Annotated in this window: 54 protein-coding genes and 3 pseudogenes (1 of these 57 running past the window's edge); 26 read left to right on the forward strand and 31 right to left on the reverse strand. The window is 34.8% G+C overall.

Features of this window, described 5'->3' with window-relative positions; all coding sequences use genetic code 11:
- The 3 genes from IQ237_RS12020 to IQ237_RS12030 all read left to right on the forward strand — a co-directional run.
- Positions 1–320: the 3' portion of a hypothetical protein gene (locus IQ237_RS12020; RefSeq protein ID WP_194055403.1), read on the forward strand. The gene continues 88 nt to the left of window position 1, outside the view; the window shows 320 of its 408 coding nt (coding positions 89–408); its start codon lies beyond the left edge, outside the window; the stop codon is at positions 318–320.
- Between the two features lie 459 nt (positions 321–779).
- Positions 780–1016, forward strand: a complete 237-nt coding sequence (locus tag IQ237_RS12025; protein ID WP_194055405.1) for a hypothetical protein — start codon at positions 780–782, stop codon at positions 1014–1016.
- On the forward strand, positions 1016–1300 hold the full coding sequence (locus tag IQ237_RS12030; protein WP_194055407.1) for a type II toxin-antitoxin system mRNA interferase toxin, RelE/StbE family: 285 nt from the start codon (positions 1016–1018) through the stop codon (positions 1298–1300). Before IQ237_RS12025 ends, IQ237_RS12030 begins: the two co-directional genes overlap by 1 nt.
- A gap of 479 nt (positions 1301–1779) precedes the next feature.
- Here the strand turns inward: IQ237_RS12030 and IQ237_RS12035 are convergent, their stop codons facing one another.
- The 15 genes from IQ237_RS12035 to metH all read right to left on the reverse strand — a co-directional run bounded on the left by IQ237_RS12035 (position 1780) and on the right by metH (position 12441).
- The gene (locus tag IQ237_RS12035) at positions 1780–2202 is read right to left on the reverse strand and encodes a type II toxin-antitoxin system VapC family toxin (RefSeq protein ID WP_194055409.1); all 423 of its coding nucleotides are present in this window, start codon (positions 2200–2202) and stop codon (positions 1780–1782) included.
- The gene (locus IQ237_RS12040; protein WP_194055411.1) at positions 2199–2426 is read right to left on the reverse strand and encodes a hypothetical protein; all 228 of its coding nucleotides are present in this window, start codon (positions 2424–2426) and stop codon (positions 2199–2201) included. Before IQ237_RS12040 ends, IQ237_RS12035 begins: the two co-directional genes overlap by 4 nt.
- A gap of 38 nt (positions 2427–2464) precedes the next feature.
- Positions 2465–2746: a type II toxin-antitoxin system VapC family toxin gene (locus tag IQ237_RS12045; RefSeq protein WP_194055413.1), complete on the reverse strand. Its 282-nt coding sequence runs from the start codon at positions 2744–2746 to the stop codon at positions 2465–2467.
- Entirely contained in the window at positions 2730–2999 is a 270-nt protein-coding gene (locus IQ237_RS12050; protein WP_194055497.1) for a hypothetical protein, read from the reverse strand. Before IQ237_RS12050 ends, IQ237_RS12045 begins: the two co-directional genes overlap by 17 nt.
- Positions 3000–3029: 30 nt before the next feature.
- Complete coding sequence (locus tag IQ237_RS26690; protein ID WP_255512651.1) at positions 3030–3161, reverse strand: hypothetical protein; 132 nt, start codon at positions 3159–3161, stop codon at positions 3030–3032.
- A gap of 86 nt (positions 3162–3247) precedes the next feature.
- Positions 3248–3535 carry a hypothetical protein gene (locus tag IQ237_RS12055; RefSeq protein ID WP_194055498.1) on the reverse strand — a complete coding sequence of 96 codons (288 nt, stop codon included), beginning with the start codon at positions 3533–3535 and terminating at the stop codon, positions 3248–3250.
- A gap of 29 nt (positions 3536–3564) precedes the next feature.
- Positions 3565–3834, reverse strand: coding sequence for a colicin E5-related ribonuclease (locus IQ237_RS12060; protein WP_194055415.1), 270 nt, complete (start codon positions 3832–3834; stop codon positions 3565–3567).
- A 126-nt stretch (positions 3835–3960) separates the two neighbouring features.
- The gene (gene phnE, locus IQ237_RS12065; RefSeq protein ID WP_194055417.1) at positions 3961–4755 is read right to left on the reverse strand and encodes a phosphonate ABC transporter, permease protein PhnE; all 795 of its coding nucleotides are present in this window, start codon (positions 4753–4755) and stop codon (positions 3961–3963) included.
- A gap of 235 nt (positions 4756–4990) precedes the next feature.
- Positions 4991–5722, reverse strand: a complete 732-nt coding sequence (locus IQ237_RS12070) for a phosphonate ABC transporter ATP-binding protein (protein ID WP_194055419.1) — start codon at positions 5720–5722, stop codon at positions 4991–4993.
- A 168-nt stretch (positions 5723–5890) separates the two neighbouring features.
- Positions 5891–6865, reverse strand: coding sequence for a phosphate/phosphite/phosphonate ABC transporter substrate-binding protein (locus IQ237_RS12075; protein ID WP_194055493.1), 975 nt, complete (start codon positions 6863–6865; stop codon positions 5891–5893).
- Between the two features lie 361 nt (positions 6866–7226).
- Entirely contained in the window at positions 7227–7460 is a 234-nt protein-coding gene (locus tag IQ237_RS12080) for a DUF4351 domain-containing protein (RefSeq protein WP_228020088.1), read from the reverse strand.
- A gap of 109 nt (positions 7461–7569) precedes the next feature.
- Positions 7570–7803 carry a DUF4351 domain-containing protein gene (locus tag IQ237_RS12085; RefSeq protein WP_228020125.1) on the reverse strand — a complete coding sequence of 78 codons (234 nt, stop codon included), beginning with the start codon at positions 7801–7803 and terminating at the stop codon, positions 7570–7572.
- A 201-nt stretch (positions 7804–8004) separates the two neighbouring features.
- Entirely contained in the window at positions 8005–8340 is a 336-nt protein-coding gene (locus IQ237_RS12090) for a XisI protein (protein WP_194055424.1), read from the reverse strand.
- Positions 8328–8744, reverse strand: a complete 417-nt coding sequence (locus IQ237_RS12095; protein ID WP_194055427.1) for a XisH family protein — start codon at positions 8742–8744, stop codon at positions 8328–8330. Before IQ237_RS12095 ends, IQ237_RS12090 begins: the two co-directional genes overlap by 13 nt.
- Before the next feature lie 175 nt (positions 8745–8919).
- The gene (gene metH, locus IQ237_RS12100) at positions 8920–12441 is read right to left on the reverse strand and encodes a methionine synthase (RefSeq protein ID WP_194055429.1); all 3522 of its coding nucleotides are present in this window, start codon (positions 12439–12441) and stop codon (positions 8920–8922) included.
- Between the two features lie 98 nt (positions 12442–12539).
- Between metH and IQ237_RS12105 the strand changes: the two genes are divergently transcribed.
- Both IQ237_RS12105 and IQ237_RS12110 read left to right on the forward strand, forming a co-directional pair.
- Positions 12540–12977: a type II toxin-antitoxin system Phd/YefM family antitoxin gene (locus tag IQ237_RS12105; RefSeq protein WP_194055431.1), complete on the forward strand. Its 438-nt coding sequence runs from the start codon at positions 12540–12542 to the stop codon at positions 12975–12977.
- A gap of 47 nt (positions 12978–13024) precedes the next feature.
- Positions 13025–13924, forward strand: a complete 900-nt coding sequence (locus IQ237_RS12110) for an N-acetylmuramoyl-L-alanine amidase (protein ID WP_194055433.1) — start codon at positions 13025–13027, stop codon at positions 13922–13924.
- Between the two features lie 16 nt (positions 13925–13940).
- Here the strand turns inward: IQ237_RS12110 and IQ237_RS12115 are convergent, their stop codons facing one another.
- The 3 genes from IQ237_RS12115 to ribBA all read right to left on the reverse strand — a co-directional run bounded on the left by IQ237_RS12115 (position 13941) and on the right by ribBA (position 17826).
- Positions 13941–14609, reverse strand: a complete 669-nt coding sequence (locus tag IQ237_RS12115) for an RloB family protein (RefSeq protein WP_194055435.1) — start codon at positions 14607–14609, stop codon at positions 13941–13943.
- A gap of 4 nt (positions 14610–14613) precedes the next feature.
- Positions 14614–15936: an ATP/GTP-binding protein gene (locus IQ237_RS12120; protein ID WP_194055437.1), complete on the reverse strand. Its 1323-nt coding sequence runs from the start codon at positions 15934–15936 to the stop codon at positions 14614–14616.
- A 216-nt stretch (positions 15937–16152) separates the two neighbouring features.
- A complete protein-coding gene (gene ribBA, locus IQ237_RS12125) occupies positions 16153–17826 on the reverse strand; it encodes a bifunctional 3,4-dihydroxy-2-butanone-4-phosphate synthase/GTP cyclohydrolase II (RefSeq protein ID WP_194055439.1) in 1674 nt (557 codons plus the stop codon).
- A gap of 248 nt (positions 17827–18074) precedes the next feature.
- On the opposite strand from ribBA, the gene IQ237_RS12130 reads away from it, so the two are divergent.
- From IQ237_RS12130 to IQ237_RS12140, 3 genes are all read left to right on the forward strand, one after another.
- The gene (locus IQ237_RS12130) at positions 18075–18218 is read left to right on the forward strand and encodes a hypothetical protein (protein ID WP_194055440.1); all 144 of its coding nucleotides are present in this window, start codon (positions 18075–18077) and stop codon (positions 18216–18218) included.
- A 95-nt stretch (positions 18219–18313) separates the two neighbouring features.
- Positions 18314–18586: an AbrB/MazE/SpoVT family DNA-binding domain-containing protein gene (locus tag IQ237_RS12135; RefSeq protein WP_194055442.1), complete on the forward strand. Its 273-nt coding sequence runs from the start codon at positions 18314–18316 to the stop codon at positions 18584–18586.
- On the forward strand, positions 18579–18980 hold the full coding sequence (locus tag IQ237_RS12140) for a PIN domain-containing protein (RefSeq protein WP_194055444.1): 402 nt from the start codon (positions 18579–18581) through the stop codon (positions 18978–18980). Before IQ237_RS12135 ends, IQ237_RS12140 begins: the two co-directional genes overlap by 8 nt.
- Here IQ237_RS12140 and IQ237_RS12145 read toward each other — a convergent pair.
- Entirely contained in the window at positions 18977–19345 is a 369-nt protein-coding gene (locus IQ237_RS12145) for a hypothetical protein (RefSeq protein ID WP_194055446.1), read from the reverse strand. The genes IQ237_RS12140 and IQ237_RS12145 overlap by 4 nt on opposite strands.
- A 243-nt stretch (positions 19346–19588) precedes the next feature.
- On the opposite strand from IQ237_RS12145, the gene argC reads away from it, so the two are divergent.
- From argC to IQ237_RS12160, 3 genes are all read left to right on the forward strand, one after another.
- On the forward strand, positions 19589–20647 hold the full coding sequence (argC, locus tag IQ237_RS12150; RefSeq protein WP_194055448.1) for an N-acetyl-gamma-glutamyl-phosphate reductase: 1059 nt from the start codon (positions 19589–19591) through the stop codon (positions 20645–20647).
- Between the two features lie 136 nt (positions 20648–20783).
- Complete coding sequence (locus tag IQ237_RS12155) at positions 20784–21128, forward strand: type II toxin-antitoxin system RelE/ParE family toxin (protein WP_194055450.1); 345 nt, start codon at positions 20784–20786, stop codon at positions 21126–21128.
- The gene (locus tag IQ237_RS12160; RefSeq protein ID WP_194055452.1) at positions 21100–21432 is read left to right on the forward strand and encodes a transcriptional regulator; all 333 of its coding nucleotides are present in this window, start codon (positions 21100–21102) and stop codon (positions 21430–21432) included. The genes IQ237_RS12155 and IQ237_RS12160 overlap by 29 nt, the downstream gene beginning before the upstream one ends.
- Before the next feature lie 129 nt (positions 21433–21561).
- Here the strand turns inward: IQ237_RS12160 and eno (IQ237_RS12165) are convergent, their stop codons facing one another.
- A complete protein-coding gene (gene eno / locus IQ237_RS12165; protein ID WP_194055454.1) occupies positions 21562–22851 on the reverse strand; it encodes a phosphopyruvate hydratase in 1290 nt (429 codons plus the stop codon).
- 329 nt (positions 22852–23180) lie between these two features.
- Here eno (IQ237_RS12165) and IQ237_RS12170 point away from each other — a divergent pair, with 329 nt between their 5' ends.
- The 3 genes from IQ237_RS12170 (at position 23181) to IQ237_RS12180 (ending at position 26055) form a co-directional block, all read left to right on the forward strand.
- Complete coding sequence (locus tag IQ237_RS12170; RefSeq protein ID WP_194055456.1) at positions 23181–23468, forward strand: hypothetical protein; 288 nt, start codon at positions 23181–23183, stop codon at positions 23466–23468.
- A gap of 269 nt (positions 23469–23737) precedes the next feature.
- A complete protein-coding gene (locus IQ237_RS12175; RefSeq protein WP_194055458.1) occupies positions 23738–25201 on the forward strand; it encodes an AAA family ATPase in 1464 nt (487 codons plus the stop codon).
- 17 nt (positions 25202–25218) lie between these two features.
- Complete coding sequence (locus IQ237_RS12180; RefSeq protein WP_194055460.1) at positions 25219–26055, forward strand: hypothetical protein; 837 nt, start codon at positions 25219–25221, stop codon at positions 26053–26055.
- A gap of 389 nt (positions 26056–26444) precedes the next feature.
- Here the strand turns inward: IQ237_RS12180 and IQ237_RS12185 are convergent, their stop codons facing one another.
- The 3 genes and pseudogenes from IQ237_RS12185 to eno (IQ237_RS12195) form a co-directional block, all read right to left on the reverse strand.
- Positions 26445–26780: a XisI protein gene (locus tag IQ237_RS12185; RefSeq protein ID WP_194055462.1), complete on the reverse strand. Its 336-nt coding sequence runs from the start codon at positions 26778–26780 to the stop codon at positions 26445–26447.
- Positions 26768–27187, reverse strand: a complete 420-nt coding sequence (locus IQ237_RS12190; RefSeq protein WP_194055464.1) for a XisH family protein — start codon at positions 27185–27187, stop codon at positions 26768–26770. The genes IQ237_RS12185 and IQ237_RS12190 overlap by 13 nt, the downstream gene beginning before the upstream one ends.
- 29 nt (positions 27188–27216) lie before the next feature.
- Positions 27217–27594 (reverse strand): annotated as a pseudogene (eno, locus tag IQ237_RS12195) (phosphopyruvate hydratase); the annotation flags it as partial.
- A gap of 736 nt (positions 27595–28330) precedes the next feature.
- Between eno (IQ237_RS12195) and IQ237_RS12200 the strand changes: the two are divergent.
- Positions 28331–28474, forward strand: a pseudogene (locus tag IQ237_RS12200) (DUF433 domain-containing protein); the annotation flags it as partial.
- Positions 28475–28516: 42 nt separating this feature from the next.
- Here the strand turns inward: IQ237_RS12200 and IQ237_RS12205 are convergent.
- Positions 28517–28801, reverse strand: a complete 285-nt coding sequence (locus IQ237_RS12205; protein ID WP_194055465.1) for a hypothetical protein — start codon at positions 28799–28801, stop codon at positions 28517–28519.
- Positions 28802–29207: 406 nt separating this feature from the next.
- On the opposite strand from IQ237_RS12205, the gene IQ237_RS12210 reads away from it, so the two are divergent.
- The 3 genes from IQ237_RS12210 to IQ237_RS12215 all read left to right on the forward strand — a co-directional run bounded on the left by IQ237_RS12210 (position 29208) and on the right by IQ237_RS12215 (position 33344).
- A complete protein-coding gene (locus tag IQ237_RS12210; RefSeq protein WP_228020093.1) occupies positions 29208–32810 on the forward strand; it encodes an Eco57I restriction-modification methylase domain-containing protein in 3603 nt (1200 codons plus the stop codon).
- On the forward strand, positions 32811–33032 hold the full coding sequence (locus IQ237_RS26275) for a hypothetical protein (protein ID WP_228020096.1): 222 nt from the start codon (positions 32811–32813) through the stop codon (positions 33030–33032). It abuts the gene before it with no gap.
- Between the two features lie 126 nt (positions 33033–33158).
- Positions 33159–33344, forward strand: a complete 186-nt coding sequence (locus IQ237_RS12215) for a hypothetical protein (RefSeq protein ID WP_194055467.1) — start codon at positions 33159–33161, stop codon at positions 33342–33344.
- An 89-nt stretch (positions 33345–33433) separates the two neighbouring features.
- On the opposite strand, the gene IQ237_RS12220 is transcribed toward IQ237_RS12215, so the two are convergent.
- From IQ237_RS12220 to IQ237_RS12230, 3 genes are read right to left on the reverse strand one after another with little or no spacing between them, the layout of a single operon-like run.
- Entirely contained in the window at positions 33434–33892 is a 459-nt protein-coding gene (locus IQ237_RS12220) for a DUF29 domain-containing protein (protein WP_228020099.1), read from the reverse strand.
- A gap of 56 nt (positions 33893–33948) precedes the next feature.
- A complete protein-coding gene (locus IQ237_RS12225) occupies positions 33949–34533 on the reverse strand; it encodes a Uma2 family endonuclease (RefSeq protein ID WP_194055469.1) in 585 nt (194 codons plus the stop codon).
- Positions 34534–34592: 59 nt separating this feature from the next.
- A complete protein-coding gene (locus tag IQ237_RS12230; RefSeq protein ID WP_194055471.1) occupies positions 34593–34814 on the reverse strand; it encodes a hypothetical protein in 222 nt (73 codons plus the stop codon).
- 151 nt (positions 34815–34965) lie between these two features.
- On the opposite strand from IQ237_RS12230, the gene gloA reads away from it, so the two are divergent.
- The 3 genes from gloA (at position 34966) to IQ237_RS12245 (ending at position 38889) form a co-directional block, all read left to right on the forward strand.
- Positions 34966–35400 carry a lactoylglutathione lyase gene (gene gloA / locus IQ237_RS12235; RefSeq protein ID WP_096566329.1) on the forward strand — a complete coding sequence of 145 codons (435 nt, stop codon included), beginning with the start codon at positions 34966–34968 and terminating at the stop codon, positions 35398–35400.
- A 146-nt stretch (positions 35401–35546) separates the two neighbouring features.
- Entirely contained in the window at positions 35547–38231 is a 2685-nt protein-coding gene (clpB, locus tag IQ237_RS12240) for an ATP-dependent chaperone ClpB (RefSeq protein WP_194055472.1), read from the forward strand.
- A gap of 82 nt (positions 38232–38313) precedes the next feature.
- On the forward strand, positions 38314–38889 hold the full coding sequence (locus IQ237_RS12245; RefSeq protein WP_194055474.1) for a Uma2 family endonuclease: 576 nt from the start codon (positions 38314–38316) through the stop codon (positions 38887–38889).
- Positions 38890–39613: 724 nt separating this feature from the next.
- Here IQ237_RS12245 and IQ237_RS12250 read toward each other — a convergent pair.
- Positions 39614–40045: a DUF29 family protein gene (locus tag IQ237_RS12250; protein ID WP_194055476.1), complete on the reverse strand. Its 432-nt coding sequence runs from the start codon at positions 40043–40045 to the stop codon at positions 39614–39616.
- Between the two features lie 297 nt (positions 40046–40342).
- On the opposite strand from IQ237_RS12250, the gene htpG reads away from it, so the two are divergent.
- The 5 genes from htpG to IQ237_RS12270 all read left to right on the forward strand — a co-directional run bounded on the left by htpG (position 40343) and on the right by IQ237_RS12270 (position 43983).
- Positions 40343–42310 (forward strand): molecular chaperone HtpG, encoded by a 1968-nt coding sequence (htpG, locus tag IQ237_RS12255; RefSeq protein ID WP_194055478.1) that lies wholly within the window; start codon positions 40343–40345, stop codon positions 42308–42310.
- Between the two features lie 194 nt (positions 42311–42504).
- Positions 42505–42795: a hypothetical protein gene (locus IQ237_RS12260; protein WP_194055499.1), complete on the forward strand. Its 291-nt coding sequence runs from the start codon at positions 42505–42507 to the stop codon at positions 42793–42795.
- Positions 42785–42979 (forward strand): hypothetical protein, encoded by a 195-nt coding sequence (locus IQ237_RS26280; RefSeq protein ID WP_228020102.1) that lies wholly within the window; start codon positions 42785–42787, stop codon positions 42977–42979. The genes IQ237_RS12260 and IQ237_RS26280 overlap by 11 nt, the downstream gene beginning before the upstream one ends.
- 9 nt (positions 42980–42988) lie before the next feature.
- The gene (locus IQ237_RS26285) at positions 42989–43162 is read left to right on the forward strand and encodes a PIN domain-containing protein (RefSeq protein ID WP_228020105.1); all 174 of its coding nucleotides are present in this window, start codon (positions 42989–42991) and stop codon (positions 43160–43162) included.
- Between the two features lie 89 nt (positions 43163–43251).
- Positions 43252–43983 carry a Uma2 family endonuclease gene (locus IQ237_RS12270; RefSeq protein WP_194055480.1) on the forward strand — a complete coding sequence of 244 codons (732 nt, stop codon included), beginning with the start codon at positions 43252–43254 and terminating at the stop codon, positions 43981–43983.
- A 114-nt stretch (positions 43984–44097) separates the two neighbouring features.
- On the opposite strand, the pseudogene IQ237_RS12275 reads toward IQ237_RS12270, so the two are convergent.
- From IQ237_RS12275 to IQ237_RS12285, 3 genes and pseudogenes are all read right to left on the reverse strand, one after another.
- Positions 44098–44589, reverse strand: a pseudogene (locus IQ237_RS12275) (RidA family protein); the annotation flags it as partial.
- 88 nt (positions 44590–44677) lie between these two features.
- Entirely contained in the window at positions 44678–45547 is an 870-nt protein-coding gene (locus tag IQ237_RS12280; protein ID WP_194055482.1) for an SWIM zinc finger family protein, read from the reverse strand.
- Positions 45548–45701: 154 nt separating this feature from the next.
- A complete protein-coding gene (locus tag IQ237_RS12285; RefSeq protein ID WP_309225754.1) occupies positions 45702–45857 on the reverse strand; it encodes a DUF4351 domain-containing protein in 156 nt (51 codons plus the stop codon).
- Between the last annotated feature and the right edge of the window lie 14 nt (positions 45858–45871).

Here is a 45871-nt window from a genome sequence, read left to right on the forward strand (position 1 = left end):
CTTGCTGGCTTGATAAAAAAAATCTGAAAGAATCAAATGAGCGATTGTTTGGGATAAAAGTGTTGTCCATCGAGGATAATGTTAGCGTAGTGTTCTTGCTAATTACAGGCGAAAATATGGATACGCTAAGAGAAAAGATTGATGGTGGACAAGTACCACTACAGGTAAGACGCATTAAAGAAGAAATGCCATTGCCTGAATTTTTCAGCTTATTCAAGCGATTTAATCTCACGCTCTCGCCGAATCAGAACAAGCATACAACTAAGGGAATTGAATTTAAAGGAATATTAGATGGGGTTAAATATCAGTATGAAGATTGACCCATTGTTTTCATGTTAGCTTCTTACAAAATAATCAATAATTGCGTTGTGGGAAATTGGGGATTATTTTTGTCAGAATCAGGATAACCAGGATTAAAGGATTTACAGGATATAATTTAATGATTATTGGTGAAAAATTCAGGATGACTTTATTTACCATCATCCAGAAAAATACAACATTCACTATTAACAAATAACCAAGCAATTACATCCTGTACATCCTCAAATCCTGGACATCCTGATTCAGACAAAATAATCCGCGTTCATCTGCGTTCATCTGCGTTCTCCCCTAAATCAAGAAAAATAGGCGATAGTAAAAAGTAGGCGATCGCTCTTTTTATGTGCGAAATGAGTTAAGCGATCGCTGTTTGGGGATAAGTTGGGAGTGCGATATTTCATTATTAGCAAAGCTACAAGAGAAATACTAAAATAAATAAAGTAATTCAGTTGAGAGCATTTATGCAACAAACTAACACATTTGAAGAAGTTCTCAATCTAGTGACTGACCTACCACTTGATCAACAAGAACTACTAATTAGTATCCTACAACGTCGAATAGCTGATATGCGACGAAAAGAATTAGCAAGTTCATCACAGGAAGCACTAGCTGAATTTAGAACTGGTAATCTTAAACCTCAAACCGCAACTGAAGCGATCACTGAATTAAGAACTTACTTAAATACTAATGAAACATAATGAGAAAACTAGTTCTTACTTCTCGCTTCAAGCGATCCTTGCGAAAATTCATCAAACATGATCAGAATTTACAAGCACGTATTGAGGAAACATTACAGCAAATGGAAACAGATTTATTTGCTGCTAACCTTGCTACCCATCAGTTAAAAGGTGAATTTGATGGTTTACGTGCTTGTTCCTGTGGATATGACTGTCGGATTATTTTCTCCATCGAAAAAGATGATGAAACTGGTGAAGAAATAGTGGTTCTTTTAAACATAGGTTCTCATGATGATGTCTACTAAAGAAGAAGTCGGGAATCTTAAACCCAGTTTATAATCTTCTTTGCGTCCTCTGTGTCTGGAGTGGTTCATTATTTCTTCAACTAGGAAAATTACAGATTAATCAATAATCAAGAATTGGTTTGTAATCAGTTAGTAATGAATTTGTCAGAATCAGGATAACCAGGATTAAAGGATTGACAGGATGTGATTTAATAATTGTTAGTGAAAAATTGGGGATAATTTTATTTACCATCATTCATACAAATACAATATTAACCACCAACAAACAAATTAACAATTACATCCTGTACATCCTCAAATCCTGGACATCCTGATTCAGACTATTTACCATCATCCAGAAAAATACAACATTCACTATCAACAAATAACTAAAAAATTACATCCTGTACATCCTCAAATCCTGGACATCCTGATATGGTTACGCCACGCTTCGCTATCAGACAAAAATCTGTATTCATCCCTTAATTAATGCTGATATATTAATCCCAAGGACTAAAAACATTAACAGACGAAAAACCAAAATCACTAATATTACGAGTAACAATAATCAGATTATTTTCAGATGCAGTTGCAGCAATCAAACTATCCATAATTGGTAGTTTTTTACCTTCTGCTTCAGATTTACCACAAATTTTTGCCCAAGTATCAAGAATATTCTCGTTTAAAGGTAAAATTCGATTAGCAAATCTCTGTTCAAGTTTTTGTAGCCATTTCTCCAATTTTTGATAGCGACTAGGTTGAGATTTTTCTATTCTCACAACTCCCTTTTTAATTTCCGCAATAGTGATGATACTAATAAACAAACTACTTTCTTCTTGTACATCTATCCAGTTAATAACTCTTTCACAAGGTTGTTTTTTGACATATTCAGAAATAACACAAGTATCTAATAAATAAGTCATAATATAATATCTCTACCTGTATCTTCATTTCGTTCAAATAATGTTTCATTTTCTTCTAATTCAGGTAAAAGCAGTAATTCTGATAACTTAACCTGAGATTTATCTGATGGAGAAATCTTAATTTTCTCCAACTCATACAACCAACGTTTAAGAATAGTATTTTGTTCTTCTACTGGCAAAGTTTCCACTGTTGCTATCACTTTCTGAAGTAATTCTGTAGTCATAATTTCCTGTGGGAATAAAGGTATTTATCTATTATAGCTTAAACTAGGAATAATCTATGAATTATTTTTGTCTGAATTAGGATAACCAGGATTAAAGGATTTACAGGATATAATTTAATAATTATTGGTGAAAAATTCAGGATGATTTTATTTACCATCATCCAGACAAATACAACCTTATTTTTACATCCTTGCATCAATTCCATCGCTACATAACCAGGTAAAGCAATTTCTTCATCTCCTAAAGAACTTAACCAAATAATTGCAGGTGGATATTTACGCAGAAAATCAATAACAATATCACTATCTAGGAGAATCATAATCTCTCCTTTGGGACTGTTCACGTAACTGACGAGCGTAAACAAGACTATCTGTAATATCGTCCCTTTCTTCCCATAAACCTATCACACTCGAATCAAGTAACTCACGAGCAGTTAATACTTTTTTCTTTGAAAGTAGGGGAGATGATAGCACAATTACCTCTACAATAGTTCCCTCTGGTAATTCAGTTATAGGTAATTCAATTTTGCCATTTTTACCAACAGTTGCTTTTTGTTTAATTCCAGTAATCATGATTTATCTTGATTTACTTATTTATTGTTATTATAACATAGTCATACAACATTCAGCACCAACAAAAAACCAACCAATTACATCCTGTACATCCTCAAATCCTGAACATCCTGATATGGCTACGCCACGCTTCGCTATCAGACAAAAATTATCCGCGTTCATCTGCGTTTATCTGCGTTTTCTATCCTGTATATCCTAATTAAGACAAAATAATTCTGACTTTTGACTAAAGATACTTTTCAATCTTATTACTCATCTAAAACAAAAGAAACAAAAGCAGTTCCTTCAGGTAAACTTTGACTAATAAACTTTTTAGCTATAGACACACTTTCTTGATAATCATCAATTTCACTTAAATCTAATGAACCTGGATCTTCAGCAATTTGATTATCAACATAACACCATAAATTTACACCTAATATTAAAATCTCCCTTTCTGCAATTTCTTTAATAAACTCCAGCGCATCAGCAGGAGATAATAGTAATTCTCCGGCTTTAATAATTCCCGTTGCTTGATATTTGTCAATTAACTTCATATTTTTTACTCCTATTTCATTGATACTGTTTAGTATTGTTTTTCAATCCATTTAGGATCATTAATATCACTGACTTGAACTACATCACCTGTAATATCATTGCAGACGATATATGCACCATCACTACGGTAATATACAGTAGCAGGATCATCTTTCCTTGTACCATCTATATTATATCGTCTATCTCTTGTGTGTTCAGTTTTGGCAGGATTTAAGTAAACTAATTCAAGCATTTCTTCAGTCCACCCTCTTTTACTCATTTGTTTTTTGATTTTTGCCCCAATATTTAATTTTTGCATATAATTTACTGGGAATACCAACGGAGTAAACACCATCTCAATGCTACTAGACAATTAGTAGATTCTCATGGGTACTGGGTTTGTTTTTACAAAATTGGGATGCTCCCTTAATTTTCACCTTAATTTTTACATTGAATCCAAATAACGCCGTAATTTACTACTAATAACATCAATTACTGTTACTACTACCAATAGCACTAACATCATGGTTGTAGCTTTGTTGTATTCAAAACCATCTATATAACTTTTTAACTGAAAACCTATTCCACCAGCACCTACTACACCCAATACGGAAGCAGCACGGATATTGTACTCAAACATCCACAAAGTATAGCCTAATCCCAAGGGTAAAACTTGGGGTATTATTCCATATTGAACTACTTGAATTCTTGATGCACCAATTACCTGTAAAGATTCTAAAGAACGAGCATCTACAGCTTCAATAGCTTGTTGATAAAATTTAGCCAGATAACCAACTGTGTAAATGGATAAGGCTAAAGTTCCTGCGGGTGCGCCTAAACCGGTAGCTGCTACAAATATTAAACCGAGAATAATTGAGGGAACAGAACGAACGGCATTTTGCAGTAAATTTGCTAACCAACGTAACCATAATGGAGCGATATTATTAGCACTGGCGATCGCAATTGGTAAGGAAATAATAGCACCAATAGAAGTTCCCCATAAGGACATTTGCACGGTTTCAATTAATCCTTTAATTGCTATATCTACCACTTTCCAATCTGGTGGAAATAAGCGACTAATAAAATCTATAATATAAGGCCAGCTATCTTTTAATAGTGCAGAGTCTACTTTTAAACCTTGCAAAGCCCAAATATAAGCTACTACCATTACTAATACAAGCACTATATTAATTAGCCAAGAGTAATGGTGAATAAATTTAGAATTAAAGGATTTTTTCATTTTTTCGCAAGACTCGTAATTTTGATTGGAGAATATAAAAATAAAATCAATAATAATGTAAGTTGCTAATTGGGCAATTTGTCAGAATTAGGTGGTTATCGAGCGACTTGTACTGAGCGAAGTCGAAGTAAGTCGAGATGATGTCCAGGATTTAAGGATTTACAGGATTAAAACAAAAATGTTATCAGCAAAAATTAAACATTAATTATAAAGTTATTGGGGTGAATCTAGATTTTTACACACTTATAACATGAGAAAATTTTTCTTGCAAGTTATCACATTTTCCGTCATAAACTACACGACCAGCATCTAAAACTATAGCTCTGTGAGCGTATTCTGCGGCTATGCCTAAATCATGTAATACTGTGATAATAGTTAAGCCTTGATCTGTGTTGAGGTGAGATAAAGTTTGCATTACTTGTTGGGATGCAACTACATCTAAACCGGTGATAGGTTCATCAGCTAAAAGTATTTGTGGTGATTGAATTAAAGCACGAGCGATCGCTACTCTTTGTTGTTGTCCACCGCTTAGTTGACCTGTTTTTTGATACATTTGCTCCCTTAAACCTAATTGTCCTAATAATTCTTGGGCAAGAATGCGATCGCGTTTAGGAAAACCAAATAAAGTTTGTCTAGTTGTTCTCACACTCAAACGACCACACAAAACATTTTCAATAGCTGATAATTGCCGAATTAAACCTCCACCTTGAAACAACATTCCAATTTCCTGGCGAATTTTCGGCAATGTTTGAGGAGTAATTTGTAAACCACTAATGTGAATTTCTCCTTTTTCCAATGGTACTAAACCTACCAGCGATCGCAACAAAGTAGACTTACCTGCACCATTCAAACCCAACAAAACTACAAATTCACCTTGTGCAATCTCAAGATTAATATTGTTGAGGATGGGACGATTTAAAGATGCAGTATAAGCCGTTTCTAAATTATGACATTCGATCTGTTTCACGCTGGTAATTGATAATAGCTAATTGGATATAAGGAGAAATTTTTATAGGGGTTTAGCATTGTGCTTCACCCCTAATCACAGCATATTGCAAATCAATGAGCTACAGAATCTCAATTGAACCTTATGTACAAGGACAGTTTTACTCCTGACTCCTGACTTCTGCTGTAATTATGGTTCCATTCCCAAAGTTTTCAGAGCTTCGCGGACAGGTTTGAGATGACGATTATGATCGACTCTCACTAACTCTGTAGAATTATACAAGCTCTTGAGCATTTCGTTATTTTCTGGTCTATTTAACTTCAGTAGGGCGTTAATGATTTTTTCCCGAACATCTGCTCGAATATCATCATCAAAAACAACTCCGTGAGCAGGAACACCAGAAATTTTATGCAGCACACGTAACTTAGCCCGATCTTCATTGGAAATATAAGGGGGGTACATGGCATATTCTGATACTACTCCCACATCCGCTTGACCACGCACTACAGCTTCTAAAGCTTTACTGTAATTACCGCCGTAGGCAATTTGACCAAAGAACCCTTCCATACGGTCTTTATCAGGTACAAAACCGTTTTTCACCAACTCACTCACAGGGAACATAAAACCTGAACCAGAAGTAGGAGAAGTAAACGCCATTCTTTTACCCCGTAGTTGTTCCAGAGTTGCTTTAGCTGTATTTCTGGTTTGCAGAGGGCTATTTTTGGGAACAACAAATATGGAGTTGTAAGTAAATCTCCCGGAATAATTGTCACGAACTTCCGCTAAGTGCAAACGTGCATTTGCTAATTGTTCAGCCTTCAAAGCTGGACGACTACTCAAGAAAGCCACATCAGCACGGTTTGCTCGTAAAGCTTCCACGGCGGCTGTATCATCAGCTAACTGCGCTCTTACAGGCATTCCCAATTCTTTAGACAAGAATTTGGCTACCTTGTTAGCCTTTTCTTGCAAATCAGGTGCATCCTTTCGAGTAGGAAAAACTATTGTTAAAGTTTTGGAACTTCTTTGGGCAAGTAAGCGTGGTGCTTGTTGGTTGAGATTCGGGTTAGCTACAACTTCTTGCATTCCGCCCAAGGTGCTAACTAAACCAGCGAGGGCTGCAAATGCCCCACTAGCAGCTAATAAGCCCTTTTTAGTCACACTCACTTTATGGCTATTCATTAGTAACTTTTCTCAGTATTTTTGCAAATAACTTTCAACTAATCTGGTAAATCAATTTAAAACTTTTAGGAATAAAAGTCAATAAGCTAGATGAAAATTATTTCCAATATTTATTTGCAAAATTTACTAAATTACGTTTTATCGTAATTTTGTGTAAACTATTGTGTTTAATAGTGTTTAAATAAAAGTCATTAAATTACGACAAGTTATAAAATATGGAATATTGAACCACTCCAGGCACGGATAACAGAGAAAATTTATTGGTAAAACTGAATAAATCTGTGATGATGAAACAATTAAATTAAAAGTTGTCAGGTGGGTTAGGAGCGTAACCCACCATGAATATTTAACCCTCTGAAAAATTTTGATTATTTAACCAAATAACCAAATCATTAACACTGGTAAAATCCAACAAAGCTAAACCTAAATTTTCCAAATCTTCCATAGATAACTTATTGATTTTTACCTGTAATTCTTGATTAATTCCACCTAGACGACGTTCTAACTGACGCATTACCAGATTTAATTCTGATTCATAACGCACATCTTGATAATATCTGGTGTTTTTTAAATCACTCATAGTAAACATTCTTGCTATCTCCTGGGAATTAAGAAGGGGTAATTTATAGGAAGAAATAATATGATTTTGTTGTAGGGTGAGTTAGCTAAAACCTAACCCACCATTGATTTTAACCCTCTTGAGTATTTTGATTATTTAACCAAATAACCAAATCATTAACACTGGTAAAATCCAACAACGCTAAACCTAAATTTTCCACATCTTCCACAGATAACTTATTAATTTTTACCTGTAAATTTTGGTTAATTCCACCTATCCGACGTTCAAGTAGACGCATTACCAGATTTAACGCCTCTTCATAACGTACATCTTGATAATATCTGGTGTTCTTTAAATCACTCATAGTAAACATTCTTGCTAACTCCTGGGGACTAAGAAGGGGTAATTTATAGGAAACAATTGTCTGAATTAAATCTAGCAAATTTCTTTGCTGACGGGTATCAGGTAAATGAGTATATCAACCACAATGATATAATTTTGTTATGGGGTGGGGGAGCGATCGCCTACCCAATTATTACAGAATTTTTCATATATTTGAACCAAATTACGCCACACCATAACCAGTATAAGGGCGTTTATAGGGTGGTTGTAAACCCAGCACAATATCCTCTTTTGGTACTCCCATATTCTCCAATTCTTGAGCTAAATCTGCATCAGTCATATTTTGCTGAATCCAGATTTTACCATCTTTAATATCAAAATGAATGATACTGTGATAAACCCTTTTTAAACCATTCCACCCCACATACATTAACTGATAGTGATCATGGACAGTATCAAAAATCAATTCATTATCTATTTCTTCATAGTTAGGTTTAAATTGACCATGTTTATTAAGAATAGTTTGAACACATTGACGATACTTTTCTAAAGTTGCCATTTGACAATTACCTCCATAATCGGATCATATACTACTATTTTAACTTGATGACGTTGTACTGCAATACGCGCAAGGCGTGATTGAAAAAATGTTTCGTATACATCTACAGGAACAGCCAAGTATAGTAAACGTTCAGGTTCTTTTTCTTCAAGTGCAATTTGATAATTAAGAAACTGACCTAATGCTGTATGAAAATCACTCACTGGTGAGTTAGTAGCAAAACTTTTGATTTCTACAGCAATCTTTTCACCCGCTTTTTCTGCTGCTATTAACCTTTCTGCACCTAAATCAATTTTCAGTTTTACTTCCTCAAATTGAATTTCCAAAGGATCATTAGTAATAATCCAATCTTCCTTTTCTAGTGCATTTCTTACTGCTTCATGAAATAAATCTCTTGCTGACATTATTGGAAAATAGATTTTGACTTATATAAATAACTTACCACATTGTTATTCTTATCTTTCTTCCTTTGCGTCTTTGCGTGAGAATCAAAAACATAAACCACTACTTTTGACTTTTGACTTTTAACTTTTGACTTATAAACTCCCCCTCCATCCGAAAACGAAGGGGGACAAAAACCTAAGCAGTGAAATACTTAGCTACAGAATGATAAGCAATAATCGCCGTCGTAGACTGTTCAGGATATAACTGTTCACTTTCATCCATGTACATCTTAATCCTGTCAGTAACCAACAACTCCAACTGCTTAAACTGATCCTGAATATTCGGACAAGCAGGATAGCCAAAACTATACCGAGAACCTTGATAACGCTGCGCCAAAATATCCCGAATATTATCCGGTTCAGCATCACCAAAACCCAACTCCCGGCGGATTCTAGCGTGAGTCCATTCCGCCAAAGCTTCCGCAACCTGCACCGCCATACCATGAAAATACAGATAATCAGTGTATTGATTATCAGCAAATAACTTTTGTGCAAACTCCGTAGCCACTTCCCCCACAGTCACCGCTTGCATCGGGAAAACATCAATAATACCCGACTCCTTTGGTGCAAAGAAATCTGCAATGCAATATCTTCTTCCAGAACGCTGACGAGGAAACTCAAAACTAGCAATTTGTTGAGATTGATTTTCTACATTATATATATGTAGAGAATTTCCCTCAGACTGACAAGGAAAATACCCATAAATCACCTGTGGATGCAGCAACTTCTCCTCAATAATTCGCGCTTTCCAACTTTCTAACATCGGGTAAACCTTCTCACTTAAAAACTCTTGATATTCCTCCTTAGATTGTTCTTTCGGCTTGCGAAATTGCCATTGTCCAGCCACCAAAGCTTGCAAATCTAAATACCAGAATAATTCCTCCAAAGAAATATCATCAGGTTGTAATAACTGCGTTCCCCAAAAAGGAGGATTAGGGCGTTCAATATTCACATCAACAGCTTCAGAACGCCTTGTATCTATCTCCCTTGGTTCAGCAGCAACCTTCACAGATTTGGCAACTTTTTCTTTAACTTCATGGGTAGATTCTTCACTTCCTACCTCATCCAAAAACCCTTTTAAATCATCCCAATTACCCGCAGCTTTTGCTGGCATTAACTTATCCATAAAAGTCAAATCAGAAAAAGCATCCTTGCCATAAACAACCTTACCCTTATAGGTATTTTGGCAATCTTCATTTACAAACTTAGGAGTTAACGCCGCACCACCTAAAATTACCGGAACAGTAATTCCCTTTTCATTGAAAACCTGTAAATTCTCCTTCATGAAAGCGGTAGATTTTACTAACAAACCACTCATGGCAATACAATCAGGTTTATGATCTTCATAAGCCTGAATGATATTTTCAACTGGTTGTTTAATCCCCAAATTTATCACCTTATAACCATTGTTAGATAAGATGATATCAACCAAGTTTTTACCAATATCATGGACATCACCTTTAACAGTGGCAATCACAAAAGTTCCCTTAGCATTATTACCCGCTTCCGATTTTTCCATGAACGGTTCTAAATAAGCAACCGCCGCTTTCATGGTTTCTGCTGATTGTAATACAAAAGGTAGCTGCATTTGTCCAGAACCAAACAATTCACCCACAACTTTCATTCCATCTAAAAGAAAAGTATTGATGATTTCCAAAGGTGGATATTGTTCTAAAGCTGTAGCTAATTGTTTTTCTAAACCAATTCTTTCACCGTCAATAATATGACGTTTCAAACGTTCTTCAATTGGTAGACTTTCATCAACGCCTGTATTACGTTTGGTTTTGACTCCTGCAAAAATTGTTGTCAATTCTCCCAAAGGATCATAAACGCAAACATCACCATCAAATTTGCGTTCATCATAGATTAATTGCCGACAAACTTCTTGATGTTGGGGTTCAATTTTCGCCAAGGGTAAAATTTTACTCGCGCTAACAATTGCTGCATCCATACCAGCATTCATGGCTTCGTGTAAAAACATTGAGTTTAACACCATCCGCGCTGCTGGGTTTAAACCAAAGGATATATTAGATACACCCAAAATTACATGACAACCAGGTAATTCTTGACGAATGCGGCGAATTGACTCTATAGTTGCTTTTCCGTTTTCTCGGTCTTCTTCAATCCCTGTAGAAATTGGTAAAGCTAACGTATCAAAGAATATTTCTGTTGCAGGTATACCATATTCTACAGCTTGCCGGTAAGCACGCTGGGCAATTTGAAACTTCTTATCTGCTGTCCGTGCCATGCCATCTTCATCAATTGTACCAATGACGACACCAGCACCATACTGTTTCGCCAGTTCCAACACCTTTAAAAATCGCGGTTCGCCGTCTTCATAGTTGGTAGAATTGAGTAAACACTTACCTCCGGCAACTTTTAACCCCGCTTCCATTTTTTCCCATTCGGTGGAATCGAGCATTAAAGGTAAAGTAACATTATTAACAATGCGAGAAACTAACTCGTGCATATCACGCACGCCGTCACGTCCCACATAGTCAACGTTGACATCTAAAATGTGAGCGCCTTCTTTTACCTGACTTCTGGCCATGGACACCAAACCATCCCAGTCTTCAGCGTTCAGTAAGTCACGGCATTTTTTAGAACCACTAGCGTTAAGACGTTCACCGACGATCAAGAAAGAATTATCTTGATCATAATTTTGAGTGGTATAAATTGAAGCTGCCGCAGGTTCTAAACTTGGTTGTCTAAGTTTTGGTTTTAAGTCCTTGGCAATTTCCGCTAATTGTTGAATGTGTGCTGGTCGTGTCCCACAGCAACCCCCAATCACTTGGACACCCAAATCTTCAACAAAGTGCATCAACGCCATACGTAATTCTATTGGTGTGAGTTTGTAATGAGCTTGACCACCAACATTTTCCGGTAAACCGGCATTGGGAATACAGGAAACTACGAAGGGTGAATGTTCTGATAAATACTTGATGTGTGGTTTCATCAAGTCTGGACCAGTGGCGCAGTTTAAACCGAGAATATCAATAGGGTATGGTTCTAAAATGGTTAAAACGGCAGCAATTTCCGTACCTACCAACATTGTCCCCATGCTTTCCATTGTCACGGAAACCATTAACGGTTTTCTTTCGCCTTTTTTAGCAAAAGTTTCTTCAACTCCGTTTAATGCGGCTTTAATTTGCAGAACATCTTGGCAAGTTTCAACGATGAATAAATCCACACCACCATCAAGCAAAGCCTCTGCTTGTTCAGCAAAAGCAGCTTTCATGGTATCAAAATCAATATGTCCTAAAGTGGGAAGTTTGGTAGTCGGACCCATTGAACCGGCGACAAAGCGGGGTTTTTCCGGTGTGGAAAATTCCGCAGCCACACTTTTAGCTAGTTCTGCGGCTTTTTTACTGAGATAATAGGCTTGGTCTGCTAGGTCGTATTCTGCTAAAACTATGGATGTACCACCAAAGGTATCAGTTTCAATCACATCCGCACCCGCAGCGAGGAAGTCACGATGAACTTTAGCAACTGCTTCCGGTTTAGTATGTACCAGGTATTCATTACAACCTTCATACTGTGCGCCGCCGAAATCTTCAGCAGTGAGGTTTTGGGTTTGCAGGTTAGTTCCCATTGCACCATCAAAGACGATGACAGGAAGTTCTGGACTATGTAAGCGTTGGAGAAATAAATGTGTCATATTTTATGAAAGAAAATTGTGTGTAGTCTGATAAGATGCAACCTAATTTACTATTTTCCAAGATTTTGATGTTTTAGGCAGGGTTTACAGAAAAGAATATGTTAAAAAATCAAGAAGCAGGTTTTATCCGCTTACAAACAGATGTATTTAGGGTTAAATTATTGGCAACCATCAATGATGTAATGTTGGAGAAACAGCGCATCGTCTTGGTAAAAGGGGAGGAAGATGTGGCTGCTATTATTCCAGTTGATGAATTTGAACGTCTGGAATGGATCAGCTATGATATCAAATATGGACAATTTATGATAGATGAAGAATATAATTATGAGGATGAGTGTGGCATACCATGTATTAATATCAAGGAATTAGAATGGAATTTTGAGCAAATACTTGAGCGGGTAATATACAATAATGAATCCTTTGGGTTAACTTTTCCTACAGCTTCTTTTGAAGATGATATTGAGAATTTTCTCCCAGGGGCAATTTTGATGAATATTCATAAATTTTGGATTCCAGATTATTGGCTGATTAAGTGAAAGTTAAGTTTATTTTATTAAATTAGTTTATCAAATATTTATAATTTATGAGATTTAGAGACTGGGCGACTAGAGTAATACTAATTTTTCTGATGCTGGCAACTTTGATTTTAGCCCTTTTTATTGGTGGTGCAAGAAAACTGCAAAATAATACAATTACTTCAAATCCAGAACCTACACTGTGGCAACAATATCCACAAGCCTTATTGCAGTCAGAAAATACAATAGAGAAACAACAAACAAGTTCACCTAATTTACCAGATTTATCTAGGTCTTTTGTAGAAAGAAAGCCAAAAAATCAAGTTATTAGTAAATACATAACGACTGCTGCTTTTGCTGAATATAAACCTAATTTGGTTGCGGCTCAAGTACACCCCAGTAACTATGGTGAAAGATTTACTCATGATGTTAATGGTGTACCTGTCAATAATCAACCACTGATTGTTTTACATGAAACGACTAATTCTGCTTCTAGTGCAGTGAATTTTTTTCAAAATAATAATGTTGATGAAAATGTCCAAGCTAGTTATCATGCTTTAATTACTCTGGATGGGACTGTTATTTATTTAGTACCACCTGATAAAAGGGCTTTTGGTGCTGGTAATTCAGTTTTTAAAGCTGCTAATGGTGTGGAGGAAACTGTACAAACTAATCCAAATTTACCTGCTTCTGTAAATAATTTTGCTTATCATGTTTCTTTAGAAACTCCTCCTGATGGTTGGGGAAAAAGAAATATTCAAGGACATAGCGGTTATACTGAAGTTCAATATAATTCTTTAGCTTGGTTAATTGCTCAAAGTCAAGTTCCTGATGAGAGAATTACTACTCATCGTGATGTTGATATTGCTAATGGTAAGGTTGATCCTTTGAGTTTTGATTTTGAGAATTTTTTTAATAAGTTACATTCTTTTCGGGAGTTGAGGAGTTTTAATAATGCGAAAAGGTAAAAATTAAAAATTGATTTCATTTAAATTCTTTTTGATCTTGCAATTTCTGAACTAAAATATGCAATTTTGTGGATGGGTTTGTACACCCATCTTCATTAGGGTGTTTATTTTCTAATTTGATGGCATTATTGATTGCTGTTTCTTGATTGCGGCGCAATTTTTCATATAGTGATTTATCGCTTTTATCATAATTTTTACCCTGTTTGAGAATACCAGCTTTTCTCATTTCTGCTTCTAATTTGGGACATAATTCTTTATAACTACTAAATGGACTGGTAGTGTAGCAATAATGCAGTAAAAACCAAAATTCAAAACAGGGTATTGATGTAATAGCAGTAAAATTATATTTCTTTGCAGTGGTGAGAGCTTTTTTATATTTCTCTGGTTTATTATCATCATCAAATACACAAAAAACTTGATCAAATTTGATGGTATTACCTGTTTTGCTTTTTTCCTGATTTTCTTGATATAGCTTATAAGCTTCATTGACTACCATCAAAGGATCACCACCAGCAGAGGGAGCTATTTTAATTGTAGTTGTTAATGGTAATTTAAGTTCTCGTTTCAGAGAGTCAAAATAGTTATATTCAGTTTCTTCACCTTCAACTACAATTAACAAGTAATTTCTAGATTTGTGATTTGCTGAACGTCTTTTTAAATCATTGGTAGATGTTCCCCTTGGCATATTTTTATATCCTTAACCCATTAATAAAAGGAATAGCACCATAGCGACCTAATAAATAACCTTTTTGTAAGGATTCATCTTCACGAGGTCGAAAATCTAGTAATGGATATAGTTTGGTCATACTTTTATCTTTTTCGGTAAACCACACTTGATCAGGTCTGAATATTTCACTATCTAAAAGTGTAGTATCATGAGTTGTAAAGATTAATTGGGCATTATTTTTATTAATTTCTGGATCATTAAACATTTTCAGTAATGCTTTAGAAAGAACTGGATGAAGGCTTTTATCTAACTCATCTATTATTAATACTTCTCCATATTCTAATACGCATAATAAATATCCTGCTATATAGAATAAACGTTTGGTTCCCGCAGATTCATCATGTATTTCTAATTCTATTTCATTATTAGAATCATTCATTTTATGTATAGTTATCACTTTCATGGAGTGTAGTTCTAAAGTATTAGGATCCTTTATATCTTCAAATTCTCCGCTCAAAAGATTTTGAACCAACAATTTTATATTATCATTTATTGATTCACCTTTATTTATTAATTCACTTTCAAACCTTATATCTGAAATACCAATATCAGCTTCACTCAGCAAATTAACAATCTGCTCACGAAATTTCTCATCTTCTTCACACATTCTAATACTAAAATTAAATTCTCTAAGTTGAGGTTCTGTCAAAGAAATCACATTTATTTCATTTTCAAAAAAATAAAATACCTCTGTTAATTGAGGATGATTATTTTGTGCAGCATGAGATATAAATAAAGAATTAGAACGAACAAATCTTTGAATACGTTTTTTTTCCCCTTTTAATCCTTTACCAAAAGACCATTTATATCCTTCATCTGGTTGAAATTTCGGATTATCTGGCAGATATTCACGAGAAAACCAGTTTTGTTGAACTTCATTTGGATAAGCAATTAACCACTCTTCAAATACTCGTTCTCGATTTAAAGAAACTCCATATTCGTAACGAATATCATCACGAATAAAAATTACTTGAAAATTACTAGGCTTTTTTGCTGTTTCACTATTTAATCTAAATGGTTCAACAGGTAATTTATCACCAGTTTGCATTCTACTAGCTGATTTAATGACAAGATTTTTCAGTGTTTGTATGGCTTTGAGTAGATTACTTTTACCTGAAGCATTAGGACCATAAATAGCAGCACTTGTCACTAAGCGTAAATCATTACTATTGGGTATAGGAAAAGTATGACTATTTAGCATGGGTTCATCTTCAGAAGCCACCATACTCAATGTTTGCTTTTCCTGGATTGAACGATAATTTTCTACGCTAAATTCTACAAGCATGACTTTATGATTAATTCTTTATCTGCACTTTACCCACAAATTGTTATAAACAGGATAAATTATACACTTTATTACGGAATAATGTCTAGTTCATAGCAAATTGTTCAACAATCTACTTTTATTTGTGGGATTACTCAAGCATACAGAAATAATAAACAAAAATAAACCAATAGCTCTAGGGATGAAACCCGAGCTATTTGGAAGATCCAACAAATTTTATTTACTAAAACTATAAATCTGTTGTGTCTCCAAGCGATCGCCTAACGACGAAGGTTTAATTTCTGTCCCAAAAACCTGCCGATCTAACTGTACTTGTAAATTACTCAAAGGATCACTACCAGTAGAAATAAGAAATTCTAACTTATGCACATAGGGTAAATCTAGTAAATTATCCAAAATCTGCCCTATTGCTTGCAAGTAAGGATGTCCTTTTTGTTGATACCAATTAGCATCAGCAATATTTGCCTGATCAAATCCCAAATGTACAGTTAATGATGGTTGATCAAATAACGCAATTCCTAATGGTCGCGCTTCTTCTTGTAATAGTAAATGATTATCTTTTGCTAAATGACGTAATTTTTCTAAACGCTCATAACGTGTTGTCACCAATTCCGGTTCATCTTCCCAGTGTAATGCTACTGTCACCAGATAAGTTTGTAACAACATATGTCCCAATTTCTTAGCTTTTGTAGCTAGGTAACGGGAATTAAAATCATTAGATTCTATCAGCAAAGGAACACGATCTACAACTTCTAAACCATAACCCTTGACACCCGCAATTTTACGTGGATTATTAGTAATAAGGCGAATTTTCTTTACACCTAAATCCATGAGAATTTGCGCCCCCATGCCGTAATCTCGCAAATCTGCGGGAAACCCTAAACGCTCGTTTGCTTCTACCGTATCCAGTCCCATATCCTGCAAAGAATAGGCTTTTAGCTTGTTAATCAAACCTATACCCCTTCCTTCTTGACGCAGGTAAACAACGACACCTTGACCAGCATTTTCAATCATTTTTAATGCGGCTTTTAACTGCATTCGGCAATCACAGCGCAAAGACCCCAAAGCATCACCGGTTAAACATTCTGAGTGCATCCGCACCATTACAGGTTCATCACCGAAATTTGCCGGATCACCCTTGACAATTGCCACATGATCTGTATTATCCAAAGTGTGACGGTAGCCGTAAATATTAAATTGTCCAAACTGGGTAGGTAATTTAGTGACGATTTCTCGATAAATCAGGCGATCGTTTTGCAGACGATAACTAATTAAATCGGCAATACTGATAATTTTTAGTTTATGGACCTTGGCATATTCAACTAGCTGTTGTAATCTTGCCATTGAACCATCAGGATTTTGAATTTCACAAATCACCCCAGCCGGGTATAATCCAGCTAAACGGGCTAAGTCTACAGCCGCTTCTGTGTGTCCTGCACGTTTTAGCACACCCCCAGCTTTAGCCCGAATCGGGAAAATATGCCCAGGACGGCGCAAATCTTCGGGTTTTGTGGCAGGGTTGAGAGTTACCTGAATGGTACGCGCTCTATCTTCTGCTGAAATACCCGTACTGACTCCCAGATGAGGACCTGCATCAATGCTGACGGTAAAAGCGGTTTGGTTAGTGTCTGTGATGTTAGTAACCATTAATGGTAAGTCTAATTCATCCAGGCGATCGCCCGTCATCGCTAAACAGATCAAACCCCTAGCTTCCACCGCCATAAAATTAATCATATCCGGGGTGGCAAACTGAGCAGCACAAATCAGATCACCTTCATTTTCGCGGTTTTCGTCATCTACCACCACAATAGAACGACCGGCTTTAAGGTCAGCTAAAGCGGCATCAATAGGATCAAATTTAAAGGTTTGGTTAATATTGGACTGTGACACAGGAAATTCTAGCTACCAACGTAAATTTTTTTAACAATTTCTTATTTTAGATTGTAGCCTGTTTATCGAAACTAGAGATTCTGTATAATGATTTCTGTCTATTCAGCCTGACAATGGCAACCCTGTAAATAATATTACAAGTAATACAGATATTTAGAACAATCAAGCGAGTTTGTTTTTGTTTTGGTTTACAGCTATGATTTATTACATCAAAGTAATATAATAGAGCGTGAGTCGGGAAATAGAATATGACAGGATATAAAAAGTTTAGTAATCTTACTCAAGATTTATCGACAGAAAGAAAAGCCAAAATTGCTACTCAAACAGCTAAATTAAAACAAGAAATGGCATTAGTAGAATTACACCAATCTTTAAAAATATCTCAATTTTAAATATAGGATTTAAAAATATAGCGAAAGTTGAGATGTTTTAGCTTTTAGAGTTTTGCTAAAATGTAAATGGCTATGAAACAAGGGAATATCAAGATATGACACTTGCTAATTCATCAATTCTTCAACACTATACAGTTGATATTGAACCGGAAGGACGGTTAACTTTACCCCAAGAAATCCAAGAAATGCTTAATTTAGAATCTGGAGATAGACTAATTTTAACTCTTGAAGATAATGGAACACTGCAATTAATCAGTCTCAAACAACAAGTTAAAAAATTAAGAGGTTTATTAAAAGATAAATCACCTGATAGAAATTTGGTAGATGAACTTATTCAGGAACGCAGACAGGAGTATTTAAGTGAATAAATCTGTGTTAGATTCTTCTGCCTTTTTAGCTTATCTTAGAGACGAACCAGGAGCAGAAATTGTAGAAAATGCCTTGATTGATGGGTGTTATATCAGTATTATTAATTGGGTAGAGGTATTGTCAAAAATTGTTGATTTAGGAGAATCGCCAGAAGAAATTATTAAACGATTGAGAAATGAAGGATTATTAGAAAATAGTCTAGAAATTATGGCTTGTAACGAGGAAGATGCTATAAATATAGCTAAATTTCGGGCTTTGACCAAAAGTGCAGGATTATCATTAGGAGATCGTGCTTGTCTTGCTTTAGGTAAACGCTTGAATTTACCTGTGCTAACAGCAGATAAAGTCTGGACTAGCTTATCTCTGGGAATTACAATTAATTTGATTCGTTAAAGTTCATAATCATTTGACAAATACTTTTTAACATTTTCCGATTGATAATTTCGTTCACTACTGTTTCGGTAAATTGATGCAAAATCAAGAAACTCTAAAATTGCTTCTTCTTCAATCCACAGTTTTCCTCTGATATGCATAATCCAATTACATAAACTAGCATCATCAATAATTTGATCGAAGTCAACATCATAATTATGTTTTTTATGCCGCATTACATTTAAATTTGGTAAATAATCCCAGTATTCAAGATTAGCAAGAAACTCTTTAATATCATTGTCTACTTGTGCATTAAACTCTTCAAGAGTGTATATTCTAGGAGGTTTTTTTTCAGAGTTTTCTGATCTTTTTCCGCCAATTCTCATAATCTTCTCCTTGGTTACTGAATAACTAAAATACAGCTTACACCATACCGTGCTATCAAGCCATAAGGTCAGGGTGTTTTACCTCCTGCCTCCTGCCTCCTGCCTCCTGCCTTCTCCAAAAGACAATATTTGCTATACAATGCAGCGAAAGTTCAATAATAATTCAGTTATCACCAATTGGCTAACAACCTGATTGATGATAGCTATATTAGATTAACCAAAAGCGGATAAGGATTTCATAACATGGGTAATTTAAGGCGCGTACCAGTAGGCATTGTTGGCGCGTCAGGTTATGGCGGAGTGCAACTTGTCAGACTCCTGATGGATCATCCAGAAGTAGAAATAGTATATTTAGGTGGCGAAAGCAGCGCCGGGAAAACATTTACGGATCTTTATCCCCACTTGGGGAGTGTAGTTCAACTCAACATTGAAGCGGTAGATCCAGAAGTTATTGCCAGTAGATGTGAAGTAGTATTTCTATCTTTACCCAACGGTTTAGCCTGTGACATCGCTCCTAAACTTATAGAAAAAGGCTGTAAAGTATTAGATTTGAGTGCTGATTATCGTTTCAGTGACTTAAAAACTTATACAACTTGGTATGGAACAGAAAGAAGCGATCGCACCATTGCGGAAACAGCAGTTTATGGTTTACCAGAATTATACCGCGATCGCATTGCCGAAACAAATCTCATCGGTTGTCCTGGTTGTTATCCCACAGCCAGCTTACTCGCACTTGCCCCACTTCTCAAACAAGGTTTAATAGTTCCCGAAACAGCGATAATTGATGCTAAATCTGGGACATCTGGAGGAGGAAGACAAGGTAAAATTAACCTGTTGTTAGCGGAAGCAGATAACTCCCTAGCAGCGTATAACGTCGCCCGTCACCGTCATACCCCAGAAATTGAGCAAATTTGCAGTGATTTAGCCGGACATGAGGTTACAGTCCAATTTACACCTCATTTAATCCCAATGGTGAGGGGAATATTAGCCACCGTTTACGCCACCCTCAGAGATCCCGGTTTAGTACGTGATGATTTAATTACAATTTACACCGCTTTTTACCGTAATTCCCCTTGGGTAAAAATCTGTAATAGTGGCACATATCCCCAAACTAAATGGGCTTGTGGGAGTAACTCCTGTTATATAGGTATAGAAGTTGACCCCCGCACCCGGCGCGTGATCGTCATGTCAGCCATTGACAACTTGATCAAAGGACAAGCTGGCCAAGCCATACAATGTATGAACATTATGATGGGGTGGGATGAAACCTTGGGTTTACCCAAAGTTGGGTTTTATCCATAAGAAGGGAACAGGGAACAGAAGGGATAACCCAACATTTATCAAGTTTTGTTGGGTTTCACTTTGTACCGACTAATGTAATTTTAATTCAGAGTAATATCGTCTTATTCTTAAACTGTTAATCCACTATCATAAAATAATGGAAGCACAAGCCAGGGAGATTAAAAACTACCTGAAAATTGATGGCAAAAGTCCTTTTGAAGATTGGTATTATTCTCTACGAGATAGGAAAGCAAGACAAAAAATTCAATTAAGACTAGATCGCGTTAAACTAGGTAATCTGGGAGATTATCGTTCAGTAGGAGCAGGTGTATTTGAATTTAAAATTGATTATGGTCCAGGATATCGAGTTTATTTTGGACAGTTAGGAACAACAATTGTACTTCTTCTCTGTGGTGGAGATAAAAGCACCCAAGAACAAGATATTGCTAAAGCTAAGGAGTATTGGTTAGACTATGAAAAACGTGAAAATACCAACCAGTAGAAACTATCAGGAATTTCTCATTGAATCTCTGAAAAACTCTGAAGAAGCTGCAAGTTATCTAGAAATAGTTTTAGAAGCAGGAAGTGATGAACCATTACTACTGCAAAATGCCATATCTAATATAGTAGAAGCTTATGCTAAAATGAATCATATTTCTGATTCAACTAAACAGCAATATGAGAAACTTCAGAACATCCTTAAACAAAGCAATTGTGCCGAAATTTATGCTTTCCTAGAATTACTAAATACAATAGGTTTTCAAATTTCTATCACACCTAAATCAAATTCATCTTATCAGTCTTAAAATCTTCTTTAGTTGAGGCAGGGAACAGATAACAGGTAACAGGTAACAGGAGGCAGGAAGCAAAATTTAATATTCTTCCCCTGCTTCCCCTGCTTTCTTCACTGTCACCTGTAACCTGTAACCTGTAACCTATTTGGGTCCTAAACCAACTTTACCTGCATAGATAGCGCGATCGCCTAATTCATCTTCAATTCTCAGTAAGCGATTGTATTTAGCAACCCGTTCACTACGACAGAGAGAACCGGTTTTAATTTGTCCTGCGCGAGTAGCTACGGCTAAGTCTGCAATGGTTGTATCTTCCGTTTCCCCGGAACGATGGCTAATAACTGAGCGGAAACCGTTGCGAGTTGCTAAATCAATGGTTTCCAAAGTTTCAGTGAGAGAACCGATTTGATTTAACTTAATCAAAATCGAGTTACCGGCTTTTTGTTCGATGCCTTTTTGTAAGCGGGTGGCGTTAGTTACAAATAAATCATCACCAACTAACTGCACCTTAGAACCGACTTTCTGAGTTAATAACTGCCAGTTAGCCCAATCTTCCTCATGTAAACCATCTTCAATGGAAACAATGGGATATTGATCCACCAACTGCCCTAAATAATCAATAAACTCCACAGGGCTATGGGGTTTACCATCATAAACATATTGCCCATTTTTGTAGAACTCACTAGCAGCCACATCTAAAGCTAAAGCCACTTGTTCACCGGGTTTGTAACCAGCTTTTTCAATCGCTGCTACCAGCAATTCTAACGCCACTTGGTTAGATTCTAAATTAGGTGCAAAACCACCTTCATCACCCACACCAGTGAGCAAACCCTTACCATCCAAAACTTTGCTGAGAGTTGCAAAAACTTCCGCACCCCAACGCAAAGCTTCTTTAAAAGAAGGCGCACCGATGGGAACAATCATAAACTCTTGAAAGTCTACATTATTGGCAGCGTGCGCTCCACCGTTGATCACGTTCATCAAAGGTACAGGAAGCAAGTTTGCTAAAGGTCCACCCAAGTAGCGATACAGGGGAATATCTAATGCTGCTGCACCTGCTTTAGCTGCTGCTAAGGAAATTCCTAAAATAGCATTCGCGCCTAAATTAGCTTTGTTAGGAGAACCATCTGTAGCAATCATGGTTCTGTCTAACAGTTCTTGGTTGAGGGCATCCAACCCTAATAATTTCGGTGCTAATATCTCATTGGCATTTTTTACCGCCTTGAGGACTCCTTTACCACCATAACGACTTTTATCGTCATCCCGCAGTTCGTGAGCTTCAAATGTACCTGTAGAAGCACCGCTAGGAACTTGCGCTAATCCCATCGCACCCCCAGCTAGATGTACTTCTGCTTCTAGGGTAGGTCTACCCCGTGAGTCGAGGATTTCGCGGGCTACAATAGCTTCAATGGCGGTGTCTAGATATTTGGTCATTCCTGCTTTCTCCTTGTGTTTGATGGTTAAGACTTTCCAGTTTAGTCCTAAACCAATCGTTAGTTTATGCGTTTTTAACGGAAAATTGGGTGAGATTAAAGAAGATTTCCGAGTTTGAGTTAACTCAAAGGAAAGATTAATTTTTTTTAAGCCTTTAACCGTATAGTTGCCCAAGAAGACAGACAGTTGTATATTATATGAATGTAAAAAATAGTATAAATACTTTCAGTAATAATGCTTGAACGCTGACAATATCCATAGTCAAGTTAATGTTACAGCAAATCTTAGTTGCTAGTAAGCATAAAAACGCAATTACCATAGAATAGCCTATGACTGAAAATGATGAACAGGAATTTAATAAACTACTAGCAAAACCTGATAGTGAGTTGATTAAGGACATTCTTGAATACAATCAAATTTCATCTCTTGTATTATCTGGAGTGCTAACCGTAAACCCAGGTAGTCGTTATGGATATTTTAAATCTGTTCTTGATCATAACGGACGAGAAATAAAATATCCTAATGGTAATGATCTTGATAATGTATTTATTTACGATCCTTATGAATTAGAAAAAGGTGAACGGTATTATTTTGAGTGTGAACTAGAAAAAACATAAATGAAAGGATAAAAAGGAACAATCCTTATTTATTAAAAACTACTGTTGATAGAGTTCAACAGGGAGAAAAATTAAATAGTCTTGTCAAAGCCATAGAGGAAAAGAATTATGAAATTAACGAACTAAATGAGACAATTAAATATTGCGAGGAAACAATCTCTCAAAAAATTACCGAAATTTCAAAAAATGAGACTTTCATATCGGAACTGAGTGAAAAAATAGAGTCAAATAAAATACAACTTGACCAAATAATAAATCAAAAAACGGAAATGGAAAACACCATAAAAATTCTTCAGCAAAAGATTAATATTTGCCTAAACTTAGAATTTTTGAGCGAGGATGAGGAAAGACAGTATATTTCACTATCCAGAGAAAAATACGTCATTCCTAGTAATTATTTAAGTTTTGACAACGAATTAGAAAGTAATTTTGCACAATTAGCAGATCATTTACATCAATACTTATTTCATCAAAAAAATCTGATTTATACAAGATTTCAGATCAGAAATTTTTTGACCCTATTAAGAACAAATGATTTAATTGTTTTGAGTGGTTTGTCAGGTTCGGGTAAAACCCAAATTGTCAAAGCATTTGCGGAAGCATTGGGTGGTGTTGCCAAGATTATACCTGTTAAACCTAATTGGACAAGTTCAGATGATTTGCTGGGATATTATAACCCTATTCAGATGTCTTTTCTGCCTACACCTTTCACAGAAGCAATAGTAGAGGCTATTCACAATCCAGATCAATTATATCTCATTTGCCTGGATGAGATGAATTTAGCAAGAGTTGAATATTACTTTGCAGATTTTCTTTCAAAATTAGAAGAACGCAGTAGTCAACCAGAAATTGAATTATATGCCAAACATGAAGAAGAACTATTCATATCAGAATTTAAGACTTTATTAAACCTGCTTGAAAACAGTGCTAAGGATATTAAAATAAAATCTTGGCAGGACTTTTTAAATAATGATGAGGCAAGAACGCGCTTTTTAGAAATTTTTGGTAACAATGAAAAAGAATCTCTTTTGCAATTACACACCAAAACAAAAAGACGTTTAATGGATATTTTGAAATTTCCATCTACTATCAAGATACCGAATAATGTCAGGTTTATTGGTGCTATTAATGTTGATGAAACCACAAATTACTTTTCACCTAAGATATTAGATCGTGTACATATTGTAAAGTTTGAAAATCCATTACTTTATGAAAAAAAGGTAAAAACATTTTTTGACAATTCGGAATATGATCTGAAGTTAGAACCAGTTTATGTGAACCCAGTTGTTTTTTCCCAAAGGGAAGAATACCCTAAAATGGATGATTCCTACATTAGTAGGAATTTAAAAGAAATAAATGAAAAATTTCTATTACCTTTAAATATTGACTTTGGTGTTAGGTCTATTCGTCAATCACTGAACTATGCTAAATTTAATCAGCAGGTTTATGAAAATTACGGTAATAATGATAAAATTTCCCTAAATATTATCATTATTCAAAAAGTCCTACCTCGCTTTTCCTTTGATAGTAGCCAAATTTCCCAAAATGGTAGTAGTAAATTAGAGGTATTAGAACTTCTCGGTTCTCATCTTAAAACCCTGTTTGAAAATTATTACCATAAAACAGACGGTAGTGAAGAAATAGGTAAAGTCTCACATGATTTTCTATCAGAAATGATAAAAAACACCAAAAATAACCCTCAAATTGACTCTGAAATTAACTTTTTTGCATAATATAAAGGAAAGACATGATGAAAGATTTTGAAGTCTTAATGATTTCTATTGAATGGGAGTCACGCGACAAATATTTAAGTATCACCAAAAGCGCAAGGCCATTGAAACCAACAATAAAACCTGGCAATATAAATACATATGAATATGATATTGTTCTCTATACTCAAGAGGATGGTAAGTATTTTCAATTTTGTGTAAAAACACCGCATACACCATTGTTAAAAGGTAGTGATGGAAAATATCATAATTCTCTTTTTAATTTGAAAGATGATTTATGGATAATTAAAGGAGAAGAATGGGAGATAGGACAAAGGGGAATTGGATATCATCCTTGTCCTTCTATAAATACAATTGGTAAGATTGAAATAGGTATTTTTCAAGATTTAGACAAATTAACAGATACTATTATTATTGATGTAAACAGTAATATTCAGGATTTTAACTTTGAACAACTTAAAAATGATTTTGAAGGTGAATTATGGAATTTAATAACCTCTAAAAAATCACCCATAACTTCTAGTAGATTGGAGTTAAAATATTATGATAAAATATTCCGTTATTCAGAAAGTAAATCAATTATTTATTTTTTAAAAGCTTATGATGCAATTGAAAAAACTCCTAAATCTGAATTATTAACCTCAAAAGGTATTGCCAAAATAGAGAAAGTAAAACCTATCGCTGAAACTTACAGAAAATTAGTAAGTATTGGTGGTAGTGCTAGGGTTTTACCTTCAAAAACATTTATTGAAAATTACGATATTTATGAAAATCGCTATTTGTGCTTGATGTTAAATAGCATATATAAAATTGCACAAGTATGGATATATTACGCACAAACCAAATTTTACAGATAACCTAAAAAAATTAATTGGAATGGCTTTTGAGTATCTTTTAGAAAGTAATAAAAATGCAAACAATGGAAATACAAGAGATCCAAAACCTACTAATGATTTATTTTGTTTGAATTGTGGTAGTACCAGCGTAAATCTTCACCCAAAACAAAGTGCAAAAAAATACACAGCAGACTGTAGAACTTGTGGACATCAAACACACATAAACTATTGTTGGAATTGTTCAACTAAACTATTTAAACATGGCTATTATTGGGACTATCATAAAACATCTGTTTGGAGTAGCTTTGATATTCATTGTCCCAATTGCGGTATGGCATTTGCAGATAAACCGTGAAATTTGCAGATAAACAGATTTTTGACATCTGACGCATCCTAGTAAGTGCTGTGTTTTAAGCCACAGAAAAATCTGTAAACTGCCGATATTCAGGACGAATAAACCCTAAAATAATATCATCCTTTTCTACTCCTAACTCCCATAATTCCCCAGTTATTCCCCTTTCTGTACCATCCCATTCAATGCAGATTTTACCATCAATAATTCGCAAATGAAACACCACTGCATGAACCCTACCTGTTTTATCCCAACCTGTATCCATTAACAAATAATTATCAGATTCTTGATCACAAATACACAAAGCCTCAATTTGACCATGACTAGGTTTATATTGTGCGTGTTTTTTCACAATACTAACTATAATTTCTCTGTATTTATTTAACTTATCCATTGTAAAATTACCTCCTGAATTGGATCAAAAATGATGTAATTAATCTGCTGTTGATCACTTAAAATATCTTGAATAGCTGGTTTGAGAAAAAAGTCTTTATAAGCAGCTTCAGGAATTGCTAAATATAATTTATGTTCTGGATTAATCCTTTTTATTAAACTAACATAAATATTATATTGTCCTAATGTTTTTTCTAATTCTGAAATTAAAGAAGGACTGTTAAAAACCTTGATTTCAATTACTATCTTTTGCTGCATCTTTTGGGCTGCAAATAACTTTTCTGCTCCCAAATCAGCGTATAAACGCAAACCTTTATATTCTAATATAAATGGATCATCAGTAATTGTCCATCCATCTTTATTGAGGGCATTTTTAACTTGATTATGAAATAAATCGTACTGTGGCATTACTAAATCAAAAATATTAACTTTAGCTTACCTGCTTTAGCTGCTGCTAAGGAAATTCCTAAAATAGCATTCGCGCCTAAATTAGCTTTGTTAGGAGAACCATCTGTAGCAATCATTGTTCTATCTAACAACTCTTGGTTGAGGGCATCCAACCCTAATAATTTTGGTGCTAATATCTCATTGGCATTTTTTACCGCCTTGAGGACTCCTTTACCACCATAACGGCTTTTATCGTCATCCCGCAGTTCGTGAGCTTCAAATGTACCTGTAGAAGCACCGCTAGGAACTTGCGCTAATCCCACTGCACCCCCAGCTAGATGTACTTCTGCTTCTAGGGTAGGTCTACCCCGTGAGTCGAGGATTTCACGGGCTACAATGGCTTCAATGGCGGTGTCTAATTTTGTCATTCCTGCTTTCTCCTTGTGTTTGATGGTTAAGACTTTCCAGTTTAGTCCTAAACCAATCGTTAGTTTATGCGTTTTTAACGGAAAATTGGCTGAGATTAAAGAAGATTTCCATTGATGCGGGAGTTTGATGTGTAAGGTTGATTTTTGGTAAGTATGCAAATATTAGTAATCAGCTTTTATCTATAATAAGACTCAGTTAATAATAAGGATGCAGATTTCTGTCAATTTATATAAGTGTTAATAATGTTAACTCTCTATTTCTGGAAAAAATAAAATAATCTTATTGTTTCGCAAGAAATTGATTGAAAATACATAACTATCAAAAATCTTGCCTTTATATTTTCTTAATATTTAATTGAGAATTATTTTTATTTACTAACGGTATTGCAATATTTTCAGCCTTCTGGTATGATTTAAGAGAATTTGTAATTTGCCTTATTGTGCCTATTTTAAAGACAGGGTTTTAAGCAGCAGATTGAAAGCCCTTACTGGTAAGAATTTCAGAACACACGAAAATAAAAACCTGCAAAAAAGCCAGTGATTTATCAAAAATCCCTGGCATGAGATTCAACTATTTTGATGCTGTTATTTGCAGGTTAGGAATTAGGGGGATTGACAAAGAAGATGGAATATGGTATGTGAGTAGCGTTAGGAAGATGAAGGTTTAAATGCGATCGCTACATCTGCTATATGGATATTTTTAGATATAATATATTAAAAAATAAACTGATAATTTATGACAGCAGTAATTACTAATCATATTGAAATAACGCCAGGTATATGTGGTGGTAAACCTCGTATTGCTGGACATCGAATTAAAGTACAAAATATCGTCATTTGGTATGAACGGATGAGAATGTCACCAGATGAAATCGTCTATCATTAATAGCAGTTTCAGTCCAAACTATCTCTGACATTAGTTCTATTGTTTAATTATTAAACTATTTGCCCATTGCTGGACTTGTTCATGTTTGACTCCTGAAGCTGTACGCAGGTAGGTTTCTAAGGCAGATTTGCTTTGTTCAATCATGTCTTTTTCACTAAGAGGCTGAAAATTTAATTCTGTATCTATCTGACCATACTCAAGCGATTCTGTTACTGAAATTTGTTCTTCTTTAGCTAATTCTGTGGCTAAAAATTGAATGGCTTTGATTTTTTCTTGATGAGATAATTTTTGCAGTGAGGGTAAAATTTCTGTTAATGTCATAGAAATTAGGGGTAAAGCTATTTATATTATACTGTTATCTCAGTCTGTTTTCTATAGATACGGAAAAACGTTAGCGTTAGCTAACCGCAGGTATCGCTCTTTTCTTGTGAAGGTGGCTAAAGGGCGATCGCTATCAGAAACTAGAAGTCAGAAGATAAAACACTTTGGGGCAATATTTACTTTTTGTTACATACTTCATTTTTTCGCGCTTTTCTAATTATTTGTGGGTATTGATGGTATAATATAATTAAAAATTAATCATTCAAGTCTTGTGGAACGGGCATCCTACCTGTTAAACTTATACAAATTAGATATACAATAGATAAATTTAGAGAAACTTAATTTAATCAATTTTCTTGTGAACTTGTTAGGTAACAATATTAGCTAAAAGGTAGATTTAACTAAAATGAACAACACAAACTTTCATAAAATCCATAAAATTCAACCAAGAGAATCATTAAATAAAGCATTTCTCAAAGTTAAACCTAACAGAACTGAAATTGAGAATTTTAAAAAGAATCTACAATCATTAATTGATAAGATCAATGAATCTGAATCAGAAGAGTTTCATAAAAATCTGATTGGGGACTTTTTCAAGAACACATATTATAGTACCAATCATAGCGCAAATCATTTTATTAACACTAAAAATAGAAATGACTTAGTTATTCATAATGGTAAAGATGCTAAAAGTACAGTAGGTGTAATTTTAGAATTTAAAAAACCAACAAATAAAAGCGAAATGCTCAAAGTTGATAATTTAAACACCAAAGCATTTCAAGAATTAGTTTTATATTTTCTGCGGGAACGTTTGACAGCTAAAAATTTAGAAATCAAATATTTAATAGCGACTAATATTTATGAATGGTTCATTTTTGATGCTAATATATTTGAGAAAGCATTTATAGAAAATAAAACCCTAGTTCAGCAATTTACAGATTTTGAAGCTGGAAGATTAAGCAATAAAAAAACAGACTTCTTTTATAAAGAGATTGCTAAACCTGCAATTGATGAAATTAGCGATAAAATTACCTTTACACATTTTGATATTCGAGAATATCAGCAATATTTACAAGAATATTCACAACCTGGAGAAAATGCTAATGATGTTAAATTAATTCCACTATTTAAGTTATTTTCACCAGAACATTTATTAAAATTACCCTTTGCAAATGATAGCAACACCCTAGACAAAGGATTTTATAGCGAACTATTACATATTATCGGGTTAACGGAAATTAAGGAAGGTAGTAAAAAACTGATTCAAAGGAAAAAAGAAACTGAAAGAAATGTCGGTTCATTAATAGAAAATGCCATTATTCAACTCGATAGTTTAGATAAAATTTCTCGGTTAGAGAAACCAGAACAATTTGGAGAAACTTACCAAGAACAACTTTTCAATCTTGGTTTAGAATTAGCAATTACTTGGATCAATAGAATCCTCTTTTTGAAATTACTAGAAGCGCAATTAATTAAATATCATAAAAATGATTTATCCTTTGGATTTTTGAATTTACAGAAAGTCAGAAATTATGATGATCTGAATAGTCTTTTCTTCAGCGTATTAGCTCGTAAACATAACGAAAGAAATCAAACCGTACAAAAAAGCTTTTCTCATGTTCCTTATTTGAATAGTTCACTATTTGAACCGACGGATATTGAACAAGTAACGATTTTTATTAATAATCTCAGAAATGAGAATCTGGAAATTTTCTCCTCTACTATTTTAAAAGATAGCAACGGAAAAAAACGCACTGGTGAAATTAATGCTTTAGAATATCTCTTTGAATTTCTCAATGCTTATGATTTTAGTAGTGAAACCGGGGAAGAAATTCAGGAAGAGAATAAAAGATTAATTAATGCTGCTGTACTGGGTTTAATCTTTGAGAAAATTAACGGTTATAAAGATGGTTCTTTCTTTACTCCTGGTTTCATTACTATGTATATGTGTCGAGAAACCATTAGAAAAGCAGTGATCCAGAAATTTAATGATCTTAAAGGTTGGAAATGTGAAAATATTCATGATTTGTATGACAAAATAGAAGATAAAAAAGAAGCTAACACTATTATCAATAGTTTAAAACTCTGTGATCCTGCTGTGGGTTCTGGACATTTTTTAGTTTCTGCTTTGAATGAAATTATTGCGATTAAAAGCGAACTGAAAATTTTACTTGATAGGGAAGGTAAAAGATTAAAGGAATATGATATTGAAGTTGTCAACGATGAGTTAGTTATTACTGATGAAGATGGGTTATTATTTGAATATACTCCTAAAAGTAAGGAAAGTCAGCGAGTACAAGAAACGCTGTTTCATGAAAAACAGACGATTATTGAAAATTGTTTATTTGGTGTGGATATTAACCCCAATTCTGTAAAAATATGTCGGTTGCGGTTATGGATTGAACTTTTAAAAAATGCTTATTATAAAACCTCTCCCCTAACCCCTCTCCTACGAGGAGAGGGGAATGTAGGAGAATTAGAAACTTTACCGAATATTGATATTAATATCAAATGTGGTAATTCTTTAATTAGTCGTTTTGCGTTAGATGCTGATTTGCGTGTTGCTTTAAATAGAAGTAATTGCAGTATTGAAACTTATAGAAATGCTGTACAAACTTACCGCAATGCTGAAAATAAGGAACAAAAGCGGGAAATGACAAGGTTAATTAATGATATTAAAGGTAATTTAAAGACAACATTGGGATTAAGTGATCCTAATAAGACTAAGTTAAGAAAGTTACAGGGTGAAGTTGAGAATTTAGAAACTCAAACTTCTTTGTTTGAGGAAACTAAAGCTGAGAAAAAAGCGCGGGAGCAAAAGATTGCTAAGTTAAATAATGAGATTGATAAGTTACGAGTTGAAATTGAAGATATAGAAAGTGGGAAGGTTTATGATAATGCTTTTGAGTGGAGGTTTGAGTTTCCCGAAGTTTTGAATAATGATGGTGTTTTTGTTGGTTTTGATGTCGTTATTGGTAATCCTCCTTATTTTTCCCTATCTAAAATTAAAGATAAATATCAAACTTCTTATTTTGAAAACAAATATCAAACTTATACAAAAGGTTCAGATATTTATTGCTTGTTTTATGAACAAGGAAATTGTATTTTAAGGAAACAAGGATTTTTAAGTTATATTACTTCTAATTCTTGGTTAAAGACGATTTATGGTGATGCTTTGAAAAGATATTTTATTGATAATATGCACCCCAATATTTTATTAAATATTGAAGATACCCAGATTTTTGAAGAAGCAACCGTAGAATCAAATATTATAATTCTCAAAAAAGATCAACTAAATGAATGTTTTAATGTAGCTAGTTTAATGAGTAATTATATATTTGGTTCTTCTTTAGATGAATATTTTATTAATAACTGTTTTGAATTTAAAATACCTAATACATCAGAATGGATTATAGGAAACGAAAAAGTTGGAAAATTGAAACAAAGAATAGAACAAATCGGTAAAAAATTAAAAGATTTTAAGATCACCATTAATTTTGGGATTAAAACAGGATATAATGCAGCTTTTATTATCAACGAAGAAACTAAAAATAAATTAATTTCTGAAAATGAAAAATCATCAGAAATAATTAAACCAATTTTAAGAGGTAGAGATTTAAAAAAATATACTTATGAGTTTTCTGGATTCTACTTAATTAATACACACAATGGAATTAGAAAAAAGAATATTGAGAGAATTAAAGCTGAAGAAAATTATCCATCTATTTATAATTATTTAAGTTCTTTTATTCCTGATATTGAACAACGACAAGACAAAGGTAAACATTGGACAAATTTAAGAAATTGTGCTTATTTAGAAGATTTTGAAAAACCTAAAATAGTTTGGGGTGAAATATCTGATCAACCTAAATTTGCTTTTGATGATGGTAACTATTATGCTGAAGCTACTACTTTTTTGATGACTGGTGAAAAGCTGAAATATTTATTAGCAATTTTAAATTCCCAACTATCAGCATGGTATTTTAACCAAATTTCAACTACCACATGAATGGGTACAAATAGATGGAAAAAATATAAAATTGAAATGTTACCCATTAAAGAACCTACAGAAATTGAAGAATTATCACTAGAAAACCTGGTTGATCAAATCCTCAATGCTAAAAAATTAGATCCGAATGCAGATACAACTGCATTAGAAAGAGAAATTGATCAAATGGTTTATCAACTTTATGAATTAACACCAGAAGAGATTAAAATAATAGAAGGATAAATTATGATCTAAATTTAGATAACAGAAGATGGAAAAAGCGGAAATATTGATTTATAAAATCTAGGGGTTTACAAGATACATTTTATGAGTTATAATTTTATGGATAGCACTTTCTTGAAATGAACAATGGAAAAAGTTGTTACTAAAGTTAATCAAAAACAACAAAAAAGCGATTTTTATTATTGGCAGAAGCAATCATATCAAAAACGTTTAGAAGCACTAGAACAAATTCGTCGGGAATATCACCAATACCAGTATCAGTACGATGTTGAACCAAGATTTCAAAGAATTTATACAATTATTAAACGATAATCAAGTAAAGTATTTAGTAATTGGTGGTTATAAGCCATCTGTCACCTAAATTAACACCAATAAACTTTTGCTTTACCCCTACCCTATAATTATTCTTCCCAAAACTTCCTATTTAACAAAGCATCTACATCACTGGGAAATGGAAAAACATCAGAAAAATAAACATCAGGATAACCATCTCTGACATTTTCTAAAGCCATTTCATAACTTTTATCAAGAATTTCTAAAACAAAACCTTTCAAACTCGGTGAGTCTTCTAACTCAATTTGTAAACGTTGACGAAAATTTCTAATTTCAATTTCCCAACCCCGATAACAGTCTGACATTGGTACATAACACCGCTTTAACAAATGTTCCAATAACCTTACCAAAAAACTCCTAACTGCTTTACGCTGACTTTTACCCAAAGACTCTACCTCTTCAATTAAATTTTCCCAATCTAAATTTTCATTGTCTCTTGCTTTTAATTTATTGACTGTATCCTCAACCCAAAGAGAAAAATCTTGTTCATATAGATTTTTTACTGCTTTGACTGATATTTTACTCATATTTCCTACTCGCTGTTTATTTTAATTTTATCGTATATTTTAGCTAACCATCACACCTACCAAATTTTCCCCATTTTTAAAACAAACCCTGGTAAAACAGGTTCACAATTAACCACATCAGGATTTTCTAAACATTCTACATATTCCCCAGGACGATAAATATAAACGTGCCGATTTTTTCTATCAATTAATAACCCTAATTGTATTCCTGGTTCTTGCATATATTCCAACATTTTATCTTTTAAAGACTGTAAATTATCTGATTCTGATCTTAATTCAATCACAAAATCAGGACAAATCGGAGCAAACTTTTTCTGTTGTTCCGGTGTTAAACTATTCCATCTATCTAACTTTATCCAAGCAGCATCAGGAGAACGTTCCGCACCTGTGGAAAGTTTAAAACCTGCACTAGATGAAAATGCTATTCCTGTTCCATCTTCATCTGTCCAGTTCATTACTTGTTGGATGATTCTACCTTCTCTATTACCGCCTTCTGAACCTGTTGGTGGCATAATTGATATTTCTCCATATTTATTTCTCTCAATGCGTAAATCACGGTTTTCTTGACAGAAATCAAAAAATTGATCGTCTGTCATGGGCATTGATGAGGGAAAATGTAATATTAAAGGTGATGAAAGCATAATAAGTTACTCCATCTGAATTGAAATTAATTTTAGCACAATCTCACAAAAATCTATACCTACCAAATTTTCCCCATTTTTAAAACAAACCCCGGTAAAATAGGTTCACAATTAACCACATCAGGATTTTCTAAACATTCTACATCTTCCCCAGGACGATAAATATAAACGTGCCGATTTTTTCTATCAATTCTCAAATCTCGATTTAATTGACAAAATTCAAAAAATTGATCATCAGTCATTGATGATGGCATTTGCAACAATAAAGGTGATGAAAGCATAATATTTACTCCATCTAAATTAAAATAAATTATATCACAAGCACTGATAAAATTTACTTAATAATTAACGATAATATCCCAAATTTTTGAATAATTCAGATTTCTGATTCTAATGAGATATAAAATATAATAGTTAATCAAAATGGTGAATATGCGATTACTACACACAATGTTGCGGGTAGGCAACCTAGAAAAATCCTTGCAATTTTACTGCGATATCCTGGGCATGAAATTACTGCGACGTAAAGATTACCCAGGTGGAGAATTTACCCTGGCTTTTGTAGGTTATGGGGATGAAAGCGACCACACTGTGATAGAATTAACCTATAACTGGGGTGTGGAAAAATATGATTTGGGTAACGCCTATGGTCATATCGCCCTGGGAGTAGATGACATTTACTCCACCTGTGAGGAAATTAGAAACCGTGGGGGTAAGGTAGTCCGCGAACCTGGTCCAATGAAACACGGTTCAACAGTGATCGCTTTTGTCGAAGATCCCGATGGTTATAAAGTTGAATTGATTCAACTGGCTACTCACGGTACAACAGAAACAGAAAAATCCCCAGCACAACTGGTTAGTCAGTAATTCTCGTCTGAAGTATCTTATCTTAGAGTAGGGTGGGCTTTGCCCCACCATCACCATCGTCTGTATAAACTTGTGATTATTTGCCAATCACCAATTTATAACCTAAAATCGTCAATCTTAAAAATCTAAAATCGAAAATCTTAAAAATGCAGCCTACAGATCCAAATAAATTTACTGATACAGCTTGGGATGCTGTTATTAAATCTCAAGATATTGTCCGCGCTTATCAACAACAACAATTAGAAGTAGAACATTTAATTCTTGCCCTTTTAGAAGAATCTAGCAGTGTAACTTCAGGTATTTTAGCCCGTGCGGAAATTGATCCGATTCGGTTACAGGAGCAATTAGAAGGTTATACTAAACGTCAGCCCAAAGTAGCTAAAAGTGATCAGTTGTATCTGGGAAGAAATTTAGATTTGCTGCTAGATCGAGCCGAAGAAATTCGTGGGAGAATGAGGGATGGGGAAATCTCGGAAGGTCATATTTTATTAGCTTTTGCGGAAGATGAACGCATTGGCAGACGAATATTTAAAGGTTTAAGTGTTGATATTGCTAAGTTAGAAACTGCTGTTAAAAATGTTCGCGTGACTCAAAGGGTTTCTACAAAAGCGGGAGAAAAAGAATCTGCGGATCTTAATGAACCAGCTTTAAAACGTTTTGGTAGAGATTTAACGGAACAAGCCAAAGCAGGAAAATTAGATCCGGTTATTGGGCGTGATGATGAAATTAGGCGAGTTATTCAAGTTTTATCCAGACGTAGCAAAAATAACCCGGTTTTGATTGGTGAACCTGGCGTTGGTAAAACTGCGATCGCCGAAGCTTTAGCCCAAAGAATGGTTAACGGTGACGTTCCTGAGTCTTTGAAAAACCGTCAATTGATATCTTTAGATATTGGTAGTTTAATTGCCGGTGCAAAATACCGTGGTGAATTTGAAGACCGTTTAAAAAATGTTCTCCGAGAAGTTACGGAATCTAACGGGCAGGTAGTTCTCTTTATTGATGAACTGCATACCGTCGTTGGTGCAGGTTCTAACCAACAAGGATCAATGGATGCGGGTAATTTACTTAAACCCATGTTAGCCCGTGGTGAATTGCGTTGTATTGGTGCAACAACTTTAGACGAATATCGCAAATATATTGAAAAAGATGCAGCATTAGAACGGCGGTTTCAACAGGTATATGTAGACCAACCCACTGTAGAAAACACAATTTCTATTTTAAGAGGTTTAAAAGAACGTTATGAAGTACACCATAACGTGAAAATTTCCGATTCCGCTTTAGTGGCAGCAGCAACATTATCAGCCCGTTATATTGCAGATCGGTTTTTACCTGATAAAGCTATTGACTTAGTAGACGAAGCCGCAGCGAAATTAAAAATGGAAATCACCTCCAAACCTGCGGAACTGGAAACCATTGATAGACGCTTAATGCAGCTAGAAATGGAAAAACTGTCCTTATCAGGGGAAGAACTAGCTACACCGCAAACTAAGGAACGTTTAGACAAAATAGAACAGGAAATCGCCACTTTAACCCTTAAACAGCAAACTTTTAACGAACAATGGCAAGGAGAAAAGCAATTATTAGAAGCTATCAGCACTTTAAAAAAAGAAGAAGATGCGCTTCGGGTGCAAATTGAACAAGCTGAAAGAAATTATGATTTAAACAAAGCCGCACAATTGAAGTATGGCAAATTAGAAGGCGTACAAAGAGAACGGGAAATTAAAGAAGCCCAGCTATTAGAAATTCAAAATCAAGGTTCTACCCTGCTACGGGAACAAGTCACCGAAGCTGACATTGCGGAAATAGTCGCCAAATGGACAGGTATACCAGTTAACCGCCTGTTAGAGTCAGAACGCCAGAAATTACTGAAATTAGAAAGCCATTTACACGAAAGAGTTATTGGACAAGAAGAAGCTGTTGCTGCTGTTTCCGCTGCTATTCGTCGCGCTCGTGCGGGAATGAAAGATCCCTCACGTCCTATTGGTTCATTTTTGTTCATGGGACCCACTGGCGTAGGTAAAACCGAACTCGCCCGCGCCTTAGCTCAATTTCTCTTTGATTCTGATGACGCTTTGGTGCGTTTAGATATGTCCGAGTACATGGAAAAACACTCAGTTTCTCGGTTAGTGGGTGCGCCTCCTGGATACATCGGTTATGAAGAAGGTGGTCAACTTTCCGAAGCTATCCGTCGTCATCCCTATTCTGTGGTGTTGCTGGATGAAGTGGAAAAAGCCCATCCCGATGTATTTAATATTCTACTGCAAGTATTAGATGACGGTAGAGTTACGGACTCTCAAGGAAGGGGCGTAGATTTCCGAAATACAGTCATAGTCATGACTAGTAACATTGGTAGTGATCATATTCTCGATGTTTCCAGTGATGACTCAAAGTATGATTTGATGCGAAATAAAGTGATGGAAGGTTTGCGATCGCACTTCCGCCCCGAATTTCTTAACCGCGTTGATGACTTGATCTTATTCCATACCCTCAGTCGTTCAGAAATGCGCCATATCATCCGTATTCAATTAAAACGGGTGGAAAAACTCCTCAAAGAGCAAAAAATATTCTTTGAAATATCCCAAGCTGCTTGTGATTATTTAGTTGAAGCTGGTTATGATCCAGTTTATGGCGCACGTCCGCTAAAAAGGTCTATTCAGCGGGAAGTCGAAAACCCCCTCGCTACCAAATTATTAGAGAATACCTTTATTTCTGGGGATACAATTATCATTGATAAAGGTGAAAACGGACTGACATTCTCTAAAAAACAATCAGTCAAAGTATCAGTGGGGAAAAAAACAGTTAAATTAGTAGAAGCATCTTCTGAGGTGTAGGTTTATATATCTTGTGGGAGTGGATAATTAACCCCACAAGATTGTGTTGCATTACCTAATATATTTATTGAGGTGATTTTCTATGATTGCAAATCCTAGTTATAACTATATTTCCCCTGAAGAATATTTAGAATTAGAAGAAACCAGTTCTATCAAACATGAATACAGACAGGGACAAGTTTATGCAATGGCTGGTGCTAGTAATACTCATGTAGTTATTAGTGGCAATGTGTTTGCTATGTTAAGAAATCATCTGCGCGGAAAAGGTTGTCAAGCTTATATTTCCGACACGAAAGCACATATTGAAACAATGGATATTTATTCTTATCCTGATGTAATTGTTAGTTGTGATCAAAGAGATCAAGCCTTTAATAACTTTTTACGTTATCCCTGTCTAATTATCGAAGTTTTATCTCCTACTACAGAAGCTTTTGATAGAGGTGATAAATTTGCTGACTATCGTAATTTAACCACACTCCAAGAATATGTGTTAGTCAGTCAAAATAAAATCAATGTAGATGTTTTTCGTCGTAATTCAGAAGGACAATGGGTATTGTATAGTTATGGAAAGGAGGAAAATTTACATTTAGCAAGTGTAGATTTTCAATGTTCTATAAATGATGTTTATGAAGATGTGAGTTTTGAATCTTCCTCTTAATTTGGCAAAGCATCTAATTGTCTGAATCAGGATATCCAGGATGATAGGATTTACAGGATGATAGATACAATAGTGATTATTGTGGATGATTTATGGATTTCACTTGAATCACTGTGTCATTTTCTATCTAAGAAGTTTTCTATTTATGGGTTGAGTAGTTATTATTAATGGTTTTTGGTAAGTTAATTATGAATTTTACGTAAATTATACATACTTAGTTTAGTGAGAATTTCCCACAAAATAGCACTACATTTATTTTACTCAAACATGATATTATTCAGGATGTGAGTAATTTATCAAGTATTTTGACAAATATAATCCTGTAAATCCTATCATCCTGGACATCCTGATTCAGACAATTAGGTTAGTGAGAATTTCCCACAAAATCGCACTATATTTATTTTACTCAAACATGACTTATTCAGGATTTAGCTTGTAAACCTCTTTGTGCTTGCATTCCTCCTGGTACTTGTTCCGGTGATTCCTCTTCTCGGCCAAACAGTCGACCTTCACGGGTTTTGGTGGTGTGAAAGGGTTTGCTTCTAGTTGTGGTGGAAGAGAGGGAAAGATATTATTGATTTGGGTATTACCTTCGCCGTCTTGTGTGATGTTTGTTTGTTTGTCAATGTTGTTAAAGTTCATAGGATAATTACACTTAAAAAGTATTCATATACTTGATAAATAAAAGAGTTTAGCATTGCTAAACTCTTACTTGCTATTTTGTTTACTTGGCATTTTCTAAAATTAAATCAATAGCTTGTTGTAATATCATTTCCTTATCTACCATTACTGCTAATTCTTCAGTTTCATATTTACCTTCAAATGCTTCTTTTGCTGCACCATTCAATGATAATTCATAAGCATCTTCTAGGGTTTCTCGCAATTCTTCACTGGTAAAGTACATTCCTCCTGATTTACGACGCTTGTTTGTGCGTTGAATTTCTTTCACTGCATTAGCAATAGACAAATTCCATGATCTAGTGGTACGTTTTTCCGCTGCTTGTTTAATTAGATGGAGAAGAATAATTTTACCAAAACTAAAAATCTTATTCAGCTTGTCATCTTTACTCATTTCCGTCATCTCTTCAACTAGCAGCAACGCATCAGGAATATTGCCACTGATCAGCAATTCTTTCAATTCCAGCAATTCTTCCATAACTTATACCTCCTGATTCAAATAGTAACCCAATACTTTTCGGTTAACCCAAAAAAATATAATTATGTAGGTTGGTTTGACGATAGGAAACCCAACGTTTCTAACGGTTTGTTGGGTTTCACTTTGTTCAACCCAACCTACGAAAAACTAAAATTCTCCTCCCAGTCACCAATCCACCTCACATGGTAGTGTAATCCGAATCATTATTTAGAGGTATTCCTTACCTCACAAAAGACATATATAGTCGAAAATTGATCCTCAGAATTATCTGCAAGTAAATCAAACACACGGATAACTATGTTAGAACAAGGTACAATCAGTATCCATACTGAGAATATTTTCCCCATTATCAAAAAATCTCTCTATTCAGATCATCAAATTTTCTTGCGGGAACTGGTATCCAACGCAGTAGACGCGATCCAAAAAATCAAAATGGTTTCCCGTGCAGGAGAATACAACGGAGATATCGGTGAACCAGAAATTACCATTGCCATTGATAAAGATAAAAAGACTCTTTCTATCTCTGATAATGGCATTGGAATGACAGCAGAAGAAGTCAAGAAATATATTAACCAAGTTGCTTTTTCCAGTGCGGAAGAATTTATTCACAAATATGAAGGAAAAGCCGATCAACCAATTATCGGACATTTTGGTTTAGGTTTTTATTCCTCCTTCATGGTGGCGAAAAAAGTCGAAATTGACACCCTTTCCTATAAAGAAGGTGCAACAGCAGTACATTGGACCTGTGATGGTTCACCAGAATTTACATTAGATGAATCTTCTCGTACTTCTCGCGGTACTACCATTACTTTAACATTAATGCCCGACGAGGAAGAATATTTAGAACCTGCGAGAGTCAAGAATTTAGTTAAAACTTACTGTGATTTTATGCCAGTTCCCATCAAATTAGATGGGGAAGTATTGAATCAACAAAAAGCTGTTTGGAGAGAATCTGCTAGTAGTTTAACCAAAGAAGATTACTTAGAATTTTACCGCTATCTTTATCCTTTCCAAGAAGAACCTTTGTTATGGGTGCATCTAAATACAGATTATCCGTTTATTATTAACGGGATTTTGTATTTCCCCAAAATGCGTCCTGATGTAGATGTAACAAAAGGGCAAACAAAGTTATTCTGTAATCAGGTTTTTGTAAGTGATAACTGTGATGAAATTATTCCCCAATTTTTACTACCAATGCGGGGGGTAATTGACAGTACAGATATTCCTTTGAACGTTTCCCGTAGTGCATTACAAGGCGATCGCACTGTTAAAAAAATAGGGGATTACATCGCTAAAAAAGTCGGCGATAGTTTGAAAGAATTATATCGCACCGACAAAGAAAAATATATCAATGCCTGGAAAGATTTAGGCACATTTGTTAAATTTGGTGTTCTCAACGACGACAAATTTAAAAAACAAGTTGAAGACATCATCGTTTTCCGCACCACTGCCAAATTAGAAGCAGAAAAAACAGAAACCCCCGCAGTAGAAGTACAATCTTCTGACGGTGATGTATGGCAAGATGTCACCCCAGAAAACACCACCAGCTTACCTTACACCACCCTCAAAGAATATTTAGAACGCAACAAAGAACGTCACGAAAATAAAGTTTTCTACTGCACCGATGAAGCGAGTCAAGCAACTTATGTAGAACTGCATAAAAACCAAGGTTTAGAAGTTCTATTTATGGACTCCTTCATTGATACCCATTTTATTAACTTCCTAGAAAGAGAATATCAGGATGTTAAATTTACACGGGTAGACTCTGACATTGATAATACATTATTAGATGATAAATCAGGGGAAATTGTAGACCCCACAACCAACAAAACCAAGAGTGAAATTATCAAAGAATTATTTGAAAAATCACTCAACAAACCAAAAGTTAATATTCGTACCGAGGCGTTAAAATCAGATAATCCCCAAGGAACACCACCAGCAATGGTATTGTTACCAGAAATTTTGCGTCGTCTGCGAGATATGAACGCCATGATGCAACAGCAAAATGCAGAATTTCCTGAAGATCATATTTTGTTAGTAAATACCGCCCATCCTTTGATTCAAAACTTGTTAACCTTGAACCAAGGAAGTATTATTCAAGGTGATGGAGAATCACCCACAGCGCAGTTAACAAAAATGATTTGTCAGCACGTTTATGATTTGGCATTGATGTCTCAAAAAGGCTTTGATGCTGAGGGGATGAAATCTTTTGTGGAAAGGTCTAATGATGTGTTGACTAAGTTAACAGAAAAAGCGAGTCAGTAGGTACAATATGTAGGGGTTTAGCAATGCAAACCCCTACCTTGTTATTGCTGACATAGGAAATTGTCAGAATCAGGATGTCCAGGATTTGAGGACTTACAGGATGATTTCTTTTTAAGGATTTTTTACAGGATTTGCAACAAAATGGTTTTAAATAGCTTTATACTTTAATTAAGTAAACAATATTTCAAGATGCAATGATATCTATTCCTATTACCCTAGAACAACTGATTGCAGTTGTAAAACAGTTACCACCAGATGAACAAGCACAGGTAGCAATGTCCTTACTTAAAGGAGATTTATCTTCAGATTTGACAGAATTACTACAAAAACGGTATGCTTTAAATTCTGATAGTGAGAATGTGGAAAGTTTAGCTATTTCAACTGATAAGAAACTGAACAAGTATGATTTCTCTGATTTAGTGGGGCGTTTAAATTGGCGAGGAGATGCAGTTGAAATGCAAAGGTCTTTAAAAGATGAATGGTGATCGTTATCTGTTAGATACAAATGGGGTTGTGGCTTTGTTTCAGGGAAATTATCAACTGCTGCAAATATTACAAAACGCTGATTGGATCGGAATTTCCGTTATTAGTCAAATTGAATTTTTGGCATTTTCTGGTTTAAGGGAATTAGATCATCAGCTTTTTCAAGAGTTTATTCAGCGTGTGTAAGTTGTTGGTTTGTCAGCAAAAGATACGTTATTAATTGATAATATTATTAAAATTCGTCAGCAATATCGCTTAAAATTACCTGATGCAGTAATTACAGCAACAGCAATACAAAATACAGCCAGTTTGGTAACGGCAGATCAAGAGTTAATAAAAATACCTATTTTGACTGTAATTACTTGGTAATTTCATCAAAATTAATTCTTTCTCCTGACTCCTGACTCCTGACTCCTGCTATATAATCATTGATAAACCTGCAAACAGGAAAAACCACCATGATCATCACCACCCAAGACTATCAAATCACTTGGGAAAAATTACCCGATGATTACATCCTTCCCGACGATCCAGTGGATAACATCTACCAACCCACCCAAGCCGCAGCCCTAACCGAAAGCCTCCAACTAGCAGGTAAACTTGCTCCCAATTGCCTGACAACGACCAATTACGGCATTTGCGCCACACTCAATGGCAAAATTGTCGTTAAAGCACCTGACTGGGCTTATATACCCGAAATTCGCACAACTAAGCAAGAAGTCTTTCGGAGTTATACACCCCAACTACAGGGAGACATTCCGGTTATTGTCATGGAATTTATTTCTGATACCGACGGAACAGAATATTCTAGTAAACCAACTTATCCTCCTGGAAAATGGTTTTTCTATGAAAGAATATTAAAAGTTCCTAACTATATTATTTTTGAACCAGATAGAGGAGAATTAGAAGTTTATCGCTTAGATAAAAATAGTGAACAATACCAAATAGAAACACCTGATCAAAACCAACATTACTGGATAGAAGAAATCAAACTTTATCTGGGTATTTGGGAAGGTACAAGAGAAAATCTCACCACTAAATGGTTAAGATGGTGGGATGAACAAGGAAATTTATTGTTGTGGAGTTCTGAGTTAGTAGCACAAAAACAACAGGAAATAGAAGTAGAAAAACAACGTGCTGACAAACTAGCAGCACAACTACGTGCAGCAGGTATCGAACCAGAAAACTAAAAGTAGGGTAGCCAAAACCCACCAAATTATAAAATAAAACTCTTGTGGTGCGGGCATACTTCGACAAGCTCAGTACAAGTCTTGCCCGCTAATAGTATACTTAAGAAAAATCTGTTAACTAATCACAGCAATACATTCAATTTCTACCAACACATCTTTAGGTAAACGGGAAACCTCCACACAAGCACGCGCAGGGGCGGTATCTTCAGAAAAATACTTTGCATAAACTGCATTTACAGCAGCAAAATCTTTCATATCAGCTAAAAATACACCTGTTTTCACCACATCATTAAAAGTAGCGCCGGCTTCTGTGAGGATAGCTTGAAGATTTTGCATCACCTGTTCCGTTTGCTTGGTGACATCATCGGTATAAACCACATCACCTAAACGGGGATCAATAGCAATTTGTCCAGCGACAAACAGCATTTTCCCAGAAGCTACAATAGCTTGATTATAGGGTCCAACGGGAGCGGGTGCTTTATCGGTACGGATAACTTCACGAGTCATAATTTTAATCTCTTTTATCTCTTTTGGTAAAGGTGCATCTGGTTTATTGAAGTCTAAATCAACATCTGTTGTATAAACTTCCCCATCTGGCATTATCGCATTTCCTCTTAAAATGGAAGGTTTTCAACCTTGAATGAAATAATTATCAATTGTCAATTGTCAATTGTCAATTGTCAATTGTCAATTGTCAATTCTTCATTGCTGCTAAAAAAGCCTTTTGACTCACATCTTTATAAACGGATTGTAAATAATTCATTGTCACATCACCCGCAGATGAACTGACTAAATTTTCCTCATCTTTAGCTAAGGGAATTTTACCCAAAACATCTAACACCGTCTCACCCACACTAGGAGAAATGACCACTAAAGAAGATTCTAATGGCTCATTATATTGCCAAAAATTATCTGATTTTAATGAAAATTGATGTTCAGAAATTGGTTTTTGAACTTCTGTTTGTTCCTGTTTGCTAGTCGTTTCCTCCGACTTTTCTGCCAACTTTTCTACCAACTTTTCTACAAGTTTACTGCTGCGTAAATTTCGTAAATCACTAATAATTTGTTCTCTGGTACGTCCCCGTAATTGAAATAATACAAAAGGATCTTCACTAAAGCGATCGCCTAATTGATAATACACCGCCCCAATATGTTTACAAGGTACTGCTTTATCAGGACAGGAACATTTACTATGAACATCACCCAAGGTAAAAGGAAATAATGAAAGTCCGTTACTTGTAAACACATCTTCTATATTTTGTGGCATTTCTCCCGCTAATAACTTAGCAGAAAAAACCGACTTATGAGACATAGTTTCAATCACATAACCCCATTCTTCATCACTAAAAGCATCAAGAAATAAAGAAACTTTATAAGGTTCTACTTCACTACCTTGTACCTTTGCTAAAACCTTCGCCCCTTTAAATTCAATACTCAAAACATTACCTTGTCGAGAATAATTTCTCGCCCTTTCTAACCGCTTTTTAAAACGATAAGAATCTAGTAAATCTAACCATCTTTGGGACCACCATTCTCTGCTTGCTTGTAAAGTTTCTTGACTCATAATTAAAAAGTTGGTGTTAGAGGATATTGTAGAGATTTTAGATTGAGATTTTAGATTTAGGACTTACGTAAGATTGGACTAAAAACAGGATTATGACGTAGGGTTAATTCATGAATTACCCCTACTTTCGTTCTGTTTTGCGTAAGTCCTGAGATTAAAGATTATCTAACCACTGTTGCAAATCTGCCACTGTATCTAAATCAAATATTGCCTCTCCCAAAGATTCCAGAATTTCTATATTTAAACTCATAATCTCAGTTTCTAATTCTCGATCAATTTGTCCAAATTTTCTATTAATTAACCGGAGAATAAAATTTTTTTCTC

The sequence above is a fragment of the Sphaerospermopsis sp. LEGE 08334 genome, from assembly GCF_015207205.1.
Classification (GTDB): Bacteria; Cyanobacteriota; Cyanobacteriia; order Cyanobacteriales; family Nostocaceae; genus Sphaerospermopsis.

Coding starts and splice junctions, on each gene's coding strand:
- IQ237_RS12190 (WP_194055464.1), bottom strand. CDS start 27,187: ATGCCACAGTACGATTTATTTCATAATCAAGTTAAAAATGCCCTCAAT.
- IQ237_RS12160 (WP_194055452.1), top strand. CDS start 21,100: ATGAAAAACGTGAAAATACCAACCAGTAGAAACTATCAGGAATTTCTC.
- IQ237_RS12270 (WP_194055480.1), top strand. CDS start 43,252: ATGATCATCACCACCCAAGACTATCAAATCACTTGGGAAAAATTACCC.
- IQ237_RS12035 (WP_194055409.1), bottom strand. CDS start 2,202: ATGACTTATTTATTAGATACTTGTGTTATTTCTGAATATGTCAAAAAA.
- gloA (WP_096566329.1), top strand. CDS start 34,966: ATGCGATTACTACACACAATGTTGCGGGTAGGCAACCTAGAAAAATCC.
- IQ237_RS12145 (WP_194055446.1), bottom strand. CDS start 19,345: ATGAGAATTGGCGGAAAAAGATCAGAAAACTCTGAAAAAAAACCTCCT.
- htpG (WP_194055478.1), top strand. CDS start 40,343: ATGTTAGAACAAGGTACAATCAGTATCCATACTGAGAATATTTTCCCC.
- IQ237_RS12120 (WP_194055437.1), bottom strand. CDS start 15,936: ATGCTTGTAGAATTTAGCGTAGAAAATTATCGTTCAATCCAGGAAAAG.
- IQ237_RS12135 (WP_194055442.1), top strand. CDS start 18,314: ATGACACTTGCTAATTCATCAATTCTTCAACACTATACAGTTGATATT.
- IQ237_RS12230 (WP_194055471.1), bottom strand. CDS start 34,814: ATGCTTTCATCACCTTTATTGTTGCAAATGCCATCATCAATGACTGAT.
- IQ237_RS12215 (WP_194055467.1), top strand. CDS start 33,159: ATGGAAAAAGTTGTTACTAAAGTTAATCAAAAACAACAAAAAAGCGAT.
- IQ237_RS12045 (WP_194055413.1), bottom strand. CDS start 2,746: ATGATTCTCCTAGATAGTGATATTGTTATTGATTTTCTGCGTAAATAT.
- IQ237_RS12115 (WP_194055435.1), bottom strand. CDS start 14,609: ATGCCAAGGGGAACATCTACCAATGATTTAAAAAGACGTTCAGCAAAT.
- phnE (WP_194055417.1), bottom strand. CDS start 4,755: ATGAAAAAATCCTTTAATTCTAAATTTATTCACCATTACTCTTGGCTA.
- clpB (WP_194055472.1), top strand. CDS start 35,547: ATGCAGCCTACAGATCCAAATAAATTTACTGATACAGCTTGGGATGCT.
- IQ237_RS12280 (WP_194055482.1), bottom strand. CDS start 45,547: ATGAGTCAAGAAACTTTACAAGCAAGCAGAGAATGGTGGTCCCAAAGA.
- IQ237_RS12090 (WP_194055424.1), bottom strand. CDS start 8,340: ATGGCAACTTTAGAAAAGTATCGTCAATGTGTTCAAACTATTCTTAAT.
- IQ237_RS12055 (WP_194055498.1), bottom strand. CDS start 3,535: ATGAAGTTAATTGACAAATATCAAGCAACGGGAATTATTAAAGCCGGA.
- IQ237_RS12210 (WP_228020093.1), top strand. CDS start 29,208: ATGAACAACACAAACTTTCATAAAATCCATAAAATTCAACCAAGAGAA.
- IQ237_RS12185 (WP_194055462.1), bottom strand. CDS start 26,780: ATGGATAAGTTAAATAAATACAGAGAAATTATAGTTAGTATTGTGAAA.
- eno (WP_194055454.1), bottom strand. CDS start 22,851: ATGACCAAATATCTAGACACCGCCATTGAAGCTATTGTAGCCCGCGAA.
- IQ237_RS12060 (WP_194055415.1), bottom strand. CDS start 3,834: ATGCAAAAATTAAATATTGGGGCAAAAATCAAAAAACAAATGAGTAAA.
- IQ237_RS26280 (WP_228020102.1), top strand. CDS start 42,785: ATGAATGGTGATCGTTATCTGTTAGATACAAATGGGGTTGTGGCTTTG.
- IQ237_RS12050 (WP_194055497.1), bottom strand. CDS start 2,999: ATGATTACTGGAATTAAACAAAAAGCAACTGTTGGTAAAAATGGCAAA.
- IQ237_RS12085 (WP_228020125.1), bottom strand. CDS start 7,803: ATGAGTGATTTAAAGAACACCAGATATTATCAAGATGTACGTTATGAA.
- metH (WP_194055429.1), bottom strand. CDS start 12,441: ATGACACATTTATTTCTCCAACGCTTACATAGTCCAGAACTTCCTGTC.
- IQ237_RS12205 (WP_194055465.1), bottom strand. CDS start 28,801: ATGACATTAACAGAAATTTTACCCTCACTGCAAAAATTATCTCATCAA.
- IQ237_RS12095 (WP_194055427.1), bottom strand. CDS start 8,744: ATGTCAGCAAGAGATTTATTTCATGAAGCAGTAAGAAATGCACTAGAA.
- argC (WP_194055448.1), top strand. CDS start 19,589: ATGGGTAATTTAAGGCGCGTACCAGTAGGCATTGTTGGCGCGTCAGGT.
- IQ237_RS12180 (WP_194055460.1), top strand. CDS start 25,219: ATGAAAGATTTTGAAGTCTTAATGATTTCTATTGAATGGGAGTCACGC.
- IQ237_RS12245 (WP_194055474.1), top strand. CDS start 38,314: ATGATTGCAAATCCTAGTTATAACTATATTTCCCCTGAAGAATATTTA.
- IQ237_RS12175 (WP_194055458.1), top strand. CDS start 23,738: ATGGAAAACACCATAAAAATTCTTCAGCAAAAGATTAATATTTGCCTA.
- IQ237_RS12260 (WP_194055499.1), top strand. CDS start 42,505: ATGATATCTATTCCTATTACCCTAGAACAACTGATTGCAGTTGTAAAA.
- IQ237_RS12105 (WP_194055431.1), top strand. CDS start 12,540: ATGTTAAAAAATCAAGAAGCAGGTTTTATCCGCTTACAAACAGATGTA.
- IQ237_RS26275 (WP_228020096.1), top strand. CDS start 32,811: ATGGGTACAAATAGATGGAAAAAATATAAAATTGAAATGTTACCCATT.
- IQ237_RS12110 (WP_194055433.1), top strand. CDS start 13,025: ATGAGATTTAGAGACTGGGCGACTAGAGTAATACTAATTTTTCTGATG.
- IQ237_RS12220 (WP_228020099.1), bottom strand. CDS start 33,892: ATGAGTAAAATATCAGTCAAAGCAGTAAAAAATCTATATGAACAAGAT.
- IQ237_RS26690 (WP_255512651.1), bottom strand. CDS start 3,161: ATGAACGCGGATAATTTTTGTCTGATAGCGAAGCGTGGCGTAGCCATA.
- IQ237_RS12170 (WP_194055456.1), top strand. CDS start 23,181: ATGACTGAAAATGATGAACAGGAATTTAATAAACTACTAGCAAAACCT.
- IQ237_RS12225 (WP_194055469.1), bottom strand. CDS start 34,533: ATGCTTTCATCACCTTTAATATTACATTTTCCCTCATCAATGCCCATG.
- IQ237_RS12025 (WP_194055405.1), top strand. CDS start 780: ATGCAACAAACTAACACATTTGAAGAAGTTCTCAATCTAGTGACTGAC.
- IQ237_RS12155 (WP_194055450.1), top strand. CDS start 20,784: ATGGAAGCACAAGCCAGGGAGATTAAAAACTACCTGAAAATTGATGGC.
- IQ237_RS12130 (WP_194055440.1), top strand. CDS start 18,075: ATGACAGGATATAAAAAGTTTAGTAATCTTACTCAAGATTTATCGACA.
- IQ237_RS12080 (WP_228020088.1), bottom strand. CDS start 7,460: ATGAGTGATTTAAAAAACACCAGATATTATCAAGATGTGCGTTATGAA.
- IQ237_RS12250 (WP_194055476.1), bottom strand. CDS start 40,045: ATGGAAGAATTGCTGGAATTGAAAGAATTGCTGATCAGTGGCAATATT.
- IQ237_RS12030 (WP_194055407.1), top strand. CDS start 1,016: ATGAGAAAACTAGTTCTTACTTCTCGCTTCAAGCGATCCTTGCGAAAA.
- IQ237_RS12040 (WP_194055411.1), bottom strand. CDS start 2,426: ATGACTACAGAATTACTTCAGAAAGTGATAGCAACAGTGGAAACTTTG.